Origin of the sequence: Actinotignum vesiculae (assembly GCF_051267215.1) — a bacterium.
GTDB lineage: Bacteria > Actinomycetota > Actinomycetes > Actinomycetales > Actinomycetaceae > Actinotignum > Actinotignum schaalii.
This window is the reverse complement of sequence record NZ_JBOZGG010000014.1, coordinates 1-57,671: the sequence shown is the minus strand read 5'-3', so window position 1 is coordinate 57,671 and position 57,671 is coordinate 1. Positions and strand designations below refer to the sequence as shown.

At 61.3% G+C, this 57,671-nt stretch carries 47 protein-coding genes and 2 tRNA genes (1 of these 49 running past the window's edge); 29 read left to right on the top strand and 20 right to left on the bottom strand.

Annotation, left to right across the window (positions count from 1 at the left end):
- The 6 genes from ACRQHG_RS07875 to ACRQHG_RS07850 all read left to right on the top strand — a co-directional run.
- Window positions 1–378: the 3' end of an L-serine ammonia-lyase gene (locus ACRQHG_RS07875; protein ID WP_435713508.1), read on the top strand. It extends 1,209 nt beyond the left edge of the window; the window shows 378 of its 1,587 coding nt (coding positions 1,210–1,587); its start codon lies beyond the left edge, outside the window; it ends in the stop codon at window positions 376–378.
- A 378-nt stretch (window positions 379–756) separates the two neighbouring features.
- A complete protein-coding gene (locus ACRQHG_RS07870; RefSeq protein WP_435713507.1) occupies window positions 757–1,251 on the top strand; it encodes a hypothetical protein in 495 nt (164 codons plus the stop codon).
- A complete protein-coding gene (locus tag ACRQHG_RS07865; RefSeq protein ID WP_435719907.1) occupies window positions 1,235–2,536 on the top strand; it encodes an MFS transporter in 1,302 nt (433 codons plus the stop codon). Before ACRQHG_RS07870 ends, ACRQHG_RS07865 begins: the two co-directional genes overlap by 17 nt.
- Window positions 2,537–2,781: 245 nt before the next feature.
- Window positions 2,782–3,672 (top strand): dihydrodipicolinate synthase family protein, encoded by an 891-nt coding sequence (locus ACRQHG_RS07860; protein ID WP_435713506.1) that lies wholly within the window; start codon window positions 2,782–2,784, stop codon window positions 3,670–3,672.
- Between the two features lie 245 nt (window positions 3,673–3,917).
- Window positions 3,918–4,757 (top strand): hypothetical protein, encoded by an 840-nt coding sequence (locus ACRQHG_RS07855; RefSeq protein WP_435713505.1) that lies wholly within the window; start codon window positions 3,918–3,920, stop codon window positions 4,755–4,757.
- 17 nt (window positions 4,758–4,774) lie between these two features.
- A complete protein-coding gene (locus ACRQHG_RS07850; RefSeq protein ID WP_435713504.1) occupies window positions 4,775–5,101 on the top strand; it encodes a hypothetical protein in 327 nt (108 codons plus the stop codon).
- A 134-nt stretch (window positions 5,102–5,235) separates the two neighbouring features.
- Here the strand turns inward: ACRQHG_RS07850 and ACRQHG_RS07845 are convergent, their stop codons facing one another.
- Window positions 5,236–6,366, bottom strand: a complete 1,131-nt coding sequence (locus tag ACRQHG_RS07845) for an L-talarate/galactarate dehydratase (RefSeq protein WP_435713503.1) — start codon at window positions 6,364–6,366, stop codon at window positions 5,236–5,238.
- Between the two features lie 396 nt (window positions 6,367–6,762).
- Between ACRQHG_RS07845 and ACRQHG_RS07840 the strand changes: the two genes are divergently transcribed.
- Both ACRQHG_RS07840 and ACRQHG_RS07835 read left to right on the top strand, forming a co-directional pair.
- Window positions 6,763–6,972 carry a hypothetical protein gene (locus ACRQHG_RS07840; RefSeq protein ID WP_087070097.1) on the top strand — a complete coding sequence of 70 codons (210 nt, stop codon included), beginning with the start codon at window positions 6,763–6,765 and terminating at the stop codon, window positions 6,970–6,972.
- Window positions 6,956–7,615, top strand: coding sequence for a hypothetical protein (locus ACRQHG_RS07835; RefSeq protein WP_435713502.1), 660 nt, complete (start codon window positions 6,956–6,958; stop codon window positions 7,613–7,615). The genes ACRQHG_RS07840 and ACRQHG_RS07835 overlap by 17 nt, the downstream gene beginning before the upstream one ends.
- 99 nt (window positions 7,616–7,714) lie before the next feature.
- Here ACRQHG_RS07835 and ACRQHG_RS07830 read toward each other — a convergent pair whose 3' ends face one another.
- Window positions 7,715–8,479: an IclR family transcriptional regulator gene (locus ACRQHG_RS07830; RefSeq protein ID WP_435713501.1), complete on the bottom strand. Its 765-nt coding sequence runs from the start codon at window positions 8,477–8,479 to the stop codon at window positions 7,715–7,717.
- Window positions 8,480–8,795: 316 nt separating this feature from the next.
- Here ACRQHG_RS07830 and dapA point away from each other — a divergent pair, with 316 nt between their 5' ends.
- The 6 genes from dapA (at window position 8,796) to ACRQHG_RS07800 (ending at window position 15,919) form a co-directional block, all read left to right on the top strand.
- Window positions 8,796–9,683 (top strand): 4-hydroxy-tetrahydrodipicolinate synthase, encoded by an 888-nt coding sequence (dapA, locus tag ACRQHG_RS07825; protein ID WP_087070094.1) that lies wholly within the window; start codon window positions 8,796–8,798, stop codon window positions 9,681–9,683.
- Between the two features lie 138 nt (window positions 9,684–9,821).
- The gene (locus tag ACRQHG_RS07820; RefSeq protein ID WP_284889829.1) at window positions 9,822–11,183 is read left to right on the top strand and encodes a gluconate:H+ symporter; all 1,362 of its coding nucleotides are present in this window, start codon (window positions 9,822–9,824) and stop codon (window positions 11,181–11,183) included.
- A gap of 170 nt (window positions 11,184–11,353) precedes the next feature.
- The gene (garR, locus tag ACRQHG_RS07815) at window positions 11,354–12,250 is read left to right on the top strand and encodes a 2-hydroxy-3-oxopropionate reductase (protein ID WP_026429169.1); all 897 of its coding nucleotides are present in this window, start codon (window positions 11,354–11,356) and stop codon (window positions 12,248–12,250) included.
- A 242-nt stretch (window positions 12,251–12,492) separates the two neighbouring features.
- Complete coding sequence (locus tag ACRQHG_RS07810; RefSeq protein WP_026429168.1) at window positions 12,493–13,827, top strand: enolase C-terminal domain-like protein; 1,335 nt, start codon at window positions 12,493–12,495, stop codon at window positions 13,825–13,827.
- Between the two features lie 149 nt (window positions 13,828–13,976).
- The gene (locus ACRQHG_RS07805; RefSeq protein ID WP_435713500.1) at window positions 13,977–15,164 is read left to right on the top strand and encodes a glycerate kinase; all 1,188 of its coding nucleotides are present in this window, start codon (window positions 13,977–13,979) and stop codon (window positions 15,162–15,164) included.
- A 320-nt stretch (window positions 15,165–15,484) separates the two neighbouring features.
- Window positions 15,485–15,919, top strand: a complete 435-nt coding sequence (locus ACRQHG_RS07800; protein WP_435713499.1) for a hypothetical protein — start codon at window positions 15,485–15,487, stop codon at window positions 15,917–15,919.
- A 285-nt stretch (window positions 15,920–16,204) separates the two neighbouring features.
- On the opposite strand, the gene ACRQHG_RS07795 is transcribed toward ACRQHG_RS07800, so the two are convergent.
- Window positions 16,205–19,174 (bottom strand): Cna B-type domain-containing protein, encoded by a 2,970-nt coding sequence (locus ACRQHG_RS07795; protein ID WP_435719906.1) that lies wholly within the window; start codon window positions 19,172–19,174, stop codon window positions 16,205–16,207.
- A gap of 292 nt (window positions 19,175–19,466) precedes the next feature.
- On the opposite strand from ACRQHG_RS07795, the gene ACRQHG_RS07790 reads away from it, so the two are divergent.
- Window positions 19,467–25,151 carry a DUF7507 domain-containing protein gene (locus tag ACRQHG_RS07790; RefSeq protein WP_435719905.1) on the top strand — a complete coding sequence of 1,895 codons (5,685 nt, stop codon included), beginning with the start codon at window positions 19,467–19,469 and terminating at the stop codon, window positions 25,149–25,151.
- A gap of 251 nt (window positions 25,152–25,402) precedes the next feature.
- Here ACRQHG_RS07790 and ACRQHG_RS07785 read toward each other — a convergent pair whose 3' ends face one another.
- The 4 genes from ACRQHG_RS07785 to ACRQHG_RS07770 all read right to left on the bottom strand — a co-directional run bounded on the left by ACRQHG_RS07785 (window position 25,403) and on the right by ACRQHG_RS07770 (window position 30,326).
- The gene (locus ACRQHG_RS07785; RefSeq protein WP_435713496.1) at window positions 25,403–26,053 is read right to left on the bottom strand and encodes a LutC/YkgG family protein; all 651 of its coding nucleotides are present in this window, start codon (window positions 26,051–26,053) and stop codon (window positions 25,403–25,405) included.
- Complete coding sequence (locus tag ACRQHG_RS07780) at window positions 26,050–27,768, bottom strand: LutB/LldF family L-lactate oxidation iron-sulfur protein (RefSeq protein ID WP_435713495.1); 1,719 nt, start codon at window positions 27,766–27,768, stop codon at window positions 26,050–26,052. Before ACRQHG_RS07780 ends, ACRQHG_RS07785 begins: the two co-directional genes overlap by 4 nt.
- Window positions 27,765–28,619 carry a (Fe-S)-binding protein gene (locus ACRQHG_RS07775; RefSeq protein ID WP_435713494.1) on the bottom strand — a complete coding sequence of 285 codons (855 nt, stop codon included), beginning with the start codon at window positions 28,617–28,619 and terminating at the stop codon, window positions 27,765–27,767. The genes ACRQHG_RS07780 and ACRQHG_RS07775 overlap by 4 nt, the downstream gene beginning before the upstream one ends.
- A 93-nt stretch (window positions 28,620–28,712) precedes the next feature.
- Window positions 28,713–30,326, bottom strand: a complete 1,614-nt coding sequence (locus tag ACRQHG_RS07770) for an L-lactate permease (RefSeq protein WP_284895990.1) — start codon at window positions 30,324–30,326, stop codon at window positions 28,713–28,715.
- A 541-nt stretch (window positions 30,327–30,867) separates the two neighbouring features.
- Between ACRQHG_RS07770 and nrdH the strand changes: the two genes are divergently transcribed.
- The 3 genes from nrdH to nrdE are packed head-to-tail and all read left to right on the top strand — an operon-like array spanning window position 30,868 to window position 33,707.
- Entirely contained in the window at window positions 30,868–31,131 is a 264-nt protein-coding gene (nrdH, locus tag ACRQHG_RS07765; protein ID WP_026429161.1) for a glutaredoxin-like protein NrdH, read from the top strand.
- Between the two features lie 42 nt (window positions 31,132–31,173).
- Entirely contained in the window at window positions 31,174–31,572 is a 399-nt protein-coding gene (gene nrdI, locus ACRQHG_RS07760) for a class Ib ribonucleoside-diphosphate reductase assembly flavoprotein NrdI (RefSeq protein WP_026429160.1), read from the top strand.
- On the top strand, window positions 31,554–33,707 hold the full coding sequence (gene nrdE, locus ACRQHG_RS07755) for a class 1b ribonucleoside-diphosphate reductase subunit alpha (protein ID WP_284895993.1): 2,154 nt from the start codon (window positions 31,554–31,556) through the stop codon (window positions 33,705–33,707). The genes nrdI and nrdE overlap by 19 nt, the downstream gene beginning before the upstream one ends.
- Before the next feature lie 238 nt (window positions 33,708–33,945).
- Here nrdE and ACRQHG_RS07750 read toward each other — a convergent pair whose 3' ends face one another.
- Complete coding sequence (locus ACRQHG_RS07750; RefSeq protein WP_435717849.1) at window positions 33,946–37,134, bottom strand: DEAD/DEAH box helicase; 3,189 nt, start codon at window positions 37,132–37,134, stop codon at window positions 33,946–33,948.
- A gap of 9 nt (window positions 37,135–37,143) precedes the next feature.
- Window positions 37,144–37,413 carry a hypothetical protein gene (locus ACRQHG_RS07745; RefSeq protein ID WP_284895998.1) on the bottom strand — a complete coding sequence of 90 codons (270 nt, stop codon included), beginning with the start codon at window positions 37,411–37,413 and terminating at the stop codon, window positions 37,144–37,146.
- Between the two features lie 240 nt (window positions 37,414–37,653).
- Here ACRQHG_RS07745 and ACRQHG_RS07740 point away from each other — a divergent pair, with 240 nt between their 5' ends.
- From ACRQHG_RS07740 to ACRQHG_RS07725, 4 genes are all read left to right on the top strand, one after another.
- Window positions 37,654–39,252, top strand: coding sequence for a trypsin-like serine peptidase (locus ACRQHG_RS07740; RefSeq protein WP_284896001.1), 1,599 nt, complete (start codon window positions 37,654–37,656; stop codon window positions 39,250–39,252).
- Between the two features lie 120 nt (window positions 39,253–39,372).
- Entirely contained in the window at window positions 39,373–40,350 is a 978-nt protein-coding gene (gene nrdF, locus ACRQHG_RS07735; protein WP_016442136.1) for a class 1b ribonucleoside-diphosphate reductase subunit beta, read from the top strand.
- A gap of 123 nt (window positions 40,351–40,473) precedes the next feature.
- Window positions 40,474–40,560, top strand: a tRNA-Ser gene (locus ACRQHG_RS07730).
- Between the two features lie 123 nt (window positions 40,561–40,683).
- Window positions 40,684–41,136 carry a DUF488 domain-containing protein gene (locus ACRQHG_RS07725; protein WP_284896003.1) on the top strand — a complete coding sequence of 151 codons (453 nt, stop codon included), beginning with the start codon at window positions 40,684–40,686 and terminating at the stop codon, window positions 41,134–41,136.
- Here the strand turns inward: ACRQHG_RS07725 and ACRQHG_RS07720 are convergent.
- Window positions 41,107–41,931 carry a DUF8757 domain-containing protein gene (locus tag ACRQHG_RS07720; protein ID WP_284896006.1) on the bottom strand — a complete coding sequence of 275 codons (825 nt, stop codon included), beginning with the start codon at window positions 41,929–41,931 and terminating at the stop codon, window positions 41,107–41,109. The genes ACRQHG_RS07725 and ACRQHG_RS07720 overlap by 30 nt on opposite strands.
- A gap of 285 nt (window positions 41,932–42,216) precedes the next feature.
- Between ACRQHG_RS07720 and ACRQHG_RS07715 the strand changes: the two genes are divergently transcribed.
- Together ACRQHG_RS07715 and ACRQHG_RS07710 are read left to right on the top strand one after the other, a co-directional pair.
- On the top strand, window positions 42,217–42,579 hold the full coding sequence (locus ACRQHG_RS07715; protein WP_284896009.1) for a hypothetical protein: 363 nt from the start codon (window positions 42,217–42,219) through the stop codon (window positions 42,577–42,579).
- 349 nt (window positions 42,580–42,928) lie between these two features.
- Entirely contained in the window at window positions 42,929–43,201 is a 273-nt protein-coding gene (locus tag ACRQHG_RS07710; RefSeq protein ID WP_284896011.1) for a hypothetical protein, read from the top strand.
- Between the two features lie 116 nt (window positions 43,202–43,317).
- Here the strand turns inward: ACRQHG_RS07710 and ACRQHG_RS07705 are convergent, their stop codons facing one another.
- The 7 genes from ACRQHG_RS07705 to pheA form a co-directional block, all read right to left on the bottom strand.
- Window positions 43,318–43,536 (bottom strand): hypothetical protein, encoded by a 219-nt coding sequence (locus tag ACRQHG_RS07705; protein ID WP_284896014.1) that lies wholly within the window; start codon window positions 43,534–43,536, stop codon window positions 43,318–43,320.
- Between the two features lie 108 nt (window positions 43,537–43,644).
- The gene (locus ACRQHG_RS07700; RefSeq protein ID WP_284896017.1) at window positions 43,645–43,959 is read right to left on the bottom strand and encodes a hypothetical protein; all 315 of its coding nucleotides are present in this window, start codon (window positions 43,957–43,959) and stop codon (window positions 43,645–43,647) included.
- Between the two features lie 198 nt (window positions 43,960–44,157).
- Window positions 44,158–45,405 (bottom strand): leucine-rich repeat protein, encoded by a 1,248-nt coding sequence (locus ACRQHG_RS07695; RefSeq protein ID WP_284896019.1) that lies wholly within the window; start codon window positions 45,403–45,405, stop codon window positions 44,158–44,160.
- A gap of 181 nt (window positions 45,406–45,586) precedes the next feature.
- A complete protein-coding gene (locus ACRQHG_RS07690) occupies window positions 45,587–46,525 on the bottom strand; it encodes an HAD family hydrolase (protein ID WP_284901422.1) in 939 nt (312 codons plus the stop codon).
- Window positions 46,526–46,606: 81 nt separating this feature from the next.
- Window positions 46,607–47,890 carry a serine--tRNA ligase gene (serS, locus tag ACRQHG_RS07685; RefSeq protein WP_284896025.1) on the bottom strand — a complete coding sequence of 428 codons (1,284 nt, stop codon included), beginning with the start codon at window positions 47,888–47,890 and terminating at the stop codon, window positions 46,607–46,609.
- A gap of 9 nt (window positions 47,891–47,899) precedes the next feature.
- Window positions 47,900–49,024: an aminoglycoside phosphotransferase family protein gene (locus ACRQHG_RS07680; protein ID WP_284883304.1), complete on the bottom strand. Its 1,125-nt coding sequence runs from the start codon at window positions 49,022–49,024 to the stop codon at window positions 47,900–47,902.
- Window positions 49,025–49,066: 42 nt separating this feature from the next.
- Window positions 49,067–50,023 carry a prephenate dehydratase gene (gene pheA / locus ACRQHG_RS07675; RefSeq protein ID WP_284883306.1) on the bottom strand — a complete coding sequence of 319 codons (957 nt, stop codon included), beginning with the start codon at window positions 50,021–50,023 and terminating at the stop codon, window positions 49,067–49,069.
- A gap of 233 nt (window positions 50,024–50,256) precedes the next feature.
- Here pheA and ACRQHG_RS07670 point away from each other — a divergent pair, with 233 nt between their 5' ends.
- Entirely contained in the window at window positions 50,257–52,746 is a 2,490-nt protein-coding gene (locus tag ACRQHG_RS07670; protein WP_284883307.1) for a hypothetical protein, read from the top strand.
- Window positions 52,747–52,803: 57 nt separating this feature from the next.
- Here ACRQHG_RS07670 and ACRQHG_RS07665 read toward each other — a convergent pair whose 3' ends face one another.
- Both ACRQHG_RS07665 and ACRQHG_RS07660 read right to left on the bottom strand, forming a co-directional pair.
- A complete protein-coding gene (locus ACRQHG_RS07665; protein WP_284883308.1) occupies window positions 52,804–53,598 on the bottom strand; it encodes a glycosyltransferase in 795 nt (264 codons plus the stop codon).
- Between the two features lie 199 nt (window positions 53,599–53,797).
- Window positions 53,798–54,661, bottom strand: a complete 864-nt coding sequence (locus ACRQHG_RS07660; RefSeq protein WP_284883310.1) for a DUF5926 family protein — start codon at window positions 54,659–54,661, stop codon at window positions 53,798–53,800.
- A gap of 100 nt (window positions 54,662–54,761) precedes the next feature.
- On the opposite strand from ACRQHG_RS07660, the gene ACRQHG_RS07655 reads away from it, so the two are divergent.
- Both ACRQHG_RS07655 and ACRQHG_RS07650 read left to right on the top strand, forming a co-directional pair.
- The gene (locus tag ACRQHG_RS07655) at window positions 54,762–54,962 is read left to right on the top strand and encodes a hypothetical protein (protein WP_284883311.1); all 201 of its coding nucleotides are present in this window, start codon (window positions 54,762–54,764) and stop codon (window positions 54,960–54,962) included.
- Window positions 54,963–55,025: 63 nt separating this feature from the next.
- Window positions 55,026–55,886 (top strand): sulfite exporter TauE/SafE family protein, encoded by an 861-nt coding sequence (locus tag ACRQHG_RS07650; protein ID WP_284883312.1) that lies wholly within the window; start codon window positions 55,026–55,028, stop codon window positions 55,884–55,886.
- Between the two features lie 100 nt (window positions 55,887–55,986).
- Here the strand turns inward: ACRQHG_RS07650 and upp are convergent, their stop codons facing one another.
- Window positions 55,987–56,625 carry a uracil phosphoribosyltransferase gene (gene upp / locus ACRQHG_RS07645; RefSeq protein ID WP_026429144.1) on the bottom strand — a complete coding sequence of 213 codons (639 nt, stop codon included), beginning with the start codon at window positions 56,623–56,625 and terminating at the stop codon, window positions 55,987–55,989.
- Window positions 56,626–56,727: 102 nt separating this feature from the next.
- On the opposite strand from upp, the gene tadA reads away from it, so the two are divergent.
- Both tadA and ACRQHG_RS07635 read left to right on the top strand, forming a co-directional pair.
- Complete coding sequence (gene tadA, locus ACRQHG_RS07640) at window positions 56,728–57,252, top strand: tRNA adenosine(34) deaminase TadA (protein WP_244899301.1); 525 nt, start codon at window positions 56,728–56,730, stop codon at window positions 57,250–57,252.
- Window positions 57,253–57,427: 175 nt separating this feature from the next.
- Window positions 57,428–57,516 (top strand) — tRNA-Ser (locus tag ACRQHG_RS07635).
- Window positions 57,517–57,671: the final 155 nt, after the last annotated feature.

The following is a 57,671-nucleotide window of genomic DNA, read 5'->3' as shown; positions in this document are numbered from 1 at the left end:
GCGTCCATTGCCGGGGCGGAAGTGGGCTGTCAGGGTGAAGTAGGTTCAGCTTCGGCAATGGCGGCCGCCGGTTTCGCGGAGGCCCTGGGCGGTACCCCGGCCCAGGTGGAAAATGCCGCAGAAATTGCTATGGAGCATTCCCTCGGCCTCACCTGCGATCCGGTGGGTGGCCTGGTGCAAATCCCCTGCATCGAACGCAATGCCATGGCCGCGGTGAAATCCATTAATGCTGCCTATATCGCGCTGTGGGGCGATGGCTCCCACACCGTTTCCTTTGATACCGTGGTGGAAACCATGCGCCAAACCGGGATGGATATGCTCTCGAAATACAAGGAAACTTCGGAGGGCGGGCTCGCGGTCAACGTGGTGGAGTGTTAGAGCGAGTTGGCATCCTATAAGTATTTATATACAAATTCACCGTTGGTGCAATGTATTCCGTGAACGAATTCAGACTGGGGATATATTACGAATTTATTGCGATTTGTCAAAGGGTTTGAGATCTTGCGCCTCAGTTCCCCGAATGCATAACAAACACTGATATGCATAACAATATGAATATAGTCACCGTCAGATATATTGCGACCGTTTTTCGTAATTGTGTAATCTGATCGCCACACGATAGTGATGGGAGGTGACATGGAAAAGCTGGTTCTTAGCTGTGGTGGAATCAACCCGCAGCCGCTGTTCGTGTAAGTGGTAGGTGGTTTTTGGGGGTGGGGGTTCGCTCCCACCCCCAAAAACAATAGGAAGGAAAACATGTCGGATCCTTATGTGGAATATGTCGGTCTTTCGGCAAGATACTGCGAATTACTTTTTGCAAGTGCGCGAGAATTCTTTGATGCGAATGTGAATATTGAAGCGGTTATTGCCGATATGGAGAGTCCCAATCCGGTAAAAATGGAGAGGGCTGCATCTGGTTTCACGGCGTGTGCATCGCACGCGCGCGGCGCGCTCAACTACATTGAAAAATACCAGTACGTTCACGAGAATTACCCACGTAAGCTGATTCAAGTTGATTTTTTGGATCAGGTAGAACGCCTTAAAGATATCGTGAAACACTCGGAAAAAGCCGCATCCTTTGCCGCTGCAATCAAGGATTCTGCGGACGTGCAGGATTCTATATGGAAGAACCCGGAAATAAGCGCCGCGATAACCGGGTGTGCAGTGGTGCTCAGCGAAGCGATACTGTGGCAGTGCAGTTTTGCTAAAAGAACTCATACGATGAGTGAAAATAATGGCAAGCGGGGATAACCCCTTCGCTATACCGGACTATCGCCGCTGGTATCTGGGAACCACTTTCTTGGAGCTTGGCTCCGCCATGTACATAGCTTCTAGTATGTTGCTGGTTAGCTTTATCTCAAGCACGAAAACCGTAGGGGCGATCGTTGCTGTGGTAGAGACTTTAGCAATTATAGGCAGCGTTCTTGGCGGTATCATTTCTGATGTTAAGGATCGACGGCGCGTAATTAATATATGTTTGGCCGGTGCGGTTGTGGCAAATGCGGTTATTTGCCTTGCTGTAGTGGCGTTTGACCATTTGATAACCGTAGGAAACGCATTGGTCTGTGCTGTAGTCGGTGCGTTAGCTGTGGAAGCTATCCTCCTTGGTATCTCGGGCCCCGCGCGAGACGGATCGTTGAAGTCGATTATTGTTCCTACCGCTTATCCGCGGGCTATGAGTGCTGCCCAAGCTCGTTCGTCTCTATTTACCGTGATTGGCAACCCGTTGTCCGGAGTGCTTTTTGGACTCGGTCGTGTCATTCCATTTTCAGTGAGGCTATTCTGTCAGGGCATTTTTCTTTGGTTCTTCCGAAAGATAACGGCTGATCTTAGCCCCAAGTCTCATGATTCAGATGTGGTGGATTCAAAGGATCCTCGTTGTGACGTAGGTAAAAACCGACGCTTTGCGCGGCTCGGCTTGCCTACGTTGATTGATGGATACCGACTCTCATTTAAGTTTCTCCGCTCGCAGCCGGCGATGCTTCGCTTTATCGTCTGTGCTCCGCTTGTCAATCTCATGGTTTGTCTTTTTATGACCTGGGTAGTTTTCTATTTGCGCAGCAGGGAATACTCTCCGGCGGTGGTCGGTCTTAGTGTGTCAGGATTTGCACTCGGTAGCCTATTGGGGAGTGGTCTCAGTCCCTATCTAGCTAAGAAGATCGCACCGGGATGGCTAGCGATCATTGGGCTCACCTCGATGACTCTGACGTGTGTATTGTTCGCCGTTTTCGGAAAAGCACCCGGCACGATATTCATGTTTGCCGTCTTGATGATGCTGCCTTCACCAGCGCTCAACGCCGGTATTTTTACGTATGTGTTTGCGCGAACTGGTAACGATATGCAGGGTCGAGTTCTCGCCAGTTTCCAAGTGGTGGGAGGAGTTTCGACAATAGTGGGCCCCGTCATTGCTGGATATGCTGCTAGCGGCAACGATACGGCCTTCTTATTGGTCGGCTGTGCAATAGCGGCAGTAGGGGTACTGCTTCTCATTACATCACGCTCGGTGCGCGAAATCCCCAAAATACAAGATATTTAGGTTTTATACTGGGCACCTCGACGCCATTGACTTGAGCCGCCGCGAACGGACTAACTCGGCCAAGTTGCTGTCGTTCGGGGTGCCAACTATGTGGTGCCCGTAAATCAGCTCTAAAGTGTGACGTAGCGCAAGCCCCGTCTAGTCCCATTAGGTGGAACTTAGTTCCATAATAGATGTATGAACGACTGCCGCGGCATGCCGCCCATTCGGGGTGACCGGCCGCGCGCCACTGACAAGGGGTTGGAATGTTTTCTGGTGTGTATTGCCCGTCGGTCACGTTGATCGACGATTCGGGTGCGATTGATTATCCGGCGATGGCTGCCCATATTGATCGTCTTGCCGAGTCCGGGCTCAACGGGGTGCTCTTCTTCGGCTCGATCGGGGAGTTTTTCTCTTTCTCCACTGAGGAGAAGGCCGAGTTCTTGAAGTTCGCGGTCAAGCAGGCCGCGGGGCGGTTCCAGGTGTTGGCCGGTGTGAGCGCGGCGCGGCTGGGCGAGGTGCTGGAGAATATCGCGGCTGCTGAGGCGGCTGGTGTGGATGGGGTGGTGGCCCTCCCGCCGTTCTATTTCGGGCATTCGCACGGGCGGGCGCTTGATTTTTATGACGCGGTTGCGGGTGCGACGGCCCTTCCTGTTATGCTCTATAACTTCCCGGAGCGTACGGGTGCGGATTTAACTCCGGAATTGGTGGCTGAGCTGGCTGCCCGGCACGAAAATATTGTGGCGCTCAAGGATACGGTGGATACCCAGAGTCATACGCGGCGGGTGATTCGCGAGGTGCGGAAGGTGCGCTCGGATTTCGCGGTGCTTTCTGGTTTTGATGAGTATTACATTGGGAATCGGGTGTGTGGCGGGGCCGGGGTGCTCTCTGGCTTGACGAATTTGATTCCTGAGGTGTTCGCGGCGATGCATGCGGCGTATGAGGCCGGGGATGTTACGCGCGCGGCTGCGGAGTTGGGGAAGATTACGCGTTTGGCTGCGGTGTATGAGATCGGTGATATTTTCATTGCTGCGATTAAGGAGGGGGTGCGTTTGTGCGGGGTGGAGTGCTCGCCGTTGATGCGTGCCCCGCAGGTTCCGTTGAGCGCGGAGGATTCGGAGAAAATCGCGACGCTGCTGCGCGACGTACGCGCATAAATACGCGCGCATTAAGTACTGCGTTAAGTAGCGCGCGCTAAACGTCGCGTATCACATACGCGCGCATTAAATACGACGACGCACGGTGGTGGGTGGAAAATCCGCCCACCACCGTGGCCAACCGGCCACGGTGTTCCCTGCCTGCACGGTGTCCGTGACGATTATCGGTAAACCTGTTGTAGATAGCGTTAAGTGCCACGTTCAGCATGCTGTTTCCTTAACGGTTCTTCGCTATGGCTTGGAGGATGGGGTTTCTATTTTCTCCGATTGAACTCTTGCTTAAAAGTGCGACTAAAGCGTATATTAATAGTGTATCTGATGCAGATACACTTCTCTGCAAGAATTTCGACAAGTTGCGTCGATGGCGACGGAACTTTGAACGGAGGGGAACAAAGATGTTTTGCAGAAAACTGAAGTTGTTGACGGCATTGATGTCCGTGGCGTTATCGCTATCGTATGCTGGCGTTGCCAACGCTACAGATCTAGGTTACGGGCCTGGACCCAGCGCTGCTCAAGCTGCGGCACCTGGTCTATCTGTTGGAGATCGAGATGGTGATGAAATCATCTTGACGGAATCGGAAGCTGCTAATTTCGCAATGAAAATTGCTGAAGCTGGCTCTGCTTTTGTCAGTAGTATTATCCAGCCCGGCAATTTCAAGATCGTGGTTACTGATGATGAACTCGTATCGCGTTACGGTTTCACGCCGGGTGAGGTTGGATTACTACATAATTTCATGGTTGGGACACCGCCGACTATCCGAATTGTTGAACGGTCGACGACAGCTATTAGTACGCGTGGGAAGTTCTTCCACATCTCGAACACGGACCTAAAAGCTGGAACTTTTGCTTTTTTGGTTACGGCGGCTGAGTCGGGGCCTGCGGCTGTAGCTGCAGTCTGGCCGATCCTAACGTCACTCGCAGGTCCTCTGGGAACTATTGCCGGAGCAATTACGGGTCTGCTTGGGGGTGCTTTCTTTGCAGACCTTGCTGTGAAGATCACGGGTGCCATCGCACAGGGGAAAGGGATTAGCTTCTACTCAAAGTGGTCATGGAACCCTATCGAAGTGAGAATTGAAGCACCTTGAGATAAGGAGGTGAGCCAATGTGGTGGCGTCTATTTCCAGAAGGGGTGTGGGGTGGAATTCTGGTAGCCCTCGCTGCCAATCTTGAGCGGGGTGAATGGACTGATATCCCGGTTATTCTTGAGGCCGTTCTTCTGATTCCTGTAACGCTGTGGAGTTTTTCTTGGCGGCGGCGGGAAGGTCTCACGGAAATCCTCCACGCGGGATTCTATATGGCAAGTGCAATAGCACTGCTCGTAATACAGAATTCTTCATGGACGCAATTCGCCGTCGTTATCCTCGCAGTGGGCTATGCGGTCGGCTATAAATATCGGAGGGAAAACCTCGCTATAGGAAGCGAAAATTAGTATCCCTGGGGCGTGATTGTCAGCGCATAGCCGTCAATCACGCCCCAGTTTTCCTTAGGTTTGACTGCGAGATGAACTGTTGTTCATCTCGAGGTGCCCCATAGTTGCCGAACGGTTGATGGGGTGCGTTCCCGTTAGGGCCGCTTACCGACTTCGAAGGTATTCACCGTCCAGGCGCGCAGCTGATCGGAAAGCGTCACGCCCAGGCCGGGCCGGTCAGAAACAATCATGCGGCCGTCCTTGATTTCCATGTGCTCATTGAAGAGCGGATCCAGCCAGGTGAAGTGTTCCACCCACGGCTCCAGGGAATAGGTGGCCGCCAGATGGGAATGAATCTCCATGGCGAAATGCGGGGCGAGTTGCAGGCCGGCATGCTCGGCCAGCTTCGTCAGCTTAAGGAATTCCGAAACACCGCCCACGCGCGGAGCGTCCGGCTGAATGAAATCGCAGGAGTGGTTCTCGATGAGTTTGACGTGTTCGGCCACCGAAGCGAGCATCTCACCGGTAGCAATCGGGGTGATGAAACACCGCGCGAGCTCCGCATGGCCTTCGTAATCGTAGGCATCCAGCGGTTCCTCAATCCACACCAGATTGAATTCTTCCAGCCACTCGCACATGCGGTTCGCGGTGGGGCGATCCCACTGCTGATTCGCGTCCACCATAAGCGGGAAGTCATCGCCCAGTGCCTCGCGCACCGCCTTGACGCGGGTGTAATCCACCTGGTGATCCGGGTGGCCCACCTTGATCTTGATGCCACCAATACCCTTCTCCTTGGAAGCCAGCGCATTATCGATAACTTCTTCTAGCGGGGAGGAAAGGAAGCCGCCGGAGGTGTTGTAGGTACGGATGGAATCCCGGTGGGCGCCAATAAGCTTGGAGAGCGGCAGCCCAGCCCGCTTTGCCTTCAAATCCCACAGGGCCACATCAATGGCGGCAATGGCCTGCACCGCCACCCCGCTACGCCCCACCGAAGCCCCGGCCCACAGTAGCTTCACGCGCAGCCGGTCAATATCGTTCGGATCTTCAGCGATGAGGTTATCGGCGACCTCGGAAGCGTGGGCGAATTGGGCCGGCCCACCTGCTCGCTTCGAATACGAAAAACCAACTCCAGAATGGCCGTCGGTTGTTTCGATCTCGCAGAAGAGGAAATTCACCTCGGTCATGGGCTTTTGCCGCCCGGTGAACACCTTCGCGTCAGAAATCGGGTTGTTCAGCGGCAAAATAACGTGGGAAAGCTTCACGTGTGCGATGGTATCCCGGCTCACAATATGCTCCTTTGCCTTGGGGTCTGCCTGAGATGTGCCGGAAAGGCGCCCGTGCAGTGGTATACACACGACGCCATCATATTTACCGGCAGTACAAGTATCTACACATGTAGACTGGCGTAAATGTGACATAAGTCCCCAGGTGGCGCACTTGCGTGGCCAATAGGGAGAAAGCCGGGTGGCGGCGTCGTCGTTAGGCCCGAGTTGGTTCACGTTAGTCAAATTTTTGAAACTGGCTGATGAGAGCAGTGAGATCGCCCGGGATAGGTAGTGGCAACGGTATAGAAGTTATCCACAGAATCCTCAAACGTCACCCTAATCCACAGGGCTGCGCATAGGTCTTTTTTACGCTTCCACGCCATGCGAGAATGACGGAAAAGGACGGAGGTAACCACTATGACAGTCATTATCGGGCGAACCTACACCTCGCTGGAAGAAATTCTGGAGCGGAAAGAAGAGATTCTGCGCGAGGTCAGAATGACCCGGGAAGAATTTGACCTACGCGCTGATAACTACCTGCTCGGCGAAAAAGAAGCAAAGCTCTATTTCGAATTGGACGGATTAGATTACTTCGAGAAGTTGGCTCGCTATGGCCGTGAACCGTGATCATCCAAGTGAGAGCCTGGAGTTCCAGGCCGAAAGATTTGCTGACCACCTAGGAAAGATAAGCAGTTTTCTAGATGAAAATTCTTCAGTAAGTATCGAGTCAGTGGTGCTGAGCGAAGCACCCGGAAAGCGAATCAGTGGACGCATAGCTTTCCCACGCAACCCGCTTGTGCTATTTGACTATCGAGTTTTTCTCGATCCGGAGACTGGTTTTCTCACGGTCGATCAATCAACATTTTCAGTGATCCGCGGACACGAAGGGCAAGAGCCTCTGGTGCGCTGGGATTACATTCGCTCACCACGTTCGAATATTCCCTGCGCGCATATCCAGATACATTCGCACGGCGATGAATGGACACATGCTTTGCTCCTGAGCGGTCATCACTCCCGCCGGGCACGCCGGCGCATCAAGGACGAGGCCCGCACTCCTCGTATTGCTAATGTTCATCTCCCGGTAGGCAGGAGCAGGTTCCGGCCCTGCCTCGAAGAGATTCTTCTTTTCGTGATCGATGAGTTCGGAGCAGCATGCACACCGCAAGCACGTGATGCACTCCATCGAGGAATCCGGGAATGGGAGAAGATCCAGTTACGCGTCGCGGTGCGTCATGACCGCGCCGTCGCACTCGAAGCTCTCGAAGAGTGAACCACCCATCCCATTCTTCTCTCTGCTGTATGAACGTGACTACGAGCGTGAGCAAACGGCTAACGCGCGCCGCAACACTATCGCGCCGCGGAACCCCTGCTACGCAATCGGCGCGGAATCGAGAATCCGATTGACGGCCGTGCGCATGGCGGCCGCGAGTTCCGCTTCGCGCTCGGCGCTCCAGCGTGCGCTAGGAACCGAGCAAGAAATGGCGTCGCGCACCGGGCTTTCGTAGGGGAGGGAAAATGCCACGCAATGCAGGCCGAGGGTATTTTCCTCGTTATCAATGGCGTACCCGCGCGCGGCGGTTTCCTTGAGGTTCTTGCGCAGTTGCGTGGGCGAAGTGATCGTCCGCGCGGTCAGCTCCACTAGCTCCTCCGGAATGTCCTCGGGGCGGTGGGCCAGCACCGCCTTGCCCAGCCCGGTGGCCGCGGCGGGCAGGCGGCGCCCCACGCGCGAATAGGTGCGGGTGGACCGGTCGGATTGCTGCGTAAGCAGATACACGATTTCCGCATTATCGAAGCGGCCCATGTGGAAGGTTTCCCCGTGCTCCTTCGCCAGGTCCACCAGGATCGGGCGCACGATCCGCACGTAGGGATCCGCATCAATATAGGCAGTGCCCACGGTGAGCGCGCGGATGCCCAGCATATAGCGATCCGTGGAGGTAGCCTGCACCCATTCGGCGTCGATGAGGGTGCGCAGCAGCGCGTAGGTGGAGGAGCGTGGCGCATCTAACTCCGTGCAGATTTCCGCCAGGCGCGGCGGGTCGGCAATGCGCCTGCCGAGGAATTCGAGCAGGTCAACCGTGCGCGAGGCAGATTTTACGGGGCGAACACCGCCACTAGTTGTGCTTGTAGCTCTCAAACGAATCCAACACCTTCGTAGCCGCGGTACCACGGCGAGCGGTGAGACGCCACGCGCTGTGGGGTACCTCAGAGATGCCACGGTACCACGATGATTTCTTCCATTTTCCTAGGTTCCATAGTAAAGGACAGCGCAACAAGTTCCCCGGAACTGCGCCGCTGGATACCTGTGTCGCTCCGCATACCTCAGACGTTAGTCCCAGCCTGTAGTACCGCTATCGCGTTTTAATACTAGTGTCTACATACGTAGCTGACTGTCCACAAAGTTTCGCACTTCGTTGCTGAAGTCGAAACTGAAGCCGCAACCAAGGAGAACTATGGAGTTCCATGCAGAAGGCGTGATTCCCGCTCTCGTCACTCCCTTAGATCGCGAAGGAAACTTGCTGGAGCAGGGTCTGCGCGACGTCATTGACTACACGATTACCAACGGCGTGCACGGTATTTTCGTGCTCGGCAGCTCCGGCGAAATTTACGGCCTCGATAATGCCCAAAAGCGCCGCGTTGTTGAAATTGCCGTGGAGCAGGCCAATGGCCGGGTCCCGGTCTACGCCGGCGCCTCGGAAATTACCACGCGCGATTGCATTAAAACCGCGCATATGGTCCAGGAAGTGGGCGGGGTATCCGCTCTTTCGGTCCTCACCCCCTACTTCATGACCCCTACCCAGTCCGAACTGGTCGAACACTATAAGAACATCGCGGCGGAAACCGATCTGCCCATCCTGGTGTACTCCAATCCCGGCCGCACCCAGGTCCCGGTGGCACTCACAACCATGCTCGAACTGGTGGACGTCCCCAATATCATCGGCATCAAGGATTCGGCCGGGAATCTCACCCTGACCGGGGACTATATCCGCGAACTCCCCGATGACTTCGATGTGATTATGGGCCGCGATACCCTCATTTACCCGGCCCTGTGCCTGGGAGCCGCCGGCGCCATCGCCTCCACCGCGAATATTGCGCCCAAGCTCGTTTCCAGCATTTACAACGAATATCGCGCCGGCAACCGCGAACGCGCCCTCGAATTGCAAAATGCGCTCTCGCCGCTGCGCAACCTCGTGGACGTGGCCACCTTCCCGGTGGTCCTCAAAGAAGGCCTGCGTATGGCGGGTGTGGAAGCGGGCTACTGCTTCGCACCGGCCCGTGAACTTGCTCCCGAATTCCGCCCGGCGCTCGAAAAGGCCGTCGAAGCGGTCACCAATATCTAAGCCGCTTGCGGCTCAACGTGCCGCGCGGTGCTGCCGGTACCTGCGGCGTAGCTGTGCCTGTGGCACGCCTCGCCGCGGGAAAACCGCAGCGTCGCATCCGGCTCTCTCAGTGATGAGATTGGAAACTAAGGAAAAACCATGCCACTAGTAATCCTCGCACTTGGCATTGCTCTTCTCCTGTTCCTCATGATCGTGCTGAAGATGAATGGCTTTATTGCCCTCGTCATCGTCTCGGTCGTGGTGGGCATGGCGCAGGGTATGCCTCTCCTGGCAACCGTCGACGATAAGGGTGAGAAGGTCAAGGGACTCCTTGACGTCATCCAATCGGGCGTGGGCGGGCAGACCGGTAAACTCGTGCTGCTCCTCGGCTTCGGCGCCATGCTCGGCGTTTTCATGGCGGATATGGGCGCGGCAAACCGCCTCGCCACCACCATGATTAACAAGTTCGGAATCAAGCATTCCCAGCTCGCGATTGTTATCGTGTCCTTCCTCGTGGGCGTTGTGCTCTTCTACGAGACCGCCTTCGTGATCATCATCCCCATCGTCTTCGCCGTGTGCCGGGCCTACAAGATCCCGGTTATGTGGCTGGCGATGCCCATGGCGATCGCGCTGTCCACGATGCACTCCTTCCTCCCGCCCCACCCGGGCCCCTCGGCCGTGGCGAATATGTACGACGCCTCCATCGGCCTGACCATGCTTTACGGCCTTATCTTCGCCATTCCGCTGGGTGCCGTGGTCGCGATCATGTGGCCGCGCCTGCCCTTCGTCAAGTCCGTGACCGCCCGCCCGCCGGCCGGCCTGGTCAACGAAAAGGAATGGACCGACGAAGAAATGCCGGGCTTCTGGGCCTCGCTGTGCATCACCGCCCTCCCGGTTATCCTCATCGGCGGACACGCCATCCTCGAAGTGACCCTGGGCCACGAGCACGCGGTCACCAAGGTGATGGCATTCATCGGGCACGACTGGTTCGCCCTCATGATTTCCCTGCTGGTGGCGGTGGCCTACTTCGGCCTGGTCCGCAAGGTGGCGATGGATAAGATCATGGCTTCCTGCGCGGCTTCGGTGAAGTCCATCGCGATGATTGTGTTCATCATCGGCGGTGGCGGCGCCTTCGCGGCCGTGCTCAAGAACGGCGGCATTTCCGATTACATTCTTTCCATTACCGAAAACCTCAGCCTCTCCCCGATTATTATCGCCTGGCTTATTGCCGCGCTTATGCGCGTGGCCCTCGGTTCGGCGTCGGTGGCCGTGGTGGCCGCGGCCGGTATCGCGGTGCCGATGATCGCCGGCGGCGGGGTGAGCCCCGAAATCATGACCTTGGCAACCGCGTGCGGTTCCATTATGGCCTCGCACGTGAACGACCCCGGGTTCTGGATGTTCAAGGAATTCCTCGGGCTCTCGGTGGCGGAAACCATCAAGGTCCGCACCACCTACACCTCCCTGCTCTCCGTGCTTGGCCTGGGCGCCTGCCTGTTGCTGAGCCTCGTGGTCCCGGCTTAACGCTGGAGAAATAGGGGGTACGACGGCGCAGCTTGGCCGCGCCCCACCCCCGCGAGGAACGGTGCGCATGGAAAACGGAGCATAAAAACGGAGCGCCCCACCCCACGTGACACGCTCCGCCCGTTGGAAACACCAACCTGACGATCATACAAAAAGGAAGGAAAAACTCCATGAAGATCGGATTTATCGGTCTTGGCATTATGGGCAAGCCCATGGCGAAGAACCTCCTCAAGGCCGGCCACGAACTCTTCGTGAACGACCACAATGCCGAAGCTGTTGCCGAGGTGGTGGAAGCCGGAGCAACCGCCGTTGCCAATGGTAAGGAAGCGGCGGAGAAGGCCGACCTGGTCATCACCATGCTTCCGAATTCCCCCCACGTCAAGGCGGTGGCCCTGGGCGAAGGCGGCATTATCGAAGGGGCTCGCGAAGGGCTCATCTACGTTGATATGTCCTCCATCGCGCCCCTCGCCTCGCGCGAAGTGGCCGCGGGCCTGGCCAAAGCCGGCGTGCGGATGCTGGACGCCCCGGTCTCCGGCGGCGAACCGAAGGCCATTGACGGCACCATGTCCGTGATGGTCGGCGGTGAAGAAGAACTCTTCAACGAGGTCAAGGACGTGCTCGGCGTGATGGCCGGGGATGTGACCTACGTGGGGCCCATCGGGGCTGGCAATATTGCCAAGCTGGCCAACCAGGCCATCGTGGCGATCAATATTGCCGCCTGCGCCGAAGCTTTCACCATGGCCCAGAAGGCCGGGGTGGATCCGGAAGCCGTGTACCGCGCCATCCGCGGCGGGCTGGCCGGCTCCACGGTGATGGACGCCAAGGTTCCCATGATGCTGGCCCGCAATTTCAAGCCGGGCTTCCGCATCAACCTGCATATCAAGGACCTCAATAACGTGATGGACACCGGCCACGGGGTCAATTCCGCGCTTCCGCTCACCGCCCAGGTGCGCGAGATGATGTCGGTACTCGAGGGCGATGACCATGCCGGTGAGGACCACTCCTCCCTCGTGCGCTTCTACGAGAAGCTCGCGAATATCGAGCTGCACCCGGGCCTGCCCGAGTAAAGCACCCGCCGGCCGCGGGTATGTGACTCCTAGCTGCGCGGCCGGCATGATGCGGCTGGCTACCGCGCCGGCCCGGCCGGAAAGGAACCTCCCCTGACCGGCCGGCCGGCGGCCAGCTGGCGGCGTCGTCGTACCACCTGTACTACCCGTATTACCCGCACTACCCGTACCACCTGTACCACCCACGTACCCACCCGCGCCGCGCACCCAATCCGCGCAGCGCCCAAACAAGAAAGACAACGATGTCAGTTCCCACAATTAAGAAAATCGATGTTTACCCGGTTGCCGGCCACGACTGCATGGAACTCAACCTCTCGGGCGCGCACGGCCCCTACTTCACCCGTAACGTGGTGGTGATGGAAGATTCCAGCGGAAACGTTGGTATCGGCGAAGTCCCCGGCGGTGAGAAAATTACCCGCACCATCGAGGACGCCAAAGATATTGTGCTGGGGCGTTCCCTCGCCGATTACAATAATTTCCTGCGCGAAGTGGGCGAGCGCTTCGCGGATCGCGATGCCGGCGGGCGCGGCCTGCAAACCTTCGACCTGCGCACCACCGTCCACGCCGTCACCGCGCTGGAAGCAGCCACCCTGGATCTTTTCGGTCAGTTCCTCAACGTGCCCGTCGCCGCGCTCCTGGGTGAAGGCCAGCAGCGCGACCAGGTGCGGGCCCTCGGCTACCTCTTCTACGTGGGCGACCCGGATAAAACGGACCTGCCCTACCTGCGCGAAAAGGATTCGGATGTGGAATGGTACCGCATTCGCCACGAAGAAGCCCTCACCCCCGAAGCGATCGTGAAATTCGCGGAAGCCACCCACGATCTCTACGGATTCCAGGACTTCAAGCTCAAGGGCGGCGTGCTGGAAGGCGCCGAAGAAATGAAGGCCATTGTGGCCCTCAAGGAACGCTTCCCCGAGGCTCGCATCACCCTCGACCCCAACGGCGCGTGGTCCCTCAAGGAAGCCATCGAGCTGTGCAAGGACAAGGTCGGCATCCTCACCTACGCCGAGGACCCCTGCGGTGCCGAAAACGGGTTCTCCGGCCGCGAGATCCTCAACGAGTTCCGCAAGGCCACCGGCCTGCCCACCGCCACCAATATGGTTAATACCGACTGGCGCCAGATGACCCACTCGCTGACCCTGCAATCCGTGGATATCCCGCTGGCCGACCCGCATTTCTGGACGATGCGCGGCTCGGTGCGCGTGGCGCAGCTCTGCCACGATATGGGCATGACCTGGGGCTGCCACTCCAATAACCACTTCGATATCTCCCTGGCCCAGATCGCCCACTGCGGCGCGGCGGCCCCGGGTGAATACAATGCGCTGGATACCCACTGGATCTGGCAGGAAGGCGTGGAGCGCCTCACCAAGGAACCGCTGAAGATCGTGGACGGTAAGCTCACGATCCCGCAGCGCCCGGGCCTGGGCATCGAGCCCGATATGGACCAGATCCTCGCGGCGCACGAACTCTACAAGGAGAAGGTGGAAGGCGGCGGGGCGCGCAACGACGCCATCGGCATGCAGTACCTCATCCCCGGCTGGAAGTTCGACAATAAGAAGCCAGCACTGGTGCGCTAAGTCGGCGACCGCATACGCTAGTTCCTAGCAACCAGTGTTCCTATCGCGCGGGGTGCGCGGGCGCGGGTTTTCTCCATTTCCTCGCGTTCGCGTGCCCCGCGTATTTTTCGATTAGTGTTTCTGTAGCTTTCGATAGCTTTAGCATTCGCGTGACTCAGCACGGCGAAACCGTAGATACCAGCGTGAAAGGCTCTGCCATGAAAATTGTGTGCTGCCCCGATAGCTTCAAAGAATCCATGACGGCGGCCCGGGCGGCCGCGGCCCTCGCGGCCGGGGCGCGGCGGGCTATTCCCGATGCGCAATGCGTGGAGGTTCCCATGGCGGACGGCGGCGAAGGTTTCGCCCGCGCCATTGCCGACGCGCTGGGCGCCCGCGTTATGACGCTTCCGGTGGCCGGGGTGCGCGGGGCTACCGTGACGGCTGAGCTGGCGCTCGCGGGGGAGCGCGCCATTTTTGAGAGCGCCGCCGCGGTGGGCCTGGACCAGTTGCGCCCCGAGGAGCGCGATATTCGTCGCTCGGATAGTACCGGGGTGGGGCAACTTATTGCGCGGGCGCTTGACGAGGGCGCCACCGAAATCCTGGTGGGCCTGGGTGGTTCCGCCACGAACGACGGCGGTGCCGGGATGCTCGCCGCACTCGGCGCACGTTTTTACGACGACGCCGCCACCGAGCTGGGCACCACCCCGGCGGAAATGGCGCGGCTGGCGCGGGTGGATTTACGTGGTTTGGATAGCCGCCTGGCTGGCGTGACCATCCGGGTGGCCTGCGATGTGGATAATCCGCTGCTTGGCGAGCGCGGGGCTTCCGCGATTTACGGGCCGCAGAAGGGCGCGTCGCCGGAGGACGTGGAATTCCTGGATGGGGTGCTGCGTAATTTTGCGACCGTTGCCGGGAAGATGGACGTGCAGGAGACGCCGGGCGCGGGGGCGGCCGGCGGGCTTGGTTTCGCGTTTTTGCTGCTGGGTGCCAGCCTGGAATCCGGGGTGGATCTGGTGATGGAAACCGTGGGGCTGGCCGAGGCGATGGCCGGCGCGGATCTGGTTCTTACCGGGGAGGGCGCCATGGATCGCCAAACCCTCATGGGCAAAACGCTTTCCGGGGTGGCGCGGCTCGCCGCGGCGGCTGGTGCGGGCGCGCATGCGGGTGTGCCGATTATTGCTTTCGCGGGGAAGCTCGGCGAAGGCGTCGAGGACCTGTACGAGCATGGTTTCGTTGGCCTGGTGCCGATTGTTGATCGGCCCTGCACGCTCGATGAGGCGCTCGCGGAGGGCGCGGCGAACCTGGGAAACGCCGCCGAGCGCGCCCTGCGCCTCTACGCCGCCGGCCAGCAGGCGTAATTTCTCGGCGGTAGCAGCTTATTAAACCATCCATGACCCCTAGGGTAAACAAGTGCTGCCGAGGGGTGATCACATAAATCGAACCTCAGGAGTCACACCAGCACCTGCGGGGGAACTATGTGTTTGCAGAGCTGTACTTCGTATGTACGACATCGGCAGTACATCTCGGAAAATACATACCGGGTCCGGCGGCCTACGCCCCGGCCCCCGCGGATACAAAAAGGAGCAAGATCCTCCTCATGGCATTTCCTCGTTCGGGCCGGTGGGGTAAAACTATACCAACGAGTTGAGTGTCATATGCGAGGGGTAAGGAGATCGTGATGAAGAAATGTAAAACGGGACGGAATGTTGCAGTTTTCGTGTTCCTCGCCGGTCTCCTTACCTCATGCTCCACCCAGGAAGGTCCATTTCGACTTTCGCCGGGAGAACCTATTCCGGGAAATTTTATATGCTCCATTGAATCTATGTACGACACCGTAGCTGTCTATCAGGATGGTAACGATGTTTACGTTGATGCGGCCAGCTGGCAGAAGGCTAAGCCCGATGAACCTCACCGCTACAAAGTAACGTCTCCCCGAGAGCTTACTGCTGATGATGTCAAAGTTACGTGGTACGGAGACGAGTTCGGTAGAGACGAAAAAGACCCCTTTAACGGCAATACTCTCTCAGCGCGTATTGTTATCACGGTTGACGGAACAGTTATATTTGATCACCTCGAATCTTTTGTTGAAAACAGACCTGTATATCCGTATTAGGTGTCGCAAGCGAAATTGTCTGTATAGAACGGATATTTTGAAGCACCATGGTGAAGGTCGTGAAGCACGATTACCTTGATGGTATTGATCCGGCTGGGCCTTGTTAGGGCCGGCTCGGTCGTGGCGCAACAAAGTGGTACTCCACGACAGGAAATCATCTAGTTAATGTAGTTCTGGTACCACTTTGTGTACGCAGGGCTTGGGGGCTATCTGGAAGAACGACGACGGCGGGGGTGGTACATCGCGCGCGATGTACCACCCCCGTGGCTTAGGCGTTGGGCTTACCTAGCGGTCGATGCGGATGCGGCGCCAGGCCAGAATTCCGAGGCCGGCGAGCAGCGCTGAGCCCGCGAGGGCTGCTCCGGTTCGGGCATCGCTGCCGGTGCGCACAATCCTCGGCGGATTTGCCGGCGGTGTGCTCGGCGGTGTGACCGGAGGAGTGCTGACCGGCGGAGTTACCGGAGGGGTACTCGGCGGAACCGTGGGCGGCGTCGGCGGCTCACTCGGAGTGGGCGGCACCGGCGGCGTTGTAGGGGGAGCCGGCGGCGTCGTTGGTGGCGTCGGCGGAGTGGTCGGAGGAGTCGGAGGTTCCGTTGTGGGCGGAGGCGGGGTCAGGGTATTGACCACCGTCACCGCGCGATGAATAACACCGTCCGCGCCGGGAGCTTCGGGAGTGCCAGGCCCGGCCGGAACCGGCACAATCTCGCCAGCTCCCTTCTCGCGCAGCCCGTACACGTAGGCCACGCCTTCCGCGTTGGCGCGGGGCAGCCCGGTGAGGGTGCGTGTCCAGTTATCGGCCTTCGTCACGGTGAAGGTCTGCATCACTTCGGGGTGGGTGAACTCCGCGCTGGTATCGCGCAGCAGCTCGAATTCCACCTGCTCGGGCTGTGCCGCGCCCGGCACCGGATCGCTCGAATCGCGGTAGGCCCACTGCTTCGTCACCGTAATATCCACCGGCACGGGCACCTCATTAGCCACCTTCCCGAGGAACCACACCTCGGGCGGGGCCATGCCTTCCGCCAGCTTCGGCCGCTCCGGCAACTCTTCCCCACGTTGCACCAGCAGCTGCGAAGGCTCCAGTACCTTGGTTTTCAGCACCTTGCCGGCCGTGTCCAGCTCCTGCACCGCGTAAACATAAAACTCCCCGGCATCGTTGCGGATCGGCAAATCGGTGAAGCTCTTCGTCCACTCCTCGCCAGCCGTTACGCTGAACTCGTGCACCACCTGCGGATTCAGGAGCTCAGCAGACGTATCGGAGACCAGGCGCATCGACACACTCGATGAGGCAATATCCGAAGGACGAGCCGGTACCGGACTGGGCGCGTTGCCCGCTGGCGTCGTCGTCGTTTCATAGAACCACTGCTTCGTGACCGTTGCCTGCGCGCGACCCCACGTGCCGAAAATAACCGAGCCATTCGTGCCGATACCCGCACCGCGCGGCGCGGCGTTGCCCGTAATGACCAGGCGAGCGGCACCGCGGGCCGCGTTTTTAGCGGGATCGGAAACCACGGCGGCGAAGCCCTCGTTTGAAATGCGGCGCCCCTTGACGAGCTGCGGGTAGGGCCGCTGGTCCGCGGGCAGCGTGAGACTCGCCGGATCGAAGCGGGCGCCTTCGTTGTCCTGGTAGTAATCCACCAGGCCGCCGCCGATGATGCTATCCGAAAGCCACACCGGAGCGGAGTTGACCGAACCGAGGTTATCGTGCGCGAGGTCGGCACCGTAGCGCTTGGCTGTATTGCCGAAAACAGCGGCGCCATTATCCACGTGGACTTCCACGTTGCCGGTGGGGCAGGTCCAGATCCCGCCGCCAATTCCCGAAGCGGCGTTTTCCGTCACCAGAGTATCGGCGAGGTGCAGCGTGTAATTGGCGGTAGCAACGTAAACGCCGCCGCCTTGCTGACCTGCCCTATTGCCGCTGATCGTGCCGCTATTGAGTAGCACCTTGTTGGAAACCACGTTCACGCCGCCGCCGGTGCGCCAGCTGGAATTATTCGAGATCGTGCCGCCGTTCATGGTGAAACCACCCGGAGAAAGCTCGGACCACTGTTCACGGGTGAAACCCCAGTTCATGCCGTCGCCGGGGATTTCTTGCCAGGTGCCATCAGCACCCCAGGTGTAGAGGTTGAACGTTCCCACGCCGCCACCGTTGGGGGCGTTATTGGAATCGATGGTGCCACCGTTCATAGTGATATCCGCGTTGCCGAAAGCAAGAATGCCACCGCCGGAGAACGAGGCACGATTACGCGAAATGGTGCCGCCATTGACCGTGATATAGCCGCGAGTGCGAGCGGAGTTTTCGGGGGTGGCATCCGATTTGGACCACAGCCACGTGAATGCGAGCATCCCGCCCGCGAAACCGGAATTTTCCGTGATGGTTCCGCCGTTAATGGTGACGTTCCCACCTTTGTAGAGGCCAATCCCGCCAACTTCACCGTAACCTTGATAATCGATAACGCGAGCTTTGCCCTTGCTGACCTCCCCGCCATTCATCACGAAGGTGGCGCCCTCGGTCACCGCGATATTCGCAGCACCGTACTGGACGGCGCCGGGATTACCCAGCTCACGATGATTATCGGTAACTTTCCCGCCATTGAGGGTGAAACTGGCGTCTTTCCCGCTGACGGTGATGGCGCCCTGGTAGGTCTGTTTCGCCCCGCGCACCCCGGAGAATTCCCCGCCGTTAATCGTGAGGCTGCCGCGCACATCCAGAAGGGTGCCGCCGCCCGGGACCCATTCGCCGCGGCTGAGCAGGTGGAAAGTGCCGCCGTCGTAATTATCGAAAGTGAGGGAGGAACCGGCCGGCACCTGCACCATCGTGCCGGTGAAGCCGTCCTCGCGGTTGAGGCCCGACGTGGTGGTGCCCCACGGGGCGCGGGCGCCATTGACGAGTTCGATATCCGCGCCGGCGGGAATCTTCAGGGTTTGCGTGAGCGTCGTGTCCGTGGCGCCCAAAATAATACGGGTGGGCGTGGTTCCGGCCTCGCTAATGCGCTGGGTGAGGAGGGCTTCGGGGCAGGTCAAGTCATTGGGATCTTGCGAACATTGCACGACGGCGCGCGGCGACGACGCCGCATCAGCCGCGGGGCTGGTATCGGCCGTGGTGCTGGCATCGGCCGTGGCGCTGGCATCGCCGGCATCAGCCGCGCGGGCCGGCCCCGGAGTGATCCATATCAGCGAGCCAAGAATAAGGAAGAGAACCGCCAGGAAACTCAGGAGCGCGCGGGAGCGCGGCTGGCGGGTGGAGGGCTGCGGCATGATCACTCCTTGGAATAGGCAGCTGCGATGCTGCGACGATACTTCAAGTTGAAAACCGGAACAATATTATTATTTATTTTAGTACTTTGAGCAGTTTCGCGCTCAGGACTTAGGTATGCGCAAAAAATATGCCCGATGCCACAAAGTAGACAATAAAAGTTTGCCAAAAATTCGGAAAACATCGATACGATTCATTACAGATTGTTATAGCAGGGGTCCTCATCATTGCTGTTATAGCAACAAGTCACATCATGATGGAATATGCCATCACATTTTCACGCAAGGAAGCTCGATGAATCGACATTTCACGATGCCACGGGCGTCACGGCGGTCGCTTATTGCGCTGCTGTGTACCGTCCTTCTTCTGAATTTGGGATGGGGAGCGCTCCCGCAAGCCTCCGCCGCTCCCGCAACAGGTGCTCTTACCAATGTATCCGTTGGCATCACCGGCGATGATACCTACGGCGATTACGATGCCGACCCGAAGAACGGGAAAGTTGGGTACGGATCGCGCGTCTCATTCCAGTGGGCTTTCGTAGCATCTGATGCTACCTCCGCCACCATCTCGCAGACTCTCCCGGAAGGCTGGAGCTGGGAAACCGGCCCCGGGCTTGACGCCGTGCTGGGCGGAACCGCGAACGGTGTGGAACGCTCCTACACCGTGAGCGCAGATGGCCGCACTCTCACCGCCACCGTGAGTAATGAGGGCGGTTCCGGCACCGCTGCTGTGGTCATCCAACCGATTATTGCGCGGCCGGGCACCGGAGTGGGCCCGGGCAGCACCTACAGTCCCGAACTGCTGGTGACCGACGCGCAGGGGGAGCGCACTGTTCCGGTATCTGGTGATCTCACCTCCGTTGAAGTTGTTGGGCAGCTCGACTTCGATCTTGGGCACGGCCGTGATCCAGTTGATGATACGGGTACCTACCGCGGGGAAGGCCCCTATAATTTCGGCTCCGGCACGGAAAAAGGCAATCTCTTCGGTTTCACGCCGAAGTACAGTTTCCCCTTCTCCGATAGGTGGACGTTTGAGAAACCCCTCACCACCGCGGTCACATTTACGATCATGGTGCAAGAACCCGGCGCTAATGCTCCGCGTCCCTTCATTCCGGAGCGATGGGCAGTTGCGCCGGTGCGGTCGGGGATAACTGCCGAAAAAGGGGACTCCTTCGGAAAATTCACTCTCACGGGAGCCCAAGCTCGGGATGGGAATTCCGCGGCTTATGTGCAATACCGAGTGTGGATTCCCGCTTCTGAGTTTGCGAAATTGGCTAATAAGACGGTGGTTACTTTCAGCAGTTCCGTCACTCCGGTAAACCCGCGGGGCAGCTCTGCGTCGTCGCCCTCACAACCTCTCCACGAAACAAACCCGCTCAATAATACTGAAACCCTCACATGGACAATCGACCGGCCTACGGAAGGGCGGCTCCTCACAGATACCAATCAGCGTTACGGCAGGCATCCAGAGGGAGCCGACCCGGACGCGATGCGGGCAAGGCCGAGCTTGGGGCACAACGGCGTTGTGCCGCCGAATACTCCGTATGCACTCATCGGCGTTGCTTACCAGTATCTGGATAACACCCGCCTGGGCGGTCAGTATGAAAGCGTGGGCTCGGTCGATAACCAGGTCACCCTCAACGCGGGCAATCCGGCCTACCAACGCATGGATCCGCGCACCGCGCGCCTGTTCGTAAAAACCAGCGATATCCCCGGGGACCCCTACCCCAAGGGCATGCCCGGCGAAACAGCGAACGGCTACTATGAGATTCCAAAATCGGATTATGACCTGTACGTGCGGGCTGGTGCACCAGGTAGTCCGGAGCTGCGGGAATTCCGCCCACTATCCGAGTATTCGGGCGATTTTAGCGACGTTTATGCGTTGCAAGCCCGCCCCAAAGTGAATAATGGCAATTTGCTGTCCATGCGCACAGGCCCATCCGCTGCGCGAGAGCGCTACCATATGTACTTCACAGTCCAAGCGGTGGCAAGCTCGGACGCGGTTTTTGTTGATGACGGTATTAGCTTCTCCGTGGATATGCGGTCGAAGTACCAGGGAAGAAATCAATATAAAGGCACCGGAGGGCGCATTTTCGTCGCGGTTGGAGAAGCTCGTTTTAGGTCATCTTTGTTCACCGATATTAATTCGGACGGATCTGCTGGCAACCGCGTCACGGTAGCGAAAACAAATAATAAGTATCGCTACACTGTCCGCCCGGAAACCTTCCTCGTCCCCAACTCTCCGCAAACGACAGCCGCACACGCTCAGGTGCTTATGTGCATTCCCGCGGAAGTAGTGGATGTGGATCTGTCTCCCGTGGATGCCGCCACGTGGAGGGGGAGCAAGGCTTCCGATGCGAATCTCTGCGCGGATGGGCGCACCCCGTACCTCTTCGATTACGTGGCCAATGGCGGCAAACTTCCGGTGGGCCAGCAGCTGCCCGAGATTCCCATCAATCTGCACATAGGGCCCTATTTACCCGAATCCGGCCAGCTCAATCTGGATTCCTATTTCCGCGGGGATGACCTTCGGAAGTGGTATTGGAGAGATGTGATCGATCAGGCCGGCTGGCAGGCCCAAACCTCCACCGATGTCACTATGGTCCTGGTTGCCGGAGCGAACTACCTCAAGACGCTCCGCACCCCCAGCATCCAGCGCAATGAGCCGGCATCCTACCTCCTGGAAATGTATAACACCACCATGGATTCCATGGGGCACGCGATTTTCGTGGACGAACTGCCCTACGCGGGCGACGGGCGCGGCACTACCGTGACCCCGATCCTTACCGGGGTGGAACGTCTCCAGGGAGAGGCCGCTAATGTGAGTGCCGAATATACGACGGCGCCGCACGGCACCATCGGGGCCGCCCCGGCGGAGGGCGTCACCTGGCAGGAACTGACGGCTTCCACGGACCTTAGCCAGGTCACGGCACTGCGTTTCATCATCAACGATTTCGCTACCGGCCCGGCCGGCGGCGCGCGCTACGCCCTTACTCTGGAAGCTCCGCAGGCGCCGGCCGGCGCGGTCATCGCCAACACCATGACCGGCCTGCTGCGCACCACCTCGCATTCCCCGCTCCCGCTCACCGCCGCCGAACCGCAAAGCGCTACCGTGGTCGCCGCAACCGTGAGCGGGCGGATTGCCGTGGATATTAACGACGACGGCGCAAGCGCGGATGACACCGCGCTGGCCGGTGCCACCGTGCGCCTCCTGGATGCCAGCACAGGCGACCCGATCCTCAGCCCCAGCGGCGCTCCGGTAGAAACAACCTCGGCAGCCGACGGCACCTATTCCTTCGATAATGTACTGGCCGGAACCTACCGCATCTCGGTCACCCCGCCGGCCCCGGGAGGCAGTGCGAGCTACGTGCCGAGCTACTCCCCGGCCGGTAAAGACGGAGCCACCAGTGCCGTGGTGACGGTGGCGCGGGCAGCCAAGTTGGACGGCCAAGACTTTGGTTTCTTCCACGCCCAGCCCGCCCTTGCTCTCACCAAGACAGCTGCGCTTGCCGACGGTGATGCAGGCGCGAATGCGGCGGCCGGAGATACCGTGACCTATACCTTCACCATCACGAATAACGGGAACGTTCCCATTACGGAGATTGCCCTGAGTGACCCGAAGGTAAGCGGCCTTGCCATGACCTGGCCTGATGCTGCCCAACCGGGCACGTTGGCGCCGGGCGCCGTCGCCACTGGAATCGCGCACGCCACTCTCACCCAAGCCGATATCGACGCGGGCCGCGTGGACAATACCGCGACAGTCACCGGAACCTCGCCGCAGAATACCCCGGTGCAGGCCACGGCTACGGTGACCACTCCGTTGCCCGCAGCCGGCGCCCTCGCGGTGACCAAGACGGCTACGCCGCCGGCAACTATCTCGGCGGGTGAGCAGGTGCAGTACAGCATTACAGTGAGCAATACCGGCAATGTCACCCTGAGTGACGTGACGGTGACGGACCCGTTGCTCGGCGGCACCGTGGGGGCGGTTTCCACGCTCGCACCAGGAGCACGCCAGCAGGTGAGCGGCAGCTACACCCTTACCCAGGCGGATATTGACCGCGGCGGCGTGGATAATATCGCCACGGCTACTGGCATCGACCCGAGCGGAACAGCGGTGAGCGCCCAGGGAACCGCCACCGTCCAGCTCCCCGAAGCCCCGGCGCTCGCGGTCACCAAAACCGCTACGCCGCCGGCAACTATCGCGGCCGGTGAGCAGGTGCAGTACAGCATTGCAGTGCGCAATACCGGCAATGTCACCCTGCATGGCATTGCTGTGAGTGATCCGCTGCTCGGCGGGAAACTCGCCACCATCACCACCCTGGCCCCGGGAACTATCGGCACGGTGAGCGGCAGCTACACCCTCACCCAGGCGGATATTGATCGCGGCAGACTGGAAAACACTGCCACCGCCGCGGGCACGTCCCCGCACGGTACCGCGGTGGAGGGTAGCGCCACGATTACGACCCCGCTGCCCGGAACCGGGGTGTTGCGCCTGGTGAAAACGGCGACGACGCCCGCCCAGCTGCGTGCCGGCGAACCCGTGGAGTACTCCATTGAGGCGAGTAATAGCGGCAACGTGACCCTCAGCGGCGTCGTCATATCTGATCCGTTGCTGGGCGGGGAACTGAGTACTATCACAACGCTGGCACCCGGTGCCTCTCAGGGTGTGACCGGAAGCTATACGCTGACGCAAGCGGATGTGGACCGCGGCGGCCTGGAAAACACCGCCACGGCTACCGGTACGGATCCGCACGGAACAGCGGTCACCGCCAGCGATAGCGCTACCGTGAGCATCCCGGACGGCGCCCAGATCCAGGTGATCAAGCAGGGGAGCGTACCGGAGCGCGCGGGTGAGATGCTGCACGCCGGTGACGAAGTCACGTGGACCTTTACCATTACTAATCGCGGTACCACCACGCTGAGCGACGTGGCGCTACGCGATGAGCTGCCGGGCCTGAGCGCGGTGAGCTTCGGTGCGTGGCCCGGTGCGGCCGAGGTCCTCGCCCCGGGGCAGTCGGTGACCGCCAGTGCGACCTCGCCGGTCACTCAGGAACTGCTAGATGCCGGCGCGGTGGAGAATACCGCGGAGGTGAGCGCGATATCGCCGCGTGGGTTGGAGGTGCGCGATAGTGCCACAGAAACCGTGGTGCTCCCGCAGAGTCCCTCATTCGCTCTGGTGAAAACGGGCAGCGTGGAGAAGGAAAACCCGCGCGCAGGTGATATTGTCACCTGGTCTTTCGCGCTGGAGAACACCGGAAATACCACCCTGCGCAACGTTGTTATTCAGGACGACTTCCCGGGACTGTCCGAGATTGAGTACAGCTGGCCGGGTGAGGCTGGGGTGCTCGCTCCGGGTGAGAAGGCCAGTGCGAGTGCAACCTCGGTGCTCACCCAGGAGCAGGTGGATGCGGGTACCGTTCGCAACGATGCCAGCGCCACCGGGGTGACTCCGGGCGGGGATACCATCACGAATAAGCCGGGCGACCCGGAAATTCCAGGCAGTGGCGGCCACGGTGACATTACCATCACCGGACACCCGGGGATGACGATGGAGAAAACCGCGAAGGTGGATGGGGATGTCATCATCTACCGTTTCGAGGTGGTCAATACTGGAACGACGACGCTCACCGGCATCACCATCGACGATCCGATGGCCGGGCTGGGCCCCATCGAGTACAGCTGGCCGAGCGTGGACGGGGTATTGGCTCCGGGAGAAGCGCTCGTAGCACACGCCCGGGCGAAGATCACCGCACCGATGCAGGGGACGACGGTGACCAATACCGCAACCGTCACCGCAGTGACTCCGGGTGGGGAGAAACTCACGGGTGTCACGGCGAGCGTGGACATCAAGGTTCCGCCCGCCCCAGCATCTACGAAGCGGCTGATCCATACAGGTGCTGAGCTCACGGCGCCCATCGTTCTCGCGATTCTCCTCCTGGCGGGAGGTAGCGCATTGCGGCGGCGAGAGAACGCCAGCTAAGCGCACCATTAGCGTGGCGGAACGCCGCTGAGTCGCATACAGCACGCAGGGCCCGGCCGGGATCGTGATCCCGGCCGGGCCTTGGTGTGCGGGTGGCCGCGTCGTGCTGATGGGCGTCCGCACTGCCGGCATGGCACTGATGGCGGAGCGCTGGGTAGCGCTGGCGGCGTAGCGCAAACGGCTCGCGAGGTGGCGGCGCGGTGCACCGCTCGCCGCCACCCGGCCGCCGTGTTGGCTGCAGTGCCGCCTGCTTAGCCGGCGACCAGCACGTGCAGCTGGCGCGGGCCGTGCACGCCCTCCACGCGGCTCAGCTCGATATCCGACGTGGCGGACGGCCCGGCCACGAAAGTAATCGGCTGGCCATCGCGCACCGAATCCTGGAGCCGAGTCATCGCCTCGGGAGTATTGGAAACAACCTGGTCGGCACGCAGCACGCACACATGCGCATCGGGTACCAGAGTGAGCGCACGCCGACCCTGGTCAGCGCGATGGTCCATGGCGAACGTACCGGTATTGGCCACCCCGACAGCGGCCGCCGTCACCACCGCGTCAATCTCGTTGAGTTGGCGGGCGCTCAGGTTATCGTCGTCGTATATATGGAAACCATCCGCCGCAATAGCCGCGCGCCACGCGGAATCCAGCCCCGCGGGAAGCACCACGGAACGCGCGCCAATCGCGTGTAGGTGTGCGACGATAGCCGCCGGGACCGCTTCCGGTTCCACCCGCTCCACCTCGGCCTTGTAATCGGCCACGAGCTCGAGGAAATAATCCACGATGTCGCCCTCGATGGCGGTGGGCTGGTTGTATTCCCAGCTGATCGCGGATTCTTCCGGATCCTGGCTGGGCACATCGCCGAGCGCGGAGCGAATCCGCGCGAAAATCTCATCACGTGCCGAGGTCATGACAGCTCCTCAGTGGTCGGGCGGCCGAAAATATCAGGTGCGCAGGTCGGGTTCGGCGGCAGCTGCGGAGCATTCGCCGACGCGCTTTGCCCCGCCGCGGGCGGCAGCTGCGGTAACTGCTGAGGGGCAGTTGGCGAATTGGCTGCGCCGTCGATCAGACTCGGATCGCAACCGAGCTGACCCTGCAACTCCTTCTGCATGCGCTTGAGCTGCCGCGCTTCGCGTTTCTTGCGCCGCGCGAACGTGGCGCGGGCGCTGCGCTTGGGCAGCATCGGGACGTCGCGGGCCCGCGTCCAGCGATGCACGCCGGGAATATGCCAATTCCCGATGTGATGCATGAACAGGCCCATGATCTTCCCGCCCACGCTGGCCATGCGCGCCGCGGCGCCCAGGCGCCAGCCCTTGCCCATAACCCAACCGCCGCCGGCCATGAGAATCGGCTCCACGTGCGGGCGCAGCCCGGCCTCCGCGCGTTTCTTATCCACCGCTTTGCGGCGCAGGTGCACGAGGATATTCGAGATCGGAATTTTCACCGGGCACACTTCATTACACGCCCCGCACAGGGTGGAAGCGAAGGGCAGGGAGCGATCCACCACCGATTCCAGGCCGCGAATCTGTGGGTTGAGAATCGCGCCGATGGGTCCGGGGTAGACCGAGCCGTAGGCGTGCCCGCCCACCTTCTCATACACGGGGCAAATATTCAGGCAGGCCGAGCAGCGAATGCAGCGCAGCGCCGCGCGCCCGATCGGGTCGGAGAGCACCTTGGTGCGCCCGTTATCCAGCAAAATAATATGAACATCGCGCGGGCCGTCACCTTTGCGGGCGCCCGTCCAAATGGTTCCGTAGGGGGCCATGCGCTCGCCGGTGGACGAACGCGGCAGCAGCTGCAAGAACACCTCGAGATCCTGGAAGGTGGGAAGAATCTTCTCAATACCCACCACGGAGATGAGGGTTTCCGGCAAGGTGAGGTTCATGCGGCCATTGCCTTCGGATTCCACCACCACCAGGGAACCGGTTTCCGCAATCGCGAAATTCGCGCCGGAAATCCCGACTTTGGTGCGCATGAACTTTTCGCGCAGGTGCACGCGGGCCGCGGCGGCCAGCTCGGCCGGCTCGTCGGTCACATCGGGCGGGCAGGGGGTGCCGTACTGGCCCATCTCCCGCAGGAAAATCTCGCGCACTTCGCTGCGATTGCGGTGAATCGCGGGAACCAGAATATGGCTGGGGCGGTCGTGCCCGAGCTGCACAATAAGCTCGGCCAAATCCGTTTCCCAGGCCGCGATCCGCGCCTCTTCCAGGTGTTCGTTCAGGTCAATTTCCTGGCTGACCATGGACTTGACCTTGGTGACTTCACTTTCCCCGGTGGCGCGCACCAGGTCGATCACGATCCGGTTGGCTTCCTCCGCATCGCGCGCCCAGTGCACATGCGCCCCGGCGGCGGTGGCGTTCTTTTCAAACTCTGCCAGATAATGATCGAGGTGGCGGCCCACCCGGTTCTTAATATCGGCACCGGCCTGGCGAATATCCTGCCAATTATCCAGCTCGCTCACCACCGCCTGGCGCTTCGCGCGAATCGTGTGGGTGGCGTGATGGAGATTCTTCGCCTGCGTTTCGTTGCCCAGCTCGCGCACCGCGGCCTTGGGGAAGGCCGGGGAATCAAGCAGATCCCCTTCGGGCGGAGCCGGGGTAAGGCGTTCCAATTTCAAAGTTTTCATGCGATCCTCCCGGCGGGGGTGGTAGCGGTTCCGGTTGCGGTCACGGCACCGGCGGCACCCGCTACGGACGCGCCCACGGCACCGGCGCCAACCGGCGCGGTTTGCACCAGCACATTGACCATGTGAATAGGGCGGACGGGTTTCTTCTCGCGGTGCAGAATCCCGCCGAAGTTCATGAGGCAGGCATTATCGAGGCTGGCCACGTATTCCGCGCCGGTTTCGATCACGTGGCGGGCCTTATCCCGCCCCAGCGCGATGGACACATCCGAATTCTTCACGGAGAACGTACCCCCGAAACCGCAGCACTGGCGCATATCTTCGAGCGGAATATATTCCAGCCCGCGCACGGCTTGCAGCAGCCGAATGGGCCGGTCGCCCACCTCGGCCACCCGCAGCGAATGGCACGAGGCGTGATAGGTGACCGTATGCGGGAAGTACGCGCCCACATCCACGGTCCCCAGCACGTCCACAATGAACTCGCTGATGTCGTAGACCCGCTTCTGCACTTCGTGGACGCGCCGCGCCAGCTCATCCTCGCCGGCATCGAGAGCCAGCATCTCATGCTGTTCGCGCACCGAACCCACGCAGGATCCGGAGGGCCCCACAATGTAGTCGTAGTCTTCAAAAGCTTCGAGGAAGGCCCGCACGCTCGGCAGCGCCCGGTCGAAATACCCGGTATTCGTGAACATCTGCCCGCAGCACGTCTGGGCGCGCGGGAACTCCACGTCACACCCGAGCCGCTCGAGCAGCACCGCGGTGTTATTCACGGTATTCGGGAACATCACCTCGTTAATACAGGTGGCGAAAACCGCAACTTTCTTGCGCGGTTCCGGCCCGGGAATGAGGGTCATATCAACTCTTTTCTTTCGTTGTTATTACGACGACGCCGCCGCTGCGCGGCGCTGTGCCCGGCCAGCCGCGGACCTCTGGCAGGGCGGAAGTATTTAGGCGAGGAACCCAACCAGCAGGCACAGCAGGATGAGCAGGCCGCAGGCCCAGGGCAGGGACTTGCGCAACAGCACGGATTCTTCGCCGACCATATCCACCCCGCCGGTGGCAATCGCCAGAGTTTGGGGGCTGATCATCTTGCCCACGGCCCCACCCACGGTATTGCAGGCCACCAGCAGCCCCGGATCCGCCCCGATCTGGGTGGCGGCGGTGTGCTGCAGATTGGCAAAGAGCGCCGTCGTTGAGGTTCCCGAACCGGTCACCGCGGTGCCGATCCACCCCAGAATCGGGGCGAGGAAGGGGAAGACGGAACCGGCCCCGGCAATCCAGGTGCCGATGGTGAGGGTCTGCCCGGAAAGGTTCATAACGTAGGCGAGGGCGAGCACCGAGCCGATGGTGAGGAAGGTCCAGCGCAGCTTGTAGACCTGGGCGAACATGAGGCGCGCCACCGCGCCCGGGCGCATCCGGTAGCAGGCGGCCAGCACCAGCGCGGTCAGGAGCAGCAGGGTGCCCGGGGAGCTCAGCCAGGCGAAGGTGTAGGTGGTGGAGGCGGCGGGCGTGCCATCGGCGGCGCGCACCAGATTCTCACCCCCGGCCCACAGGGCCGGCCAGTGGATGGTCACGTTTGTGGCCGCGAGGGCACTGCGGATTGCCGGCACCATCTGGGTGGTCACGAAAACGGCCACGATAAGCACGTAGGGGAAGATGGCCCAGGCCAGGGCCGCGGGGCGGATCCGTTCGGTGGCCGGTTGGGGTGCGGCGCCGGTGAGGCGTTCGGCCGCGGCGCGGCTGCCGCGCGGTTGCCAGATGCGCAGCAGCGCGATGCCGACCGCCAGGCTCACCAGGGCGGGAACCATATTGACCAGGCCGGGTGCCAGGGTGCGGGCGGCGAGCCAGGTGCTCAGCGCGTAGGAGGCGCCCACCGCCAGGGCCAAGGGCCACACCTGAGCTAGGCCGCGCCAGCCGTCCATAATGAGGAGCAGCGCGAAGGGGATGAGCCAGACGAGCACGCTGGTTTGTTCGCTGATCTGGGCGGAAAGGGTGGCGGCATCGATGCCGGTGAGGTTCGCGCCGGTGAGCACGGGCGTGGCCATTGCCCCGTAGGGCACCGCGAAGGTATTACCCACCAGCACGGTGAGCGCCGCCTTCCAGGGCGCGAAGCCGAGGGCGAGGAGCATAACGCCGCAGATCGCCACCGGCGCCCCGAAACCGGCCAGCGCTTCGAGGAGGGCGCAGAAACTGAAGGCGATGAAAATGCCCAGGGCTCGCGGATCGGGGGAAAGCCGCGCGAAGGCCTGCATGAGGGTGTCATGGTGCCCGGAGGCCACCGTGAGCTCGAAGAGGATAATCGCGGTGAGAACGATCCAGGTAATGGGGAAGATGCCGAAAACGGCGCCTTCCAGGCCGGCGGAGAGCGCCATTCCGGCGGGCATACGGAAAGCGAAAATCGCTACCGCAAGCGCAACGACGACGCCGCATACCCCCGCCCAGTGCGCTTTCATATGCACGACGCCCAGCAGGAAGAACACCGTGAGGAGCGGCAGGAGGGCCACGAGGGCGGAGAGGGTGAGACTCCCCAGTGGCGCGGCGGTTTGTGTAAAGGCTTCCACGATGTTCTCCTTTTCATCGCACGAGGTTGGCTCGGATACGGGTCGGTGAGCAGCGTTGGTCACGGCGGTCGAATCCGAATCCGCTTAAGTCTGATTAGAATCGTACGGACGTAGGTCACAAGATAAAAATTGAGAGCACCAAAATTCGCGTGAGGTTGATTACAAAAAGGTGGGTAAGGGACTCCTTACTCTGGCGGAAATTTAGTAAATGTGCTAAATGATCCGGCGCGTTGTGCGGGTGCCTAGATATGTAGCTGGCGCCCCGCGCACTCCGTGCGCCCGGTGTGGCCCTCGGGTGTCTTCCAGCCCCGCTCGCGGACTACCCCGCATGACACGCCGGGCGGTGTGGTTACCGGCTTCACAAAGCGCGGGCCCAAAGTCCTAAAACCGCGTAAATAGGCGCAAAGTGGGAGTGGCGGCGTCGTCGTAAAAACCACAAGTTCTAGTGGTCTTTTGTTCTAGGTGCCACTAGGTGTAGTGTTTAGCCTTGTAGTCGTTCCACCACGCACACAGCGTGACAATCCGAATCCGAGGAGACCCCATGAGCATTACCGTCTACACCAAGCCCGCGTGCGTGCAGTGCAATGCCACCAAGCGCGCGCTCGATAAGGCGGGGCTGGAGTACGAGCTCGTGGATCTCACTCAGGATGCGGAGGCTCTTGCCGCGGTGAAGGCCCTCGGGTACCAGTCGGCGCCCGTGGTTTTCGCGAACGGTCATCACTGGTCCGGCTACCGCCCCGATGAAATCAAGGCGCTCAAGGCCGGCGCGCAGGCCACCGCGGAACCCACCCTGGTGACTGCCTAAGCTGGCGGTGCGGCCGCGTGCCGCCCGCTGAGGAAAGAACCGATGGCACGTATCGTCTATTTTTCTTCTCAAACAAATAACACGCACCGGTTCGTGGAAAAGCTCGGCTACGATGCCGTGCGCATCCCCATCCACGGCGAAACGCCCGTGGTGGATGAACCCTACGTGCTTATTTGCCCCACCTACGGTGGCGGGAACCATCGCGGCGCCGTGCCGCGCCCCGTCATCAAATTCCTCAATAACGAACACAACCGTGCTCTCATCCGCGGGGTGATCGCCGGAGGAAATACCAATTTTGGCGATGTTTACGGACTCGCCGGGGATGTTATCGCCGAAAAATGCGGCGTCCCCATGATGTATCGCTTTGAACTGCTCGGCACGCCCACGGACGTCGCCACGGTTAAGGAAGGTTTGGAACAGTTTTGGGCAACGCAACACTAACGGATACCGGTTCGGAAAACCTGGGTGATTCGCTCGTGGATTACCACTCGCTCAATGCCGAGCTCAATTTGTACGATGCCGAGGGCAAGATCCAATTCGAGAAGGATCATGAAGCCGTGCGGCAGTACTTCCTCCAGCACGTCAATAAGAACACCGTGTTCTTCCACGATCTGGAAGAAAAGCTGGAGTACCTCGTGCGCGAAGGCTACTACGAAAAGCGCGTGATCGATGCCTACGATATGGCCTTTATTAAGGAGCTCTACAAGAAGGCTTACGCGCATAAGTTCCGCTTCCCCACCTTCATGGGGGCCTTCAAATACTACACCTCCTACACCCTGAAAACTTGGGATGGCACCCGCTACCTGGAGCGTTTCGAGGATCGGGTGTGCATCGTGGCGCTCGCGCTGGCCGATGGGGATACCGAGCTGGCCACCAACCTCATGGAAGAAATGATTAGCGGGCGGTTCCAGCCGGCCACCCCCACCTTCCTCAATGCCGGCAAGCAGGCCCGCGGGGAACTGGTCTCCTGCTTCCTGCTGCGGGTGGAAGACAATATGGAATCCATCGCCCGCGCGATTAACTCGGCGCTCCAGCTTTCCAAGCGCGGGGGCGGGGTGGCGCTCAACCTCACCAATCTGCGCGAGCAGGGTGCCCCGATTAAGCGCATCCAAAACCAGTCCTCCGGGGTGAACCCGGTTATGAAGCTGCTGGAGGATTCCTTCTCCTACGCGAACCAGCTGGGGGCGCGCCAGGGCGCGGGGGCCGTGTACCTGCACGCCCACCATCCGGATATCATGCGTTTCCTGGATACCAAGCGCGAAAACGCGGACGAAAAGATCCGTATTAAGACGCTCTCCCTGGGCGTGGTGATCCCGGATATTACCTTCGAGCTGGCCAAGAATCGCGAGCCGATGTACCTCTTCTCTCCCTACGATGTGGAGCGGGTCTACGGTAAGCCGCTCACCGAGATCTCGGTGAGCGAGAAGTACCGCGAAATGGTTGATGACAAGCGCATTAAGAAGACGAAGATCGATGCGCGCCAGTTCTTCCAGACCCTCGCGGAGATCCAGTTCGAATCCGGCTACCCCTACATCGTTTACGAGGATACGGTCAATAACACCAACCCGATTAAGGGCCGGATTACCATGTCCAACCTGTGCTCGGAAATCCTCCAGGTCTCCGAGGCCTCCGAATACAATGCGGATCTTTCCTACAAGCACGTGGGCAAGGATATTTCCTGCAACCTCGGCTCCCTCAATATTGCCAAGGCCATGGATTCGGAGGATCTGGGCAAAACCGTTGAGATCGCGGTGCGGGCCCTCACGGCTGTTTCCGACCAGACCAGCATCGATTCGGTGCCCTCCGTCAAGCGCGGCAATGAGATGTCCCACGCTATCGGGCTGGGGCAGATGAACCTGCACGGCTACCTGGGCCGCGAGCGGATCTTCTACGGAAGCGAGGAAGCCCTCGACTTCACCAATATGTACTTCTACACGGTGGCCTACCACGCGATCCGTTCCTCCATGCTGCTGGCCAAGGAACGCGGGGAGCGCTTCGACGGCTTCGAGGATTCCACCTATGCAAACGGTGCTTACTTCACGAAGTACCTCGAGCAGGAGTGGGTCCCGCAAACCGAGCGGGTGCGCGAACTTTTCGCCGCGCATCATATCCCCACCCGGGAAGATTGGGCGCAGCTAGCTGCGGACGTGGCCGAATACGGGATGTACAACCAGAATCTCCAGGCGGTTCCGCCCACCGGTTCCATCTCCTATATCAACCATTCCACCTCCTCGATCCACCCGATCGTGTCCAAGATCGAGATCCGCAAGGAAGGCAAGATTGGGCGCGTGTACTACCCGGCACCGTACATGACCAACGACAACCTGGAATACTTCCAGGATGCCTACGAAATTGGCCCGCAGAAGATCATCGACACCTACGCGGTGGCCACCCAGCACGTGGACCAGGGGCTTTCCCTCACGCTGTTCTACCCGGACACCGTGACCACGCGCGATGTGAACCGCAATTACATTTACGCGTGGCGCAAGGGCATCAAGACGCTCTACTACATGCGTATCCGCCAGGCCGCCCTCCAGGGCACCGAAGTGGAAGGCTGCGTCTCCTGCATGCTGTAGTAGGTATGCGGTGTTTACTTGCGCCGCGTGGGTAAACGGTGTTTACCCGTGGCGCGGGTGAGCGGAGCGGGCCTGCGGGCTGTGTGCTTGCGCGGAGCGGGCCGGTTGCGTGGAAACGTGACCGGCCCGCTCGGCTTAAGCGCGGGCGCTTCGTTTCGGTGGGGAACGACGACGGCGCCGCGCCCCGCGCTCCGTGCCGCGGCGATGCCGGGCACGGGCCCGCGGTACGACGGCGCAGCTAGCGGCCCTCCGGCCCGGTGAGCTCGAGAAGGGAACGGATATCCGCCCCTGAAATGGGCCCGCGGGCCGCCTCATCAACCAGGCCGGCCAGCTCCCGCTTGCGCGCCTGGAGTGCGATGACTTTCTCCTCGATGGTATCCGCCGAGGCGAGCCGGTAGACGGTGACCGGCTTATCCTGGCCAATACGATGGGCCCGGTCAATGGCCTGCTCTTCGGCGGCCGGATTCCACCACGGGTCCATAATGTACACATAATCCGCTTCCGTGAGGGTAAGCCCGGTACCACCCGCCTTGAGGGAAATAAGGAACACCGGGGCGCTGCCATCGCGGAAGGCCGCGATTGCTCCGGCGCGATCCCGGGTGGAACCATCCAGGTAGCTATAGGTAATACCCTCCCGATCCAGCTGGTGGGCAATACGCTCCAGATAGGTGGTGAACTGGGAGAACACCAGGGCCCGGTGGCCTTCCGGGATAATCTGCTGGAGGTGCTCAAGGAGCAGATTGGTTTTCGCCGGCGGGGTGGTAATGCGCCCGTCCACCAGACCCGGGTCGATAGCCATGCGCCGCAACCGGGTGAGGGAAGCCAGAATCGAAATGCGATTCGCATTCGGGTCATCGATAAGCCCGAGGATTTCCTGGCGTTCACGTTCCAGCTGCTTGCGATAGCGCTGCGCGTGGGCGGGTGCGAGGGGCACACTCAGCTCGGTCACGGTGCGGGCCGGGAGGTCCTTGGCCACCTCGGCTTTGCGGCGTCGTAACATAAAGGGCCGCACCAGGCGCGTGAGCAGCGCGGCAGCCTCTTCGTCATTAAATTTCTCAATGGGGTTCTGGAACTGCTCGGTGAAACGCGCGTGCCCGGGGAGCAGGCCGGGGCTGGTGAGGGCCAGCAGCGCCGCCAAATCCGAGAGGCTATTTTCCACCGGGGTGCCCGTGACCGCGAAGGTCCAGGGGCGGGTGAGCGCGGCGACGGCGTGGTAACCCACCGTGCTGGGGTTCTTCACTGCCTGGGCCTCATCGAGGATCACCCCGCCCCAATCAACCTTCGCGTACTCCGCGCGCTCCAGGCGCAGCAGGGTATAGGAAGTCACCACAATATCCGCGCTCGCGGCAATATTCGCCAGGGCCAGTGAACGGCGTTTACCCGAGCCGGTAATGGTGTGTACCCGCAGCTCCGGGGTGAAGCGCTCCGCTTCGCTGCGCCAGACCGGCACCACGGAGGTGGGAGCCACCACGAGCACCGGGCCTTCCAACTTGCCCTCCGCCCGTGCGCCGCTAATCATGGCGAGCATCTGCGCGGTTTTGCCCAGGCCCATATCATCGGCCAAGATCCCGCCGTAATGAGCCCTTGCCAGGTGGGTGAGCCAGGAATAGCCGGCTTCCTGATAGGAACGCAGGGTGCCCTGGAACGTTTCGGGAACCGGCACCGGCTCGCCCAGGTGATCAAGCTGGGTGAGCGCATCGGTGAGCGCCTGCGGATTGGCCAGCGCGGAAAGATCCAGGGCGTGGGCACGCGCCCTGGGCACGGAGATACTCTCGGGGGTGACGGTGCCGAGAGCTGCGGCGTCGTGCAAAAGCTGGCGCAGCGCATCGAAGTCGCTGCCCAGCGGGATCAGCACATCGCCGAGGATGAGGTGGTCGTGCCCGCTGGTCAGTGCCTCGTAGAGTACGTTGAGTGGTATCTGATGCTCGCCGACGTCGACGGTGATATTGAGGTCAAGCCAGTCGTTCTCCTCGCTCACGCTGGTGCTCAACACCGGGGCATCGGTCACGATAGTGAGATCGGCATCCTCCATGACGGTAGTGGTGATACCTGCCTCGCGCCAGGCCGGAATAACGACTTCGCGCAGGGTCTGATAGATGCTGAGGTCCAAACTTTGGGTTGTTAGAAGGTCAAGCGGTGGCAGCTTCGTGGCCTTCGTCCAGATTTCACGCACCGCGGTCAGCTGTTCCCGAGGCGCCTCATGCAGGAGACGGTGCACCGTCAGTTCCGTATAGAGGGATGTGCTCTCCGGATCTTCGGATTCGGCGGGGTTCTCACTGCCATCGGCCGGCAGCATGCGCCGCCCCAAGTACCACTCCAGGAGGAAAGCGCTGTGCCGATAGTGCGCGCCGTCCTCAGCGGAAGGGCGGCGAATAAGCGCGTGGAGATTCGGTTCGGCGAAGCGGTGCGGCGTGAAGGCGCCGTCGGGGGAAACAACGGGGATATCCTCCGGGAGTTCCGGGAGGAGATTGAGTTCAAAAACAGGAACATCCGCCGCCGGGATGGTGAGAGGATGGGCATCTTCCGCGGCTTGGAAAAGATAATCGGGGATCGTGGAGCGCAGGCGCCCCAGAATATAAGCACCGTCCTCGTAACTGAGGGCGAGAGGCGGGGTGGTACCCGCAAGAACTTCGGCGGGGGTACCGTTCGGCGTTTCCGGGAGTACCCGCAGAAGCAGGTCATTACTATCAGGTTCGCGGGCGGAAAGGCTCAACTGCACACCCCAGGGGTCATGAGCCAGGCGCAAGGGCTGATCAACATCACCGCAGTAAAGCTCAACGCCGGCATCGTGGACGTTACGCAGGTACGCCATCGCGGCGGTGCCGAGGTCCCGGAGGGAAATATTGGGGTTGGAATAGGGATTCCGCCGGGCTGCCTCGTACAAGTTCCGGAGCGCGCTGAGCTGGAGCGGGTCAAAGCCATCAGTATTGGCGCGGGAGCCGTACCGCGGCGCGATAGTGGACCACGCGGTACTCCGCCGCGACCATTCACCGTTGAGGTTGCGCTGCGCGGGATACAGCACTCCCGTAATTTTCCCATTTTCCGGATTGCGGCCGAGAATAAGCCCGAGGCCCCGCGTTTTCGGGGTGGATTGTGCCTGATGTAATACCCGCGTCAGCAGTGTGCGCCAGGATCTATCGGCGCAATTTTCTGCGCATATCAGCAGGGTTGCGAGGATATGTTTACAGTATTGAGCCACCGGGCAGGAACAATAGGCCAGGAGCGGGTCAGTATCTTCGATAACGACCTGGTAGGTATGCCCGTTGCCGAGTACGTGGGCCGTAATCTCCCCGGAGTCTTCGGAGATATCAAGGACGTGGCCATCCTCCGCGTAACGTTCCGCACGCGCGCGGGTTTGCGGTGAGAAATAAACCTCGTAGTCATCCAAGGTTAGCGCCGCAATCTTTGAACTTAGTGTGACAGCCATCCTTTAAGTTTAAGACGCATCCGGGGATGAGGAAAGTCCGGGCTCCTGGAGCTCAGGATTCTCTGTGTGCACCGGGTTTTCCGCGTGCTCCAGCTTCTGGGTGTGCTCCAGCTTCTGGGTGTGCTCCAGCTTCTCCGCGCGGGCATTCGCCAGGCGCGTGAGCGCCCCGAGGAAACGCGCCAGCGCAATACCGACCACCGCGATCACCACCGCGCCGGTCAGATACAGCAGCGGACCGGCAAGAACGGAAAGAATAGCCAGGATATTTTGCCACAGCATAGGTGCTCCATTCTGCGTAACTCCGCGCGATGGTGGACCGGCCGGCAGCCGGCCAGGTAGTTCACCACTCTACTAGTTCTGTGCATATCGCGCTTGCGAACCCGGCCGCGTCACGCCTCCGCCAGGCGTGGCGCGCGCTGGCGAACCTGCTAGCGAACCAGCCCCATCACCTTCAGGCCGGCGCGGTAGGATAGGTGCCACTTCCGCGGAGCCACCCCGCGGAGAAAGAAGGCGGAGCAGGTGAGGAATCGGTATCGTCACGCGGGTACCCTGGCGGTGTTACTCGGCGCGCTGCTCACGCTGGCTCTGCTCGCCGGGCTGCTGGGTAGTTGCGCGCTGGTCAAAGCCCCGGTGCTCGCCGCTCCGGTTCCGCGCCCGGTTACTTACGATAATTTTGGCGACGACGCCGTGGCCATCGTCTGGGACGACGATGCCAATCACCGCGATCTCGACGCCGAATTTGACGACTCTGGCATTGTGGACGGCCGGGTCCTGGCCGCGGCCTACCACCGCGGTGCCGGGCTTCCCGATTCCCTCAACGCCGCCCTCAATGAGGACCCGAAGGTCAGCGATGTGGGGCTGGGGGAGGGCCTGCCCGGGGCGGGCTACAACTTCCCGGGAATCCCGCAGGTGGGCACCTTCTTCCACGTGGTTCCCGGCACCACTCAGGTGATCCGTGGCTGCACCGGCGTGGTCCTCGATACCCCGGGGCGTTCCCAGATTCTTTCCGCCGCGCACTGCTGGCCCGGGGATGCCTACGCCGCCACGGTATTCGTGCCGCAATTCTCCATTATTGCCGGCACCGCCTATATTCCCCACGGTATTTGGCGTATCGACCCAGACGCCGTGGTCATCAACGACGCATATTACAGTGATGATGAGGATGCGGATCGGTACGACGCCGCCGTCCTCACCGCGGACCCGGACCGCTTCGGCAACCTCCTTGAGGACGTGACCGGCGGCTTGCCCCTTGCCGATGTGAGCCCGGAACAACCTGATATTGAGGTGATTGGCTACCCGGTGGCCGAATCTTTCGAGGCCGATAACTACACCTCCGCCTACCCGCGCCACTGCCGTAACTCCACCGAAACTTTCACGGAAAACGGGGTGGACTACTTCCATATTGAATGCGCCGGGATGCCCACCGGGGTCTCCGGCGGGCCCTGGCTCCAGCAAGGCGAGAACGGGGAATGGGCTATCGTGGCGATCACCGGCGGCGCGCAGGACGGCGGCGGCTATACCGATGATGAATCCGTGGGCGTGCCCATGGATAACCTCATCGCGCAGCTGCTGGAAGAAGCCCGCATCACCCTGGAGGATGCCACCCTCGAACCGGGCAACCCGGCCCACGAAGTCCTCGGCTACCTGGGCGGCCAGCCCGACCGCGCCGATGCCTTCACGGTGTGGCCCTCCGGGGCGGTCGCGCTCTACCTGGATGCCGGCAGCGGAGCGGAAGTCCTGCCGGCAGCCGGGGAAGAAACCGGCGAGCTCGCTCAATTAGATGCCGCGCGCAGTTTCCGTTCCGTACGGCTCCTGGGCGGGCGTGATCGCCGTTTACGTAACCTCCGCACCCTCGCGGCCGGGGACCTGGACGGCTCCGGCATGGCCGATATTCTCACCCTCGGCCGCGATGGCGCCCTCATCCTCTGGCATGACCCGGGGCTCTTCGGTCTGCGCCACCCCGAGCACCTCAACCCGCATCTTCCCCTCGAATTCACCAACGTGACCAAGATGAGCATCGCCGATGACACCCTCACCGTCACCAATATCGATGGCACGACGACGCAGTATGCGGATATCTCCCAGCAAGGTATCCAGCCCAAGCCGCGCACCTCATGACCTGGCTCGCACCGCTTACCGATTCAACCGTCTAGAATGGGCGGGGTGTGGCGGCGCGAGCGGCGTCGTCGTTCCTATCCATCATCTATCCCGCATCACCTGCGCTAACGAGGAGCTACTGTGATCCCCCCGAAGTTGAAACTTGTCAGTTCTGTGCAAGCCATTAACTGGAACCGCATCGAGGACGAAAAGGACCTCGAAGTGTGGGACCGCCTCACGGGGAATTTCTGGCTGCCCGAAAAGGTGCCGCTGTCCAACGATATTCAGTCGTGGAATACCCTCAAGCCGCATGAACAGCTCATGACCACCCGGGTGTTCACCGGCCTGACCTTGCTCGATACCATTCAGGGCACTGTGGGAGCGGTCTCGCTCATTCCGGACGCGGTCACCCCGCACGAGGAAGCGGTGTATACCAATATCGCCTTCATGGAATCGGTGCACGCGAAGTCGTATTCCTCAATTTTCTCCACGCTCATTTCCACCGATGAGATCGACGAAACTTTCGAATGGTCGGAAAATAACGAATTCCTTCAGAAGAAGGCGCAGATCGTGTTGGATTACTACCGTGGGGACGATCCGGAAAAGCGCAAGGTCGCCTCCACGATGCTGGAATCCTTCCTGTTCTACTCCGGTTTCTACGCGCCCATGTACTGGTCCGCGCACGCCAAGCTCACCAATACCGCGGATCTCATCCGCCTCATTATTCGCGACGAAGCCGTGCACGGTTACTACATCGGCTACAAATACCAGCGCGCGGTGGAGAAGGCCAGCAAGGAACGCAAGGCCGAACTCAAGGAATACACCTTTGAGCTGCTCCAAGACCTCTACGAGAACGAGGAAGAATACACCGCCAGCCTCTACGATGAGATGGGCCTGACGGAGGATGTCAAGGCATTCCTGCGCTACAACGCCAATAAGGCGCTCATGAACCTCGGTTACGAAGCGCTGTTCAACCCGGATCAGACGGCCGTCAATCCGGCGATTCTGGCGGCGCTTTCCCCGAACGCGGACGAGAACCACGATTTCTTCTCCGGGTCCGGATCCTCGTACGTTATCGGCGAAGTGGAAGATACTACCGACGACGACTGGGATTTCTAGCGTGCTTGCGCGCTCGCGGTGGTGCGTGACTAATTCCGCCGGGAAAAAACTGGCACCACGCCCCGCTGAGCGTGTACGCTAGTAAGGCTTGCACGGGTGAGCTCAGGTTTTCCCGGTGAGCATGGAGACGTGACTGAGTGGCCGAAAGTGGCACCCTGCTAAGGTGTTAGTCGCAATAGCGGCTCGAGGGTTCGAATCCCTCCGTCTCCGCTCTGTGATGGCGCGTGCCATAGATTTACCTGTGATTTCGCGGCCATCGTGCTTGTGTGTAACTGAAGTTTCATGAGGTTATAGGGCCGCGTGCCGCCCGCTTAAGACGAAGGAGTGCAACCGATGGCCACCACTATTCTCGGTTGGGGCTACGAGGGGAAAACTATCAGTGATCTTCTCGCTACATTGGAAGCTAACCGAGTCCATACCGTTGTTGATATTCGACTGACCCCCATCAGCCGCAAGAAAGGATTTTCTAAAACGCGGCTGCGCCAAGCGGTTGAATCTACGGGGACTCGCTATGTTCATATGCGTTCCCTTGGTAATCCTAAGGACAATCGGGCAGCTTTCGCTCATCCCGGAACTCCCGAAGCGCATGCCGCTCACGCGCGTTTCCGCAACGAAGTGCTCGCGACTCCGGATGCTCGGGTAGCCATCCACGAGATTGCCGACCTAGCGCATGACGGTGCGATCCTCGTTCTCTGCTTCGAGGCTAATCACCAGCAGTGCCACCGAAAACTCGTGATCGAGGAAACGTGCGCTGTTTTAGAAGAGTCCGAGCGCTTCGCGGCTTGAGCCAAAGATTCCCAACACCAGGAAGCTGTGGCGTTTGTGCGGAGCGGCTTGGTTGCCAACGATAATTCGTAGTGGAACGCCGGGCTTTTCCCGTTCTCTAATGAATTTCTTTTCGAATTCTTGCTGGGCGTATTCGATTGACGCCGTTGGCGGCCAACGGCGTTGCAGCGCTACCGCTTCCCAGTCCGTTATCGTCAAGGAATGGCGCGAACAACTCGGAAAATTGCAATAAAATTCAAGCCGGGCAACAAACCGCGGGGCTTCCAGAGTGAGCCCCTTGTTACCGAAAATATCTTCGTTCTTATATTTGCGCAGCGCAGCTTTCTGCTGTTCATTCCAGCCCGGGTGAAGCGATACTTTAATAGTTGGTGTTGCGCGGGGCGTGATAAGAGCGAGGGATTGCGCGGCCGGATTTCTCTTAGCTTCCGCCCGTAGTTCGCAGAGGGATTTGGTGGGAAGAGGGTCGAGATAGATGGCTCTCTCGTCCCACCCGGCAATAGGCTCATCTTGCGGTTGAGGATCCTTTTCGACCCGTAAGCTTTCTTCCCGGTCATCATCGTTAGGTGCGCGGACGGATACTCGAATAGTTTGATATTTCTTAAAGCGGTCGGTGCCGTCAAGATAACGGAAGGCGATAGGGTAGAGCCTTACCCAGCGAAGCGGATCGAGGGCGACTCCGGCAACGCACACGGTTTCCTTGTATTTTTCTGAGGGGATGGGAGCGGTTTTAACAACGACTAAAACGTCGATTTCTCGACCTAGCTGGTCCAGTTCCCTTGCTTTGCTGATATCCATGGGCGCGCCTTCACGTCGAAGATGGTGGTGTGAATAGAGGCTACAAGATTTTCTTGCCGCTAGGGAGAGGTATGGATTACACGGGGCTGGTGACCTAGAATTAGCGCAAAGATCGCCGGGTCTGCTCTTTGATGGGTAGGGTTGCCGAGGTAAACCGGAACCGGGAAACCGGGTCCTTTCATCCATAGAGGTGACTGAGGTCCTCGGAATCCTGCCCACCGAAGCTCAGGCAGCGCTTTTATTGGGACTTTCCCACCGCGGATGTAAAAGAAGTAAGGATAAAGCGTGGCTGGAAGCGTAAACGATAAATCGAATACCTATCCTGTAATAGAGCTCGCCAAGTACGTCCAGGCACGTGGCGATCAACAATCCCTCTTTGGCGAAGGTGAGGGCGAGGGCTACGGGCACTACCTTGGTATGTATGGCGATGCATGGGATCTAATCTACGCAATTAATGCGGCCCATTTTTCTAAGTGCTCTCTGCCAGAGTCTCTACTTTCAGCAGCTGTCGACGACATTCTCGACGAATTGACTTACGGGTCGTCAAGGGAGCTTAACCGAAAACTCGAACTGATTGGTTCCCCGATTCGTGTCCCTCTTATCCCCGAGGAAGAAGAGCCGATCATCGTAGAGATTTCTCCGAGCTAATCGCGCTTATTTTATTTCTTGCGGGCCGCACTCATGTGGGGAATTTTTATACCCAGTAGGTTGCGACGTGATGTCGGTGATTCCCGCGCGGAGCTTATCAATCTACGGTTCTGACTGTTGCATTATTATGCAGCAGAATATATCCTGAGCCTTGATGATGATCTACCCATTTTAGGGTACCTCCATCTTCGTTGAACGGGCGGACGGTCCCGGGAGATACGATTCAATCGCTGTAGCAGTTGTTGCAACATTTCCCGGGGCCGTTCGTTTGGTCTGTAAGCCTCCCACGGAACCCGAAGGGGCCGAATGCTTCAAAGAAATCGAAAAAGCCAAAGAGAAGGTGATTGAGGTGGAGATTAATATCGCGTTTGAAGAACTGAAGCGGTATGTCAAAAGCCATTCTGATTTCCCCGATTATCTTTGGGAGTGCCTAGACGGAGACCACGCTTCCGGGCAAGACGAGATCGCAATTGAATCTATCATTGCAGTATGTACCAATGACCTGCATTTACGTTTACCTGAAGACATTATTCAAATGCTGCGTTCCGTTGATGACGCTTACCTCCCCTTCTGGAATTATGTCGAACAAGCTGTATCGAAGAATCAGTCGCTACCCATATAACGCATAACTGCACCAATGTCACGAAGCGAAAATCCAGCATCGCCTAACCGGGCAACTGCCAGCAGAGAAGCGTCCCGAGTCTCGTATTACGCCTGAATCAAACGAGGCGAGCCTCCTTATCTTTTGATATCCTCCGCGAATTCAGGGGTTTCGACGGTGATGTTAACGGCGAAACTATCGAGAGGATCTCCCGTAATCAGCGCCGCGGCGTCCTTTGCCATGTCTTCAATATGATCAAGGCGGCGCGCCTGCGTGCCGTATTCCTTTCCGTTAAGGGCAAATTCGGCGACGCACCAATTTCCATCACGGGTAACCGTGGTATTTAGTGTTGTCACTTCTTGCTCCTTTCGAGAATCTTACGAGCGAGCCTTTCGGAGATTTCACGCCGGCGGGGAATCGGTTCGACCTGGTCTCCGATCTGCGCCCGCTTTTGTCCGATAAGGCTATACCCGTAGGGACGACCCGATCTTCTCAAGGAATATATTCAAGACGCGCCGGGAGTGGACAGTTAGCTCGCCACGGATGTCTTCAATCGGTGGAATGAGCTTATCGTCTGGGATTTTCACTCCGTAACGGCTCGCACCATCCAAAGCATAGATGAGGCACCACGGGGTTCCACCTCCGCCTTTTCCTTCAAGCCAGTAACCGTCATCTTTCGCGACGAGTTCCGGGTCTGCGTGTTCATTGATCCAATCGATGAGAATATCGACGGGAGACCAGGGAAGGTTATCGTCGTTGTGCAGCCCTTCTCGGTCCACGGTGTTTTCTCCTTACCTTACGTGTGATTATAAGTATCCGCGGCGGCTTCTTTTGCCGCACATTTACCTTCAGTGTAGACAGCCGGTCAGATCACCACCCGGGATCTGTGCGGAGAATAGAAAACCTGGGGGCCGTGCCGGTATCGGCGCGGCCCCCAGGTGCGTGGCGTTTAGCCTTGAGTTACCTAGAACTTTGGGTTACTTCGCACGCCGGCGCAGGGCGTAGCCGGTGGACAGCAGCACGGTCATGACGGCCAGAGCGCCCGTAGTGGCCAGGCCAGTGTGGGCGAGTTGCCGCGTCGGTGCCTTGCTTGGGGCAGGAGCCGGCTTGTTAGCCTCGGGCTTCGGCGCAGGCTTAGGAGCCGGTTGGGGCTTCGGGGCCTGCTGTTGCGACGGAGAAGTTGGATCCGCGGGTTGCGGCTGCGGATCGGGTGCCGGATCTGGATCGGGTTGCGGCTGCGGTTGAGGGTTTGGATCCGGAACAGGGTCTGGTGCCGGCTGAGGGTTAGGGTCCGGAACAGGGTCTGGCGCCGGCTGGGGGTCGGGATCGGGAACTGGCTCAGGATCAGGAACCGGTTCGGGTTCAGGCTCAGGCGCCGGCTCGGTCACATTCACCCGAACCACCGCGGAATACAGCGGCTTACCGGTGGCCGTATCATTTGCCATCATGATGACGCGGGTGGAACCCGGGGCCACCCCGGTCACCGTGCCATCAGCAAAGGTCACGATGGAGCTGGTGAGGGCGGGCTCGGCTGCGCCGTCGTCCCAATAATACGCACTCCACGTGAGCCCGCGACCGCTGAGATCGCCGTTCACATCAGAAATCCGCGCGAGTGTGAGCGTGCCGTGCGCGGGTACCGTGGCGTCGGCGAGCTCCTGCTGCGCAAAAGCCGGGCTGCTATTGCCAGCGCTGCTGCCGGGCACCACCGGGAAAACGGCGTTGTTATACGCGCCGGCCAACCGCACCGTGGAAATATGATTATTTTGGAAAGCGCTCCAGGCCACCTCGGTGATCGAGGCGGGCAGCGTGACCTCCGTGAGCGCATTGGCCTGGAAAGCCGCCGGCCCAATCTTCTGCATCCCCGCCGGGAACTCCACCGCGGAAATCGCATTGCGATCCAGGAAACCGTAACTCACCTCCGTGAGCGTGGCCGGCAGCGTAATACCGGTGATTCCCTTGCTGTGCATATTCCCCGTCCGGCCATTCGGCCCGGTCAGCGCGGTCACGCCCTCCGGAATAACCACGTGCTTGAGGTTCGTAATTTTCTGCAGGCCGGTATCGCTCAAACCGCGCAGCGTTGTGGTAGCGCCCTCGGTTTCAATAGTGAAATCCGCGGCATCCCACGTGGCAGCGGGAGCGGCGGTGGCTGCCGGCACCAGCGCCGCCAGCCCCATCATCAATGCCGTGCACAGTGCACCCACCGTGCCAACGAGTCCCTTTTTCATCCGATATCCTTTCGTGGTGCGGCTCGGGAGAGCCCAGAGAAACTCGGGTTACTCACCGCCACCGTACCGCGAAACGCGCGGAAATTCATCAGAAAATGAACCGGATTGCGTAGAAAATATTATTATCGCAGCTTGCGGCTGTGCGGGGCGCTTGTGATATCTAACGACGACGGCGCCAGCGTTAACGCGCCAGCAGCACCTCGAGGAGGGTGGCTACGCCGTCGTCCCATACCGGATCGGTCACGGCCCGCGCGTGCGCACGGACGTAATCGAGCGCCTGCCCCATCGCGACCCCCACGCCGGCCCACTCGAGCATGTGGATGTCGTTCCCGCCATCGCCCACGGCTACGGTTGCCCCGCGCGCGATGCCGAAATCGCGGCGGAGCGCCTCGAGTGCGCTCGCCTTGGAGATCCCGGCCCGCCCGGCATCCACCCAGCCAGAGCCAGAGGAGGAAGACGCCGCCCAATCCACACCCGGCATCTCGAGGCGGGAGAGGCGCGCCATGAGCTCGGCGGCTTCCATGCGCGGAACCACCATAATGAGGCGCAGGGCGTCCGGGACCACGAGGTCTTTGAATTTCACCCAGATGGCATTGGGTTCCAGGCGTTCGGTGGCGTACCCGTGCGCCACCCGCCGCGGGCCTTCCACCGGTTCCACCGCGAAATAGGCACCCGGGAATTCGCGGCGCATCGCATCGAGGGCACGGGCCAGGTCGGCTTCCTCCATGGTGAAAAGGTGAGCGAGGCGCACCGGCACCACATCCCCGCGATCCGTCATGGAGCGGACCGTGCGCACCTGCACCCCGGGAAGCTGCGCGTTACCGAGCAGCACCGTTTCGTTCCCGTTCGAGCACACCATAATGGTTTCGCTCACCCGCAGCATATCGAGCACGGGAATGGCGGATTCGCGCCCGCGCCCGGTGGCCACCACCAGGTGGGTTCCCCGGCGCAGGTGCTCCTGGAAAGCGGCGTCCACCCGCTCGGCAATAATGCCGTCCGGCCGGAGCGTGGTGCCGTCCAAATCCAGGCAGACCATAAGCTCCGGCCCGGCCGGCGGGGTCCCGGCGGCATCGAATGCGGCTCGCAAGCGCGCCGCCGTCGATTCCACCTGGATTTTCACATCGCCGCCTTCGTTACGCTGGTCGTTACTCTGTTCGGAGCGCCGAGCTGTTCAGCCTTCGCGCACCGGATAGTTCACCGGCTACTTCACCGGCTCGATGAATTCGCGCCCGGCCAGGCCGGCTCCCAGGTAGGGCCGCAGCGCCTCGGGCACGTACAGCGAGCCGTCCTTCTGCTGGTGGTTCTCGAAAAGCGCCACCAACCAGCGGGTGGTGGCCAGGGTTCCGTTGAGGGTGGCCACCGCGCGGGTTTTCCCGTCCACGCGCTCGCGCACATTGAGCCGCCGCGCCTGGTAGGTGGTGCAATTGGAGGTCGAGGTGACTTCCATATAGCGGTGCTGGGTGGGCAGCCACGCCTCGCAATCGAATTTCTGCGCCGCGGAAGAACCCAGATCACCGGCCGCCACATTAATAATGCGGTAGGGCAGTTCCATCTTCCCGATCATTTCGCGTTCCATCGCGAGCAGCGCGCGGTGTTCTTCCTCGGATTGCTCCACCGGGCAGTAGGAGAACATTTCCACCTTATTGAACTGGTGCACGCGAATAATCCCGCGGGTGTCCTTCCCGTAGGAGCCGGCCTCACGCCGGTAGCAGGCCGAATACCCGCAGTAGCGCCGCGGCTTACCGCCCAGCTCCAAAATCTCATCCTTGTGGTAGCCGGCCAGCGGCACTTCCGAGGTGCCCACCAGGTACTGGTCATCGGCACCCAGGTAGTAAATCTCATCGGAATGCTCCCCGAGGAACCCGGTGCCGGACATAATATCCGGGTTCACAATCGTGGGCGTGGTCATGAGCGTGAAGCCGTGTTCGGCTGCCTGATCAATAGCCATGCGGAACATTGCCATTTCCAGGTGCGCGCCCACTCCCTTGAGGTAGTAGAAGCGTGAGCCGGAGACCTTCGCGCCGCGATCCATATCCAGGGCCCCCAGGCCCTCCGCAATATCGAGGTGATCCTTGGGGGTGAAGCCCTCCGCCTCGAAATCACGCGGGGTGCCGATCACTTCCAGCACCTCATAATCATCTTCCCCGCCCGCGGGCACCCCGGCGAGCACCGGGTTCTCAATCGCGCGATTCGCGGCCAGGTAGGTTTCTTCGGCTTCCGCCGCGGCCGCGTCCAGCGCCTTGACCTTTTCGGCCAGCTCCTTGGCGTGGGCGAGCACGGCGGGGCGCTCCTCCGGGGAGGCTTTCCCCACGGATCGCGACACCTCTTTTTGTTCGGCCCGGGCGGCTTCGAACTCTTGCAGGGTGGTGCGGCGCGCATCGTCGGCGGCGAGCAGGGCATCGACGGTAGCGGGATCATTCCCGCGGCGGCGCTGGGACTCACGGATGGCTTCCGGATTCTCGCGAACAGAACGCATATCAAGCATGGATCCAGCTTAGCGCGCGGCGGGCGCGCCCGCGATCCGGCGGGCCGTGGTGGCCCGGTGCCACATATGGCCGACGTCGCGTGCCACTCGCAGCAGCCGCTCAATATCGCTTTCATCGCTGGCCCCGCGTTCGCCGCTTCCGGCACCGGGCTTGCCGCTGCCGGGCTTGCCGCTGCCGATGCCGCTCTCCGCGGGCCAGTTTCCTCCAGCCTCGCGGTAGCCGCGCGCCGCGGCCTCGTCCAATTCCGGATGGGCCCGCCACAGTTCGTGCAGCTCCAGGAAATCCGCGGCGGCTGGCCGCCACCCGAAGCGCCCAAAATCAATGACCCGCAGCTGGCCGACGGGCTCATCCCACAACCAATTGCGCGCCTGCCAATCCCCGTGCGTGGGATGCACGACGACGCTGCCCGGCTGGTAGCTCGCCAGGAAATCCTCCGCTTCGGCGAGCTTCTCATCGAAAGCGGCGGGCAGGATAACCTCCGGGGAAATGGCGGGCAGCGGTCCGCCAGTAAAATCAGCGGGCAGCGATCCACCCGGAGCGAGGGCGCGAATCTCCGCGATCCGCGCTCGGGTGCGAGTAAGGGCACCCTTGGCGAAACCGTGATCAAGGCGAGCTCCCGCCCCGTGGAGCAGCGCGAGGGCGGCCCCGGCCTGGTAATGCACTCGCGGGGATAATTCCCACGGGCTGCCCAGAACGTCACATCCGGGTAGATAGTCGAGGATGGCGAGCGGGGCGGCGTCGTCGTACCAGAGCAAGCGAGCCACGGTGCCGCGCGCCTCCAAAGGGCCGGTCCACGCGCGTGCGCGGGCTTCGCGCCCCACGCTGTAAGCAGTGTTCCCGGCGGTTTTGAGAATCCAGGACACCCCGGGGCCGCTGAGGTGAAGAACGGTGCTCTCGCGCTCCGGCCAAGAAAGGTCGCGCACCCGCACGGTATCCGGGCTGGTCAGCGCGCCGCCGGAATGCCCGTCGCCGGTCAGTGACCCGCCAGAACGCCCGTCACCTAAGGCGCCGCCGGTCAGTGACCCGCCGGTTAGCGAGCCGCCGCGCAGCTCCGCCCACGCGGCCGTAAACGCTGCATACTGCTGCCCGGTAAGCAGTGTTCGCAGTGTGAGCGGTGTGTGCAGCGGGTTCATGGTGCCTCGATGAATACTGGCTATAGCGGGCAAGCGCTTCCGTTAGCGGGTGACCCGGCTGAGCAGCGAGGCGACCCAGGTGCGCGCGGCACCGAAATCTTCGTCGGAAGTCCCGGCGTGCAGGCGCGTGACCTGCCGATCCGCGCGCGCGTAACTACCCAGGAACGTCACTTCCGGGCAGATGCGATGCAGCCCGACCAGCGCGGCCTGCACCCGCTCGTCGTGAATATGGCCCTCGGCATCCAGGGAGAAAGCGTAACGCCCCAGCTGGTCGCCGGCCGGGCGCGACTCAATACGCGATAAATTAACACCAACCGCGGCAAATTGTTGCAGCATTTCCAGCAGCGCGCCGGGCTTCTCCGAGGCCAGCCGCACCATCAGCGTTGTTTTATCCGAGCCCGTCGCCGGGGGAATCTCCCCGGGTTTACTCACTTTAATGAAGCGCGTGACGGCATTGCGATTATCGGCGATCTCATCGGACAGCGAGGCGAGCCCGTACACGCCGGTGGTGGGCACCGCGCAAATCGCCGCATCAAAATCCGCATCCGGATTTTCCGCCAGTTCGCGCGCGGCGGCGGCCGTAGAGGTCGCCGGCACGTGCACGGCATCGGTCAGGTGCTCGGTGATCCAGGTGCGGCACTGCGCCCACGCGTGCGGATGGGTGGCGACCCGGCGAATATCCGCGGCGCGCGTGCCGGGCCGCACCGCCAGCGAGAACGCAATCGGAACCAGCATTTCCCCGCGAATTTCCAGCGGCGAGCCGGCGGTGAGGGAATCGAGAGTGGCATTAACCCCGCCTTCCACCGAATTTTCGATGGGTACCACGGCGGCATCGGTCTGCCCGGCGCGCACCATCCGCAGCGCCGAGGGCACGTCCACCGCGGGCACGAAGGTGGCGGTGTCCTCGCTGGCTACCTGCTGCAAAGCGGCAAAGCAAAACGTGCCGCGCGGGCCGAGGAAAGAATAGCGGACCGGTTCGGTAGCGGGCGAGGATTGCATAGTGTCCTTTCGTGCGTGGAGATTGCGTGAAGAAATAGTGCGACGGCGCAGCTGGGCGGCGGTGCACCTGCCCGCGCTGTCGCCTGGTTATTGTATCCCGCCCCGGGGTGGGGCGTTCGGGGCGTCCGAAAGAGTAGGTGCTCGGGGTGTGTTAGAGGTGTGTTCGCAGTGCGCGGGGCGTGGGGGTGTTCGGGGCTTCTAAAAGTGTCGTAGGTGCCGAGTAGGCTGGTTCCATGCGGAATTCTCACGGTAATAGCCACGGCGGGCGCACGATGCGGCTGGCCGGGTTCTGGGCGGCGGTGCTTGCTGTTGTGGCGATGGTGGTTTTCGGGGCCACGCTGAGTGGGGCGCCTGCGTCCGCGCGCGCGGTGAGCTTGCCGGAAGCGCAGGGTGCGCCGGCGAGGCCGCTCGGCTCGGCAGCGCAAGCGGCACCGGAGCAAGCGCGCCCCACGGTGATGATCGGGGTGGCCGGGCTGCGCTGGGCAGATGTCGGTGAGGAAAGCACCCCGCGGCTCAGTGCGGCTTTGGCAGGTTCGGGCACGGATAATTCGGGCGGTTACGGCGCTGCGCTCGCCAATATTTCCGTGCGCACGGCCGCGCCCACCACCTGCGCGGCGGATGGCTGGGTGAGCCTCGGGGCCGGTGCCCGCGCGGCGGTCACCCCCGCGGCCAGCTCCTGCGTGGCGCCGGAATCCCTGGTTACCCCGGATGGTACGGTGCGTGATGCGGAACAGATAAGCGAAGAAAGCAGCGCCGCCCACTACCCCGTGGTTATGGGTGCGCTAGCGCAGGCCGTGGCTCCGGAGCGGGCGCTCGCGGTGGGTCCGGGCGCTGCCCTCGCCCTCAACCGCCAGGCGGAATCACGCATCGCCTACCGTGATCTCGCAGATGTGCTAGCGGATGGTTCGGTGCTCGCCGGGCGGGAACTCACAGTTATTGACGCGGGAAGTTTCGATGCGGCGAACGCTGCGGTGGAAAGTGACGATACGGGAAGTACTGGTGCAGAAAGCGCTGATGGAGGAAGCGCTGGTGCGGAGAATGTCCCCGTCGGGAGCCTGGCCGAGCTCGATGAACGCCTCGGGAATATCATCGCGCTTGTCACCGCGCATCAACCGCAGGCCCGCATCGTTATCACCACTGTGGCTGATCGTGCCGAGCGGGCCGAACTTGGTTTCTTCGCACTGCTGGAGCCGGGCGAAACAACCGCGCTCGCTCGCTCCACAACCACCCGCACCGCCGGCCTCGTTCAGCTCATTGACCTGGCACCCAGTGTGCTCGCCTGGCACAACGGCGCTCCCGCGCTGCTCACCGTAGATAGCGGTGGAAAAACCACGCTGGCCACGGCCAATGCCACCCTGCACGGCCAAGCACTCCGTGCTGATCTAACTGCGCAGCTGAGCCCGCAGTTCTACCTCCTGCTTGCCGGCCTCGGGCTGGTCTGTTTCGCCGTTATTGCCGTACACCTGGTTCGTTTCCATCGTTTCCCACCCGCAACAGTGGCAGCGGCTGCTGGCAGTTCTGCCGGGGCTTCAGTTCCGCAAGCTGCTACCGCGCCCGTACCCCCTACCCGGGCGGCAGCCCGCCGTGCCCGCCCCACCGGTTTCGCGCAGCTCCTCGCGTGGCTCGCGGCCCTGCCCGTGAGCGCGCTCCTTATCGGGATTATTCCGTGGTGGTCCTTCTCCCGCCCGCTACTTGGCTGGTGGAGCAGCCTGGCCGTCCTTGCTGCGCTTCTTGCCACCTGGGCGCTAGCCGGCCCGCGCCGCCAGGCCCCGGCGGGGGATCGTTGGATTGCCGCGCCGCTAGCACGGTTGGGAACACTCAGCGCTACCGTGATCGCGGTGGACGTCCTTGTCAGCACCTTTGGTGGGGGATACTCCCTCGCCAACACCTCGGTTATGGGATCCCTCCCCACCGTTGCCGGGCGTTTCTTCGGCTTTAATAACTCGGTCTTCGCTATCTTCGCTGTCGGCGCGCTTGCCGCAGCCGCCACCCTCGCCGCACGCATACACAGCGCCGGCGGCTCGGCCACACCCACTAACCGGGCAACCCGTATGGCTGGTTTCGCTGTACTCGCGGTGGGTGCGTGCGCCATCGCCCTGGATGGGCTTCCCGTTTTCGGAGCGGATGCCGGCGGGCCACCGGCCCTCACCCTCGGCTTCGCCTATCTCGCCTGGCACACCTGGGGAAAGCGTTGGACCTGGTGGCACACCGCGCTCGCGGCCATCGCCGGGGTGGCGGTTTCGGCCGGCCTGGCTGTGCTTGACCGTGCGGTGGGATCCACCACCCACTTGGGTAACTTTGTAGGCAGGGTGGAACACGGCGGGGCTGGCGCCGTCGTCGCCCGAAAACTGTCCCAAGCATTCTTTGGCCTGCCGCCCCTGGTGGCCGGTGCGCTGGGCGCCACCCTCCTCGTGGGAGTATGCATGGTGGTGTGGCTAGTGACCTCGGGGCGCTGGGATTTGCGGGCCCGGCCAGCAACCGCGCAGGTACATGCGTGCGTTACAGCCCATCCGCACCCGGCCGCTGCAACCGCCGCGGGCTTCCTCGCCCTCGGCTACGCCTCCCTTATTAACGACTCCGGCCTGGTCATCCTCGGAGTCGGGGTCGCGCTGCTCGCCCCCACCTTTGCCCTTGGGCTCATGCGGGCCGGGGAAAGTTCCTTCGGGGAATGCGCGGGCACGGATGCCGCCCAAGAACCACAAGAAAAACCGGCTGGCAGATAACGGCCAGCCGGGAAGAAATTCGCGGGATTAGATTGCGGAGGACGGAGCGATGCGGGCTCAGGAATGCTCCAGCACCAGCGCGCGATAAGGAGCGAAATGCTCGGTGCCGCTGGAACTAGCAGCGCCGCGAGATTCCACGGGTACCTTGACACCGTGGAAGCGGCGCGACCACACCGCCCGGAAAACATCACGATACTGCCCGGCCCGATGCAGAGTCCCAGCCACATCATTCCCGGTAGCCCGATGGCGGATATCGCACGGAATCTCCTGGAGAGTCAGGCCAGCCACCAGCATATCGATGGTCATCCCCACCTCAACGCCCCAACCCTTCGCGAGCGGACGCGCCGCATCAAAAGCCGCCGCCGTCATACAGCGCTGACCGGACAGCGGCTGAAGCGGAGACCAACCCGTAGCCCGCTCAATCGCACGGCGCCCCAAACGAGTCACAAAACCATGACCGCCCGCACCCTCCTGCGGAGGCAAAGCAGCAATCGCGCAATCAACTCGGCCATCCACAACCGGCCCGATAAGAGGAGCGCACTCAATAGCCGAATCGCCCAGATCCGCGTCAAGGAAAAGTAAATGGCGGGGCGGGCGACCCTCAACATCACGCATGCGGACCACCTTCGCCCCGGTCTCCATCGCCGAAGCCTTTCCGCGATTCACCGAATGGCGCACCACTGTAGCCCCGGAAGCGCGGGCAATAGCCTGGGTTTCGTCATCCGACCCGTCGTCAACAACCACCACGAGGTCCACACCCGGAAGCGCATACGCTGCGCGCACAGTACGCCCCACGTACTGCTCCTCGTCCTTCGCGGGCACGACCACCGCGACCTGACCGACTTTACTCACGGCATAAGTGTATAGGGAAAAACGGGGCCTTTGCTTACCGTTTCTATAAACTAGTGGAAGTTCACTAAAGACGGCTGGCTGAACGCGAGGCTACCTAAGCCGGGGCGCCGGCGCTGCTGACTGCAAGGTCCCCCAAGACCGGCGCGCGCCCGCGCCGCCTAACGCAAGGAAGCCTGGGGCCGGCTCGCGCCCGCGCCGCTTAGCGCAAGGTCACCTGGCGGGAAACCAGCCCGGAGCGGGCCCGCTTTTCTTCCGAGGTCAGCGGCTCGGTCGAAGCAATAGCTGCACTCAACTTCTCCGCGAACTTCGCCAGCGGCTCTTCCAATTCCTCCGCTTCGGTGCCGCGCGCCAATTCCCACACCGGGACCGACAATCCGTAGGCCCGGAACGCACCGATGAAGCGGGCGTCGTCGTCCCAACGCTCCTCGCCGGAGACGCGCAAACGCGCCAAACCGTCCAGCACCGCATCGCGCGGTTCGGGGCGCACCCAGCGCAAAAACTCGCGCGACATCCGGCACCAGTAAGCACCGTTCACGGATTCGATGCGCGCGGCGGGAACCATATCCGCGCGGGCATCACGCAAGGCCGCCTGCGATTCGGGGGTGGCGGCTTCCTCTTCCGTCATCCAGAAAGCCGGATCTTCTTGCAGTTCCAGCTCGGAGAACGAGGCCACAATATCCTGCAAGCGCGGGGAACCGGCCTCCGGCTGCGTGCCGCCCGGGTAGCTTTCTCCCGGCTTGAGCTCCAGACCGGCGAGCACACGCGTGGCAATATCCAAAGAAGCGTCGCCAGAATTCATAACCGTCTGCATCGCAACCAGGAGCTGGCCGTCCGTGCGCCGCAGCGCGCCGACCATATTCGGCAGCAGCGTGCCAAAAATAACCTTTTCGCTGCCGTACTCTTCGGTGAGGGTGACGGTCATGGTCGCCAGCGGCAGCAGATCGCGCATCGCCACCAGCTCCGCCTCGGCATCCAGCCCCTCAAAAGGCCGCTCAACGAAAGGAATAATCGCGCGCTTCTTCTTCGGGGTCGCCGAATCCTTCTTGCGGTTCTTCTTAGCCATAAGTCCTCGTCTTCTCGCTTCTATGCAGGATGATGCCGTTTACCCTCGAGATTCTACGTGAGATGCGGCCCGCGGGCGATGGTCACGTTAGAGTTGCGTTATGGATCTGCTCATAACGACGACGCCGCAGCTTGCCGACCTCACCACCTCTCCGGCCCTCCCCGCACCCCTGGCGGGCGAGCTCCTCGCCGCGCCCGCCGCGGATCCGACGGCGGTGTCCATTATCCGCTGGGTGGGAATCGCGGCGGTTGCCGTGGGTGTTGCTGTCATTATTTGGCGCTGGTGGGCGAATCGCGACTAAGGGTGCCTTGACTTTGCGCCGGTGGAGGCCGTTGCGGGCGCGGTGCTGCGATAGAGTGACGCTGTGCTTGCCTGCGGAGTTGGAATTGCTGTCGGTTTCGTTGTTGGTCTGCTCGGGGCCGGCGGCGGCATCCTCACCATCCCTATTCTCCTCACCATTTTCGGGCATGGCGCGCACCAAGCTTCCGCCGAATCCATCATTATCGTGGGGATTACGTCGTTAGTCGGCATGATCTCCGCGGCCCTGGCCCGGCGCGTGCGCTGGGCAACCGGCCTGATATTCGCCCTGGTGGGCATTCCAGGAACCCTGGCAGGAGCTTTCCTCGCCGGCGCGGTATCCGGGCAAGTCCTGGTGTGGTCGCTGAGCGCTCTGCTCGTGGCGGTGGCGCTGAGCATGTTCTGGCGCGCCGCGCGCTCGGACGGCGAATCGGGTGCGGACGGCGAATCGCACTCGGGCACCGCGCTGGAAAATTCGGACACTTCGGAAAAGCTAGCCGCACCGGGGAATCCGACCGCATCGGAAAACCCGCCCGCCCCCGCCCCACGCTGGCTCACCTACCTCGTCACCGTCCTGGGAGCTTTCGGCGCGGGAGCGCTCTCCGGCTTCTTCGGAGTGGGCGGCGGCTTCGTGGTGGTCCCCGCCCTCATCTTGCTGCTGCGCATGCCCGCCCGCTACGCGAGCGCCACCTCGCTGCTCGTCATGAGCATCAATATGGCGGTGGCCGGGCTCGGCCGCATCCCGCAATTCGCGGCCGGCCTCGATGTGGACTGGCTGGTCGTCGCGCTTTTCACTGCCGGCTCGGCGTTGGGAAGCATCGGCGGGGAAGCCGCTGGCCGGCGCATTCCTGATCGCATCGCCACCATCCTCTTTGGCGTGCTGCTTCTCGCGGTAGCGGCCGGCACCCTGGCCAGCGACCTCCTCTAAGTGGGGCGTGGGCCAGGAGGCGGCGTCGTCGTTCTTAAAACCGGAACGGGTGAGCACTGTTCACCGTGTAAACGGTGCTCACCCGCGTGGTTCTGGTGTTTTAGTCGACGACGCCGTACAGGCGGTCCCCGGCATCGCCCAGACCCGGCACGATGTAGGCCTTCTCGTTGAGGCCCTCATCGATGGAAGCGACGACGATCTTGACGTCCGCATCCTCGGGCAGGTGCGATTTCACTTCCTCCAGGCCCTGCGGGGTGGCCAGCAGGCACACGCAGGTGACATCCCGCGCGCCGCGTTCGAGCAGGTAGTTGATGGATTCGTGGATGGTGTGGCCGGTGGCCAGCATCGGGTCAAGAACAAAACACTGCCTCCCGGTCAGATCATCCGGGAGGCGGTTAGCGTAGGTGACGGCCTCGAGAGTTTCCTCATCGCGGCGCAGGCCGAGGAAGCCAACTTCGGCGGTGGGAAGGAGCTTCGTCATTCCTTCCAGCATGCCCAGGCCGGCCCGCAAAATCGGAACGACGATGGGCGCCGGGCGGGCCAGCTTCACGCCGGTTGTGGTAGCCACCGGGGTGGTGACCGTTACTTCGTGCACCGCCACATTCCGGGTGGCTTCATAAGCGAGGAGAGTCACAAGCTCCTCGGTTAGCTGCCGGAAAATTGCCGACGGGGTGGTTTCATCACGGAGGACAGAGAGTTTATGCGCGACCAGAGGGTGGTCAATTTCGAGGATGTGCATGCTTTAAGGATAGCGGTACCCGGCGGGCGACGCGCGCGGGCGGCTCGGCTTGAGGCTCGTGACACAGGCGGCTCGCTGTGGGGCTCGTGACACAATGGAGCCATGCGGGGAGATATGCGAGCCGATTCGCGGGGGAGTGCGGATGCGCCCGAGGACACGCCTGAGGATAGGTGCGGCGATATGCGGGCGGCGGAAAAGCTATTTATGCGCGAAGCGATGGAGCTGGCGGCACGGGCCGCGGCGGGTGGGGATGTGCCCGTCGGCGCGCTCGTGGTGGTGGACGGCGCCGTGGTGGCGCGCGGTTGGAATACCCGCGAATGCGAACATGACCCGGCCGGGCACGCGGAAATTATGGCCCTGCGCGCGGCCGGTGCGGCGCTCGGGCGGTGGCGTTTGGACGACGCCGACATCTACGTCACCTTGGAACCGTGCACGATGTGCGCCGGGGCGATGGTCGGTGCCCGGATTCGGCGGCTCATCTTCGGTGCCTGGGATGAGAAAGCGGGGGCGGCTGGCTCGCTGCGCGATGTGGTGCGCGACCCGCGCCTCAATCACCGCATCGAGGTGATCGGGGGAGTTCTGGAAGAAGAAACCTCCGCTCAGCTGCGGAAATTCTTCCGCGGATGAGGATGCGGGGTGGCGCGGCCCGTGGGCGGCGGGCGGCGAGCGGTGGCGCCAACTGGCGCGGCCCGCGGGTGACGGCGCGTTGGTGGTGAAGCCGGCCGTTGCTCCTCGAAGCTTTAACGTGATGTGCTCCGCATTGATTAGGTAAATTCGGGGTGCGCCGTGTAATCTATTCTGCGGTGGCGTGTCCGAGCGGCCGAAGGTGCATCACTCGAAATGATGTGTAGTTAATAGCTACCGCGGGTTCAAATCCCGCCGCCACCGCCATGGCCCGCATTGCAGGTTTCCCTGCGATGCGGGTTTTCGCGTCTCTGCCCACCGCGCGATAGGCGCGTAGGTGAAGCTTCGGGTTAATAGACAAAAAGTGGGTCTAATGACGGCGTGTCGTTAGCTCCCGATCCGGCCTTTACGGATGTTCAGAC

What these genes read in the sequence shown, in the direction of transcription:
- ACRQHG_RS07870 (WP_435713507.1), top strand. Translation starts at nt 757, where the DNA reads ATGTCGGATCCTTATGTGGAATATGTCGGTCTTTCGGCAAGATACTGC.
- ACRQHG_RS07865 (WP_435719907.1), top strand. Translation starts at nt 1,235, where the DNA reads ATGGCAAGCGGGGATAACCCCTTCGCTATACCGGACTATCGCCGCTGG.
- ACRQHG_RS07860 (WP_435713506.1), top strand. Translation starts at nt 2,782, where the DNA reads ATGTTTTCTGGTGTGTATTGCCCGTCGGTCACGTTGATCGACGATTCG.
- ACRQHG_RS07855 (WP_435713505.1), top strand. Translation starts at nt 3,918, where the DNA reads ATGGGGTTTCTATTTTCTCCGATTGAACTCTTGCTTAAAAGTGCGACT.
- ACRQHG_RS07850 (WP_435713504.1), top strand. Translation starts at nt 4,775, where the DNA reads ATGTGGTGGCGTCTATTTCCAGAAGGGGTGTGGGGTGGAATTCTGGTA.
- ACRQHG_RS07840 (WP_087070097.1), top strand. Translation starts at nt 6,763, where the DNA reads ATGACAGTCATTATCGGGCGAACCTACACCTCGCTGGAAGAAATTCTG.
- ACRQHG_RS07835 (WP_435713502.1), top strand. Translation starts at nt 6,956, where the DNA reads ATGGCCGTGAACCGTGATCATCCAAGTGAGAGCCTGGAGTTCCAGGCC.
- dapA (WP_087070094.1), top strand. Translation starts at nt 8,796, where the DNA reads ATGGAGTTCCATGCAGAAGGCGTGATTCCCGCTCTCGTCACTCCCTTA.
- ACRQHG_RS07820 (WP_284889829.1), top strand. Translation starts at nt 9,822, where the DNA reads ATGCCACTAGTAATCCTCGCACTTGGCATTGCTCTTCTCCTGTTCCTC.
- garR (WP_026429169.1), top strand. Translation starts at nt 11,354, where the DNA reads ATGAAGATCGGATTTATCGGTCTTGGCATTATGGGCAAGCCCATGGCG.
- ACRQHG_RS07810 (WP_026429168.1), top strand. Translation starts at nt 12,493, where the DNA reads ATGTCAGTTCCCACAATTAAGAAAATCGATGTTTACCCGGTTGCCGGC.
- ACRQHG_RS07800 (WP_435713499.1), top strand. Translation starts at nt 15,485, where the DNA reads ATGAAGAAATGTAAAACGGGACGGAATGTTGCAGTTTTCGTGTTCCTC.
- ACRQHG_RS07795 (WP_435719906.1), bottom strand. Translation starts at nt 19,174, where the DNA reads ATGCCGCAGCCCTCCACCCGCCAGCCGCGCTCCCGCGCGCTCCTGAGT.
- ACRQHG_RS07790 (WP_435719905.1), top strand. Translation starts at nt 19,467, where the DNA reads ATGAATCGACATTTCACGATGCCACGGGCGTCACGGCGGTCGCTTATT.
- ACRQHG_RS07785 (WP_435713496.1), bottom strand. Translation starts at nt 26,053, where the DNA reads ATGACCTCGGCACGTGATGAGATTTTCGCGCGGATTCGCTCCGCGCTC.
- ACRQHG_RS07780 (WP_435713495.1), bottom strand. Translation starts at nt 27,768, where the DNA reads ATGAAAACTTTGAAATTGGAACGCCTTACCCCGGCTCCGCCCGAAGGG.
- ACRQHG_RS07775 (WP_435713494.1), bottom strand. Translation starts at nt 28,619, where the DNA reads ATGACCCTCATTCCCGGGCCGGAACCGCGCAAGAAAGTTGCGGTTTTC.
- nrdH (WP_026429161.1), top strand. Translation starts at nt 30,868, where the DNA reads ATGAGCATTACCGTCTACACCAAGCCCGCGTGCGTGCAGTGCAATGCC.
- nrdI (WP_026429160.1), top strand. Translation starts at nt 31,174, where the DNA reads ATGGCACGTATCGTCTATTTTTCTTCTCAAACAAATAACACGCACCGG.
- ACRQHG_RS07750 (WP_435717849.1), bottom strand. Translation starts at nt 37,134, where the DNA reads ATGGCTGTCACACTAAGTTCAAAGATTGCGGCGCTAACCTTGGATGAC.
- ACRQHG_RS07745 (WP_284895998.1), bottom strand. Translation starts at nt 37,413, where the DNA reads ATGCTGTGGCAAAATATCCTGGCTATTCTTTCCGTTCTTGCCGGTCCG.
- ACRQHG_RS07725 (WP_284896003.1), top strand. Translation starts at nt 40,684, where the DNA reads ATGGCCACCACTATTCTCGGTTGGGGCTACGAGGGGAAAACTATCAGT.
- ACRQHG_RS07720 (WP_284896006.1), bottom strand. Translation starts at nt 41,931, where the DNA reads ATGGATATCAGCAAAGCAAGGGAACTGGACCAGCTAGGTCGAGAAATC.
- ACRQHG_RS07695 (WP_284896019.1), bottom strand. Translation starts at nt 45,405, where the DNA reads ATGAAAAAGGGACTCGTTGGCACGGTGGGTGCACTGTGCACGGCATTG.
- serS (WP_284896025.1), bottom strand. Translation starts at nt 47,890, where the DNA reads ATGCTTGATATGCGTTCTGTTCGCGAGAATCCGGAAGCCATCCGTGAG.
- ACRQHG_RS07680 (WP_284883304.1), bottom strand. Translation starts at nt 49,024, where the DNA reads ATGAACCCGCTGCACACACCGCTCACACTGCGAACACTGCTTACCGGG.
- pheA (WP_284883306.1), bottom strand. Translation starts at nt 50,023, where the DNA reads ATGCAATCCTCGCCCGCTACCGAACCGGTCCGCTATTCTTTCCTCGGC.
- ACRQHG_RS07670 (WP_284883307.1), top strand. Translation starts at nt 50,257, where the DNA reads ATGCGGAATTCTCACGGTAATAGCCACGGCGGGCGCACGATGCGGCTG.
- ACRQHG_RS07660 (WP_284883310.1), bottom strand. Translation starts at nt 54,661, where the DNA reads ATGGCTAAGAAGAACCGCAAGAAGGATTCGGCGACCCCGAAGAAGAAG.
- ACRQHG_RS07655 (WP_284883311.1), top strand. Translation starts at nt 54,762, where the DNA reads ATGGATCTGCTCATAACGACGACGCCGCAGCTTGCCGACCTCACCACC.
- upp (WP_026429144.1), bottom strand. Translation starts at nt 56,625, where the DNA reads ATGCACATCCTCGAAATTGACCACCCTCTGGTCGCGCATAAACTCTCT.
- tadA (WP_244899301.1), top strand. Translation starts at nt 56,728, where the DNA reads ATGCGGGGAGATATGCGAGCCGATTCGCGGGGGAGTGCGGATGCGCCC.